Raw genomic sequence first — 57671 nt, 5'->3', positions numbered from 1 at the left:
GCTCGCCCCGGTACTGCTCGTGCTGTGCCGGGTCCTGCAGGGCATCTCGGCGGCGGGCGAGCAGGCCAGCGCCAGTTCCATGACGCTGGAGCACGCACCGGCGAGCCGACGTGGCTTCTTCACCAGTTTCACGCTGGGCGGCACCCAGGGCGGCCAGCTCATCGCGACGCTCGTGTTCCTCGCCGTGGCCCAACTCCCGGACAAGCAGCTGCTGTCGTGGGGTTGGCGCGTTCCATTCTGGGCGAGCGTACTGGTCGCGGTGGCCGGCTACTTCATCCGCCGCAACCTCCAGGAGACCCCGGCCTTCGCCGAACAGGCGGCGACCGAGGGTGTCGTGAAACTGCCGCTCGTGGTGCTGCTGCGCGAGCACTGGGCGGATGTCCTGCGGGTGATCGGGGGCGCGCTCATCGCCTCCGTCTCCACGATCTTCACGGTGTGGGCGTTGGCCTACGCCACCAGCGACTCCGTCGGCATGTCCCGCTCGTCGATGCTGTGGGTGGGCGCGCTCGCCAACCTCGTCGCGCTCGCCGCGATCCCCCTGTGGGCGACGCTCTCCGACCGCATCGGCCGACGTCCCGTCTACCTGATCGGCGCGATCGGCAGCGCGATCACGATGTTCCTCTACCTGTGGGCGATCTCGACAGGCTCCTACGCGCTCACCCTGATCCTCGGCATCGTCGCCTTCGGCGTCGTCTACAGCGCCGCGAACGGCGTGTGGCCCTCCTTCTACGGCGAGATGTTCTCGACCCGGGTCCGGCTGTCCGGCATGGCCATCGGCACCCAGATCGGCTTCGCCGTGGCCGGGTTCGCGGTCACGTTCGCCGCGCAGATCGCGGGTCCGGACGGCACGGACTGGTCCTCGGTGGCGCTGTTCACGGCGGCACTGTGCGTCCCGCCGGTGATCGCCGCGCTCACGGCCCGCGAGACCCACACGGTCCCGACGGAGCTGCTCGGCACCCGCTCCCCCCGGGAGGTGTCACAGCCGGAGACGGTGACGGCCTGACCGTCGCTCCCCAGCCACCGCACCCCCGGGCTCCCTTGCCCGGGGGTTTCGGTTTCGGGGCCGTCCGGACAGGTCCGACCTCTCCCCGCACACGGACACCCCGTTGACAGATGACGTTTCGCGCAAGAACATCGGCCGGAACGAGCAGAAAAGAACAGCGCCGCTACCGCCGAGGGAGGGTCTCCGCGTGCCCCGGCCGATTTCAGGGGCGGCCGGTGCACGCGGGCCCGGGGCTGACTATCGTTGCCCGATCACACGTGCGAAAGGTGGTCGAGGGGCGTGGCGGGGGCCGAGGAGTGGATACGGGTGCCGGTCGGCGACGACGCCGGGCGGTGGGCGACGCGGGGGCACAGCCGCAAGGTGCTGTTCGTCGTCCACAACGTGACCTCCGCGACCCGGCTGCTCGATGTACTCCCGTTGTTCCACGACGACTTCCGGGTGCAGTTGCTGGTGACGTGCACCGGGTCGTCCGCGTTTCGGGCGGGGGTCGCGGAGTTGCTGGCGGAAACGGGGGTGCCGGTGGTGCCCTGGGATCAGGCCGTTCAGACTCCGGTCGATTTGGCGGTGTCGGCGAGCTTCGGTGGTCAACTCGGGGCATTTTCAGGCGTATTGGCCGTGTTGTCACACGGTGTCGGATACACTAAGAGGCTGGGGACACCCAACACCCAACACCCAACACCCAACACCCAACACCCGGCAGCGAGGCGGCGGAAGCGACGGCTCCGGTTTTCGGGTTGTCGCGGGAGTGGTTGCTCGACGAAAGCGGGCGACCCGTCGCGGACGCGTTGGCGCTGTCGCACCCCGAGCAGTTGGAGCGGTTGCAGGCCGTCTGCCCCGAGGCCGCGTCCACGGGTGTACTGGCCGGTGATCCCTGCTGGGACCGCATGCTCGCGGCCCGCCCGTACCGGGAACGCTACCGGCGGGTCCTCGGTGTCGGACGCGGACAGCGACTGGTGGTGCTCAACTCCACCTGGAACCCGGAATCCCTGTTCGGCGACGACATACTGCCCTCCCTGCTCCCCCGTCTGACCTCCGAACTCCCCGTCGACGAGTACCGTATCGCCACCGTCCTGCACCCCAACATCTGGCACGGCCACGGCCCCGGCCAGATCCGCGCCTGGCTCGACCGCGCCCGCCGCGCCGGCCTCACCCTCGTCGACCCCCTGCACGGCTGGCGCCAGGCGCTGCTCGCCGCCGACGCCGTCATCGGCGACCACGGCTCGGTCACCTACTACGCCGCCGCACTCGGCACCCCGGTCCTCCTCGGCGCCGCACCCCTCGCGGGCCTCGCGCCGGATGCCCCGGTGCACGCCTTCGTCCGTACGGCACCCCGCCTGGACCCCGCACTCCCGCTGCGCCCCCAACTGTCCCAACTCATCGCCGGACACAGCCCGTTGCCGGACCCCGCCGCCTTCACCAGCTCCGTACCGGGCGAATCGGCGACCCACCTCCGACACCTCTTCTACGGCATGATCGGCATCCCCGAACCGGACGCGCCCGCGCTGCTCGAACCGCTCCCGCTCCCGCCGTTCGAACCCGCGGCGCACACGGTCCCGCTGCAGGTGCTGACGAGGTTGTTGGGCTCGGGCGAGGTCTCGGTCGTCCGGTACGCGGGCCCGCACCCGGCGCCCGACGGCACGGGCGAGACACACATGGCGGTGCACGAGGACACCCGTGAGCAGTCCCAACTCTCCCTGGCCGACGTGGTGTTCCGGTACGGCGCGGCCGACGATCCGCGCTTCGGGTCACCCGCGCTCTGGACGACGGAGACACTCGCCCGGCACCCGCAGTGCGCCCTGGCCGCATACATCACCGGCCCCGGCACCTGCACGGTCCGCACCTCGGACGACACCCTGTTGCACCTGCGCGCCGAGCCGGGCGCGGACGCCGATCCGGCGGCCTGCGCCTCGGCCCTGTACGCCTGGCTCGCGTCCGGCAAGTCCCTGCACGAGGTCGTCACCCAGGGGCTGACCGTGCACACGGGAGGGGCCGTGCACCGGGTGCGGGTCGTTCGCGACTAGTAGTGCTTCGTTACCTCGGGTGATCTCGCCTGGTGGTGGGTATTCCTTTGGTGTGAAGTTGGGGGGAGTCGAGCGGCTCCGGGGTGAGTTGTCGGAGTTCGTTGGCGATGTGTTCGGGTCGTTGCCGCGGCGGGATCAGCGGCGGTGGGGCGAGTGTTATCTGCGGGGGCTGATGCTGGACGGCCGGCGCAAGTCGATCCAGCCGATGGCCGATCGGTTGCCGGACGGGAACATGCAGGCCCTGCAGCAGTTCGTGAACCAGTCGCCGTGGGATCCGCTGCCGGTCCGGCGACGGATTGCCCAACTGTTGTCCGAAGTGCTCACGCCGGAAGTGTGGGTGATCGACGATGTGTCGTTTCCCAAGTGCGGCACAGCGTCGGCGGGAGTGGCACGCCAGTACTGCGGGGCGCTCGGGAAGCGGGCGAACTGCCAGGTCGCGGTCAGTGTCCATGCCGCGACCGACACCGCCTCCTGCCCGCTCCAGTGGCAGTTGTATCTGCCCCGGGAATGGACGGACGAGCCGGACCGCTGCCGCAGGGCCGGAATCCCGGACAGCGTGGGCCATCAGGAGAAGTGGCGCCTGGCGCTCGGTCTGCTCGACACGCTCGCCGAGTGGGAGCTGAAGGCCCCGGTCGTGGTCGCCGACGCCGGCTACGGCACCAGCACCCCCTTCCGCTTCGCCCTGGAGGAACGGGAACTGTCCTACGTGCTGGCACTGACCGGGAAGGAAATCGCCCACCCGGAGGATGCCGAGCCGCACCAGCCTGCTTATGGCGGGCTCGGACCGCCGACCCTGCCGCGCTACCGAACCCCGCCACAGGCCCTGTCCCTCCACGCGGTCCAGACCCCGCTCGCCCATTTCACCGAGGTGACCTGGCGGCAGGGCAGTAAGGGGCCGATGACCTCGGCGTTCACCGTTCTGTCGGTGCGGCCTGCGGGCAAGCAGTCCCTGGCCTCCGCCCAGCAGGCAGGCGGAGGCCACTACCAGTGGGACGGCGTCCTGCCCGCGCGCACGGTGCTTGTGGAATGGCCCGCAGGCCAGGCGGATCCGACCGGTTACTGGATATCGAACCTGCCCGCCACCACACCCGTCGAGGATCTGGTGCGGTGGGCGAAGATGCGCTGGCGGATCGAGCACGACTACCGCGAGCTCAAGCACGGCCTCGGGCTGGACCACTTCGAGGGCCGCACCTGGCGCGGCTGGCACCACCACGTCACCCTCGTCACCGCCGCCCAGGCCTTCCTCACCCTCCGGCGGCTCAACCCAAAAGCCCACACGCCGGCCTGACCCTCTACCAGGTCCTCGACGCTCTCCAGGACCTGCTGAGGTGCTGGACCGGCACCTGCACCACCTGCGGCCGACCCTTCACCCCACGCAGAACCAGAACCTAACGAAGCACTACTAGGCCTCGCACCGTTCGCGCAGGCCGCGCAGATACTCCAGGTGCTGTTCGGCGTTCTCGTCGCGGAGGGCGGCGGTCGCCTCGTCGATCAAGGCGCGGGCGGCCGTGAACTCGTCGTTGTTCAGGCGGGTTTCGGCGAGGTCGGTGAGGGTGCGGGCCGTGTTGTAGGCCTCGCCGGCGGCGCGGAAGAAGGCCAGGGCGCGGTCCAGGCGCTCGACGGCCTCAGTGTGGCGGCCCAGTCCGCGCAGGGCCCGGCCGCGGTGGCGTTCCAACAGGGCGCGGGCGCGCGGCAGATCGGCGGCGCCCTCGTCGGCGGGACCGATGCCATGGAGGATGCGGTACGCCTCGTCGAAGGCGGCGTACGCCTCGTCGAAGCGCCACTGGCGCAGCCGGAGCAGGCCGAGGAACTCGACGGCGGAGGCCTGGCCGCGCACATGTCCTCCCGCCCGTTCGTCCCGTGCCGCCGCGAGCGCCTCGGGTTCCGCCTCGTCCCAGCGCCGCAACTCCATGAGGCTGTGGGCGAGTTGGGCGTGCAGGGCACCGGCGATACGGGTGCCGGGGAAGTGGGAGTCCGCCGTACGGACCCCCGACTGCAGGGCGGGGAGCAGTATGTCGTGGTGGCCCGCCTTGAGTTGGAGCGGCCACAGGGCCTGGCCCAGCAGGACGACGGTGTCCCAGTCGCCGAACTCCTCGGCGGCGTGCACCGCTTGGACCAGGTTGGAGGTCTCGGCGGCCAGCGCGGCGACGCCCGCGCCCCGGTTCTCGTACGACAGCGGTGTGGGCGTGGACGGAACGCGCCAGCTCTCGGGCAACGCGGCCTGAGCCGCGGCGAGTGCGAGCTGCAGATAGCCCTCGACGGTGCGGGACACGGCGGCGGAGCACGCGGCGATGCCGTCCACGGCGGCGGCCGTGCGGGCGGCGTGCGCGCGGACGGCGGGCCGGTAGCGGTAACGGCCGTCGTCCGTGGGCTCGATGAGCAGGGCGCCGGCCAACTCGTCGAGGAGCCGGGCGGCTTCGGCCTCGTCGGTATCGGCGGCGCGGGCGGCCGCGGCGGCATCGAGGGCGGGCCAGTCGTACAGGCCGGTCAGGCGGTAGAGGCGGGCGGCGTCCGGAGCCAGCAGGCGGTACGAGTCCTCGACGGCGGAACTCACCGGGTCGTACTCGGACCCGGGTGTCTCCGGCGGTAGGGGCAGCTCGGTCAGCCGGGGTGCGGCGGCGCGCAGCGCGTAGGGCGAACCGGCGCAGCGGTCCAGTACGGCGGGCAGGCTCGCGCGGGCGGCGCTGACCGCGGGTTTGCCGACCAGCTCGGTGAGCAGCCGTTTCGCGTCCCGGCGACCGAGTGGTCCGACCGGGATCCGCAGGGCGTCTAGGCCGATGAGCGGATTCCGTGCCACGACGAGGGTGACCACATCCGGCGCCGGTGCCAGCAGCGGCTGCACCTGGGCGGCGGAGCGCGCGTGATCGAGCACCACGAGAACGCGGCGGTCGGTCAGGGAGCGCCGGAACAGGGCGGCCCGGTCGGCGATCGAGGGCGGTATGTCCTCGTCGGGCAGGCCGAGTTGGCGCAACAGCGTGGCCAGGACCGGTTCGGGGCCGAGCGCGCGCAGGTCGGCGTAGAGCTGCCCGTCGGGGAAGCGGGCCACCTGTCGTGCGCCCCAGTGGAACGCGAGGGTGCTGGTGCCGATGCCCTCGGGACCGTGGAGGAGCGCCAGCCGTGGACGGCCGTCGAAGGCGCGGGTCGCCTCCTTGTCCAGGAGTTTCAGGGCGTCCTGACGGTCCGTGAAGGAACGGGGTGCCGACGGGAGGCAGTGGCGTCCCGGCCCGGTGACGGGCTCCGATCCGCGCACCCCTCGCGCGAACCGGGCCCAGGCGAGGGCGAGTTCGGGGTCGCTGTGGACACGGTCGTGGACCATGCGTGCGATCACGTTCACCTCGTCGGGGGTGGCGGGTGCCGTCACCTCGCGTCCGGCGAGGCGACGGACCATTCCGCCGGCCGACTCCCAGGCCAACTTGCCTGCCTCACTGGCCATCCCGGAGCCGACGGCCCCGAACACCGCACCGATGGCGCTCGTGGACAGCAGATCCATCACCTCGTGCACTCCCCCGTCGTCCGCTCACCGCACAGCGGATCAACCTTAGCGCCGGTGAAGGATGGTGACGATGGGTCACCTCTGTCCGTGACGGATCAACCCCGGTTCGCCCGCGCCGGAATCCCGTACGCCCGCTCCACCCGCAACCGCAGCACCAGCCGCCGGTCCCGCACCATAGCCGCCCGGTAGTCGTCCCAGTCAGGATGCTCGCCGAGGACATCGCGGTAGACCCGGATGAGTTCCTCGACCGTGTCGTCGTGCGGGTCGGCGGCGACCGGGGTGAGGTCGGCCGTGCCCTCGGCGACCGTGAAGGCCCAGCGGTCGGCGCTGGTCACGTGGTAGGAGGCCCGGGGGTCCCGGCGCAGGTTGCGGGTCTTGGCGCGGTCGTCGGTGATCGACACACGGATGATCCGCTCGTCGGGGTAGTAGGCGTGGCTGACGTTCGACAGCTGGGGCCGGCCGTCCTTCTTGAGGGTGACCAGTACCCCGCCGTGGCCCTCGGAGAGCAACTGGAGCAGTGCGTCCTGCGTCGCGTCGTGAGTCATGCATTGCTCAACCGTGTGAAGCAGGTCACGCATTCCCCGAGCCGTGAACCAGCCAGTAGACACTGTCTACGGAACATTGGTAGACAGTGTCTATGAGCATGAGCGAACCGGATGCGGGACTACGGGGCCGCCTGGTCGACGTCGGTGTGGAGCTGGTGGCCCAGGAGGGTGTGCAGGCGTTGACCCTGCGCGAGATCGCCCGCCGGGCGGGTGTCTCGCACGGCGCGCCCCGCCGTTACTTCCCCACTCACTTGGAACTGCTGTCCGCGATCGCACGGCGCGGCTTCGCCGAGCTGGGTGAGCAAGCGAAAAGCGCGATCGCGGACGGTACGGCAAGCCCGCGCGCGCAATTGACAGCGCTGGGCCACGTCTATCTGGAGTTCGCGCTCGCCAACCCCGGCATGTACGAGTTGATGTTCCGTCACGATCTGCTGGAGAGCGGGCACTTGGGGCTGCGGGACACCAGCCTGCCGTTGTTCGGTGTTCTGGTGGATCTGGTCGGCCGGGCCCGTCCCGACGTGGACGCCCGCCTGGTCGCGGGCGCGTTGTGGGCGAACCTGCACGGCGTCGCCCAGCTCTGGCGCTGGGGCAGCCTCCAACTCGCCACCGGCACGGACGCCTTCGTCCCCCTGCTGCGGTCGGCCCTCGACGCACACCTGGGTCCGGAGGGCACCCGATGACGGTTCACCGAAGGCTCGTACTGGCGAGCAGTGTTGCGGGGGCGGCGATCGTCGCGCTCGACGGGACCGTGCTCACCGTCGTACAGCCCACCCTGCAACGGGAGTTGGGGGCCTCGCTCGCACAGGTCCAGTGGACGAGCACCGCGTATCTCGTCGCCGTGGCAAGCCTGTTGGTGTCGGCCGGGCGGATCGGGGACCGGTACGGCCATCGGCGGGTGTTCGGGCTCGGCATGCTCGGCTTCGGACTCGCCTCGGCCGGGATCGGACTGGGGCCCGGGGTGGGGTGGGTGATCGGACTCCGGGTCGTCCAGGGGGTGTTCGGGGCGCTGCTCCAACCGGCCACACTCGGCATGCTGCGCGCCGCGTTCCCGCCCGACCGGCTCGGCATGCCCATCGCCGTACGGACGAGTGTGATCGGAATCGCGGCCGCCGCCGGACCGTTGGTGGGCGGGGCGTTGGTGGGCGCGGTGGGCTGGCGGGCCGTGTTCTTCCTCAACGTCGTGCCCTCGCTCGTGTTCGGCGTGCTCGCCCTGACCGTTCGAGGACCGGGACAACGACAGTCAAACGGCGTCCGGTTCGATCTGCCCGGCGCCCTGCTCCTCGCGCTCTCCCTCGCCTCGCTCGTCCAGGCCCTGGTGAATCCCCCCGGTTCGGCCGCCGGCCTCGTGGTGTCCGTGCTCGCGGCCCTCGCCTTCGTACGCCATGAACGTCGTACCGCACATCCGCTCCTGCCACCCGACGTCGTCGGCTCGGCGGCGATCCGTGGGGCGCTCGGAATGCTGCTCGCCGCGTCGGCCGCGTTCTCCGGGACGCTGTTCGTCGTCACCTATTTCCTGCAGGACACGATGGGACTTGGCCCGTTCCAAAGCGCCCTCCGAGGGCTGCCGTTGGCCGCCGCCATGGTGCTCGCGGCGCCCGCGACCGCCGTGGTGCTGCGCCGGGCCGGGGCCCGCTCCACGGCCGGGCCGGCGATGGTGGTCGTAGCCCTGGCTGTGCTCGTGCTGTCCCGGGCCTCCGGCACAGTCACGGTATGCGGCGGTTTCGCCCTGCTCGGGGCCGGGTTCGGGACGGTCATGGTGGCCGCGACCCAAGTCGTCGTACGGGCGGCGGCCGTGGAATCGGCCGGGGTGGCGGGCGGGCTGAAGCAGACCGCGGTGAACGTGGGGCCGACGCTCGGGGTCGCGGCGGGAAGTGCGCTGATGGCCGCCGGTGGCCGGGAGTTGGCGCTCGGAATCCTCGCCGCGGTGGCCCTGACCGGCGCTCTCGCCTGTCTCGTGCTGCCCGGGCGGACAGTCGCGTCGCTCACACATCCCCCCGTTACAGGAGACCGCGCAGGTGTTCCTGCGCGACGATGAGTTCCGAGGTGTCCGGGGCCGGGTATGCGGGACCCCACCTCGTGAACGCAATTCGGAGGAGAGCCATGGCACAGCTGCGACAAGAGGTCGACCCGGACGAGGTCGGACTGGATCACAAGGCGCTGGACCGCCTGGACCAGCACTTCGCCCACTACGTCGACGTGGAGCGCCTGCCGGGCTTCCTGGTGTCCGTGGCCCGTCACGGCCGCGTCGCCCACCTCACCGCCCACGGGCACCGCGATGTCGCGGCCCGACTGCCCGTCACGCCGGACACGTTGTACCGGATCTACTCCATGACCAAGCCGGTCACCGCGGTCGCCGCGCTGATCCTGATGGAGGAGGGCAAGCTCTCCCTGGACGACCCGGTGGGCCGTCATCTGCCGGCCTTCGCGGACATGCGGGTCTACGACAGCGGGTCCGGCTCCGATGTGAAGACGCGGCCGGTGGAGCAGCCGATGCTGATCCGGCATCTGATGACCCACACCTCGGGCCTGACCTTCGCGTTCTACCACGCGCACCCGGTCGACGCCCTCTACCGGGACGCCCACCTGGAGTCGTCCGTGCCGCCCGGCGCGAACCTCGCCGAGACGATCGACATCTACGCGAGTCTGCCGCTGCAGTTCGAGCCGGGCACGCAGTGGAACTACTCCGTCGCCTCCAATGTGCTCGGCCGCGTCGTCGAGGTGGTCTCCGGGCAGCAACTCGACGAGTTCTTCGCCGAGCGGATCTTCCGGCCGCTGGGGATGTCCGACGCCGGCTTCTCGGTCCCGGACGAAAAGGCCGACCGGCTCTCCGAGTTGTACGGCGACGCCGACGGCGGCGGTATCGAGCCGATCGCCGGGCTGCCGCTGCGGGGCGGCCGGCCGCGGTTCCTGTCGGGCAGCGGCGGGATGGCGGCGAGCCCGTACGACGTGCACCGGTTCGCGGAGTTCCTGCGGCACCGGGGCGAACTCGACGGCACCCGGCTGCTCGCCCCCGAGACGGTCGACCTCATGGCCAGCAACCACCTCCCCGGCGGCGCCGACATGCGCGCCTTCGGCAGCCCCGCGCACCAGGAACCCGGCAACGACGGCATGGGCTTCGGCCTCAGCGTCTCCGTGGTCATCGACCCCGAGCGCACCCAATCCCCCACGGGACTGGGCGCGTTCGGGTGGAGCGGCGCGGCGACGACGACGTTCTGGGTGGACCCGAGCCGCGATCTCACCGTGCAGTTCATGACCCAGCTGCGGCCGAAGCACTCCTTGAAGATCATCCCCGAGCTGAAGCAGCTGGTGCACGAGGCCGTCACGGACTGAGGCTCGGCCACTCCGCCGGCAACTGCTACTGATCAACCCGCAGTGTGAACTCCAGCCCCTCCCCCGCCAGTTCACTCAGCCACTCCCGTGACCGTTCCGCCGTCTCCGCCGCCCGGTTCAGGCCGGACGGCAGGTCGTCGGAGAGGATGTGGCGGACGGCGAGGGAGAGCGGGCGCGAGACGCAGCGGGCCATCGCGCTCTCCTCCTCGTCGCCGACCAGGTCGAGGAGGTAGCTGCCGGACCAGGTCTCGCCCGCGCCGCCCCGGACGTCCAGGGACACCGCGAGGACGACCCGGTCGTGGTCGGCGTCCGTGGTGGGGTAGGTCTCCGCCAACTCCCTTGCCAGCGCGGTGATCCGGGTGTCGTCGCCCGCCTTCAGCTCCTCGAACACCGCGTCCCAGGCCCGCAGCCAGCCGTCGAGACGCAGGGTGCCGCGCACGAACGTCCGCGGCGTCCAGCCCGCCGGCAGCCCGTACTGTTCGATGAACGGCACGCTGTCCCGGTTCGGATAGACCTCGAAGGTCTCACCGTCGACGACATGCGGCCGGGTCACCTCCCAGGGGCGGTCGGCCGTGGTCTCCTCGCCGTCCTCCAGGTACCGCGCCGGCGAGCGCAGCGCCCCCAGCACTCCGGCGGGCGCCCAACTGAACCGGTACCGGAAGTCGTTGGGCACCGCGGGGACACCGCCGCAGTACGAGGTGAGGCTGTACGAGGCCGCCGTGCTCTCGCCGATCGCCTCCTTGGCGCGGGCGACCAGGCTGTGCGCGAAGAGATGGTCGATGCCGGGGTCGAGACCGGCCTCGGTGAGGACGACGATCCCCGCCTTCTCGGCCGCCGGTACCTGTTCCAGGACGGCGTCCGAGACATAGCTGGAGCAGGCGAAGTGCGCCTGCCGTCGCACGCAGACGGCCAGCAGCGCCGCGTGTTCGGGTGCGGGCAGCATGGAGACGACGACGTCTCCGGGCGCCAACTCGGCCGTGAGGGCAGCGAGTTCGAAGGCTCGTGGTTCGGCGCGTCCCGTCAGGCCCAGGTGGTCGAGGGCCTGCGCCGCGCGCTCCTCGGTGCGGTGCCACAGCCGTACCCGCTCGGCCGTGTCGCACAGCAGGGCGAGCCCGCTGCCCGTGGACAGTCCGGCGCCGATCCAGTGGACGGTACCGCTCGCGCGCACCACGTCAGACATGGCCCAACTCCCCTTCCGCCACGGCGATTCCGAGTTCACGGCACTTCGTGCGGAACAGGTCAAGGGCGCGGCCCCACGCCTCGCCGGTCTCGAAATCCAGGAGTTGGGGCAGCAGCGCGGCCGAGAAGTCGGTGCTGGACTCCCTCGGCAGGAGGGACGGCAGGTTGTCGATCGCGATGAGGTCGAGCGGGGGACGCTCGCGCAACCGCCGTACCGGGTCGTCCCATTCGGTCGTGCGGTCGTAGACCGGCAGGACGTTGAGGGGCGAGCCCACGTCGCAGGTGACGTCGGAGACGGTGCGGAGGCGGCGGGTCGGGTCGTCGAGGTCCGCTTCGCGGAGGAGGGGCGGGACGGGGGTCGTAGCCAGAACGCAGTTGACCAGGATGTCGTGGGCCAACAGGGCCGGGCGGTCGAGGTTCTGGGTCTCGGCCATGTCCCAACAGGTCGGTTCGATCCCGGCCGTGGAGAACGCGACCCGTGCACCGCGTCCGCTGCGGCCGAGCGCGCCGATCACCAGCGCGCTGAACTCCGCGACCCCTGCGGTGGGTTGGAGCAGCTCATCCAGCTCCTCCTTCGAGGTGGGCGCCAGCGGTGCGGTCAGCCGGCCCCGGTGCTGGAGGACGGCCAGGGCCGCGCCCAGGTAGCCGGCCCAGAAGCCGAACGCGGCGAGACGGCGCCCTTTGTCGTCCACCAGGTATTCGAGGTCGAGCAGCGCTCCGCCCCCGGCCGCGAACCGGCTCAGCAGGTCACTCGCTCCTGGCTGGCCCTTGTAGGCGTGCCCGAAGAAGATGTGACGGTGGGTCAACTCGGTGGGCTTGTCCGGGAGTTCCTTGAGGCCGAGGATCACCGTACCCTTCGGCGCCGAGGTCCAGGAGTCCGCGGGGGCGACGCGGGCGCCGATCGCCTCGTACTCCTCGATGGGGAAGATCCGTTGCGGGGACTCCTCGACCGTGAGGGTCACGCCGTTCTCGACGAGGCGGCGGGCGTCGGAGGGGACGACCGGGGTGCGGCGTTCGGTCGTGCGGGGCTCGTGGCGCAGCCACAGATGGAGCTCGGTCATACCAGGTTGACCTCCGGGCGCGGGGCGTCGGCCGCGAACCGGCCGGCGCTCAGGGGGCTGACGTCCACGAAGGGTACGTGGCCGAGGTACAGGTCGCGGACGACCTCGCCGACGGCCGGTCCCTGGAGGAATCCGTGGCCGGAGAAGCCGGTGGCGTAGAGGAAGCGGGAGACCGAAGTCGCCTCGCCGATCAGGGCGTTGTGGTCCGGCGTGTTCTCGTACAGGCCCGCCCAGCCGCCGGTGCGGCGCAGGTCGAGGAGGTCGGGGGCGCGGTGGCGCATGGCGTCGGCGAGGCGGGGGATCCAGCGGTCGTGGGTGTCGGTGGCGAAGCCGGGACGCTCGTCGGGGTCGGACATGCCGACGAGGAGGCCGGGGCCCTCGGTGTGGAAGTAGAGGCTGGTGGTGAAGTCGATCGTCATGGGGAGGTTCGGCGGCAGTCCCGTGACCGGTTCCGTGACCGCGATCTGGCGGCGCAGCGGCTGCACGGGGAGGTCCACGCCCGCCATCGCGCCGATCCCCTTGGACCAGGCGCCGGCCGCGCAGATCACGGTGTTGGTGTCGATGCGGCCCAGGGTCGTCACGACCGCCGTGATGGTGTCGCCGTGGGTCTCGATGCCGGTGACGTCGGTGTGGCGCAGGATCGTCGCGCCGTGGGCGCGGGCGGCGGCCGCGTAGCCGTGGACGACTGCCTCGGGGGTGCAGTGGCCGTCGTCGGGCGAGTAGGCGGCGGCGATGAGGCCTTCGGTGCTGATCAGCGGGGAGAGGCGGCGGGCCTCGGCGGGGTCGATGATGCGGCTGGGCACGTCGAGGGAGTTCTGCAGCCGGACGCCCGCCTCGAAGGACGCGACGTCCTCGGGCGTCGAGAGGAGGAACAGGTAGCCGACGCGATGTAACCCGATGTCGTGGCCGGTGTCCTCCTCGAAGCGTCCGAAGGCCTCCAGGCTGCGGGCGCCGAGCTGCACGTTGAGGCCGTCGGAGAACTGGGCGCGTACTCCGCCGGCCGCCTTGGAGGTGGACCCGGCGGCGAGTTCGTCCCGTTCGACGAGGACGACGTCACGGACGCCGGCGCGGGCCAGGTGGTAGGCGATGCTGGTGCCGATGACCCCGCCGCCGATGACGACGACCTCTGCCTGACGCTTCACGGGCGCTCCTTCTTGGCCGCGTCGATGACGGCCCAGGCCGCGGCCGCGTCCTGGATGCCGAGTCCGACGCTGTTGTAGTAGACGATGTCGTCCACTCCGATACGGGCGCTGCGGCGGCCGGTGAGTACGGCGCCGAGCGGGATCAGGTCGTCGGGGGCGAGCAGCCCCTCGCGCAGGGCGGCCACGACCGGTCCGGCGTGCCCGGCGGCTGTCTCCGGGTCGTCGACCACGACGGCCGCCGATCGCCGTAGAACCTCCGGGTCGACCTCGCTGCGGGTTGGCTCGAACGAGCCCACGCTGACGACCGTGCAGCCGGGCGTTAGCCAGGCGCCATGCACCACCGGGGTGGTGCTGAGCGTGCAGGCCGCGATCACGGACGCGCCGGTCACGGCCTCCTTCGCGGTGGCCACCGCCTCGACGGGGAAGGGCAGTTCGGCCGTCAGCGACTGTGCGGCCTGTGCGCGCCGCTCGGGGTTCGGGCTCCACAGGCGTACGGATGTCAGGTCCCGGACCCGGGCGATCGCGCGGACGTGGGCGAGGGCCTGGGTGCCGGAGCCGAGGACGCCGAGGCGGTCGGCGTCGGGGACGGCCAACGCATCCACGGCTACGGCGCTGCCCGCGGCCGTGCGCAGGGTCGTCACCGCCGTGCCGTCCATGACCGCGACCAACTGTCCAGTGGACCGGTCCAGGGCGCTGATCACCGCGTGGATCGTGGGCAGCCCCGCGTGCGCGTTGGCCGGGTTGACGCTGCCGAACTTCGCCACCGCCCCGGTGTCCGCCGACAGCCGGGAGACGTAGGCGAAGACGACGCTGTCGTCGAAACGGCTCGGGTGCATGATCTTGCCGGGCAGGTCGGCGTCGCCGTCACCGAGGGCGGTGAAGGCCGCGCGCTGCGAGGCGATGGCCGTGTCGGCGTCGAGCAGCTGCCTGACCCGGTCGGCGGAGAGGAAGAGGACGTCGTCGGTCATTCCCTCTTCCTGTCCGGACCGCGCTCACCCGAATCAGGACCAGTGCGCCACCGCGTCCAAATGGGGCAGGTGGTGGTCGAGACGCTCCCGCTTGGTGCGGAGGTAGGTGATGTTGTTCTCGCAGGGCGGGATCAACAGCGGTACCTCTTCGGAGACTTTGATGCCGTGTTCCAGCAACGCCTCACGTTTGCGCGGGTTGTTGGAGAGCAGGCGGACGCTCGCCACCCCGAGGTCGTGCAGGATCTCGGCGGCGACGCCGTAGTCGCGGGCGTCGACCGGGAGGCCGAGGGCGAGGTTCGCCTCGACGGTGTCGAGGCCCTCCGCCTGCAGGGCCATCGCACGCAACTTGGCGAGCAGGCCTATGCCGCGGCCCTCGTGCCCTCTCAAGTAGACGACAATGCCCCGGCCTTCGGCGACGACAGCACGCATCGCGGCGTCCAGCTGGTCGCCGCACTCGCAGTGCTGGGAGCCGAAGGCATCGCCCGTCAGGCACTCCGAGTGGAGTCGGGTGAGTACGTCGTCCGTGCCGATGTCGCCGTAGACCAGGGCCACTTGCTCGTCACCGCGGTCGTGGTCCAGGTAGCCGATCGCCTGGAATTTGCCGTACACGGTGGGCAAGGGAGCATTCACGACGCGTTCCACGCCCGTGGGCTGTGGAGACTTCTTCTTGCCGAGTACGCCAATGTTTTCTGTCATGATCTGGTTCCTAAGCAGAGACGAAAGGCCGTGAAACAATGAATGGTTCGGGCTCACGGACGGCGGCATACGGACTGGTGCCGGCGGACACCACGGAGGACGTACGGGCCAGGGGGGCGGGTCTCTCGGCACAGGTCGCCGTCCTTCCGGTCGGCAGTTTCGAGCAGCACGGCCCGTATCTTCCGCTGGCCACCGACACGTTGGTCGCCTGTGCCGTGGCCCGGGAGATCGCCGCGGCGCACCCGGTGCATCTCCTCCCTCCGGTGACGATGGCCTGCTCGCACGAGCACGCGGCCTGGCCGGGGACCGTCAGCATCTCTTCCGTGACCCTTCATGCGGTGGTGCGGGACATCGCGGACTCGCTCCGCCGTTCGGGGGTCGAGACCCTGGTGGTGGTCAACGGTCACGGCGGAAACTACGTGCTGGGCAACGTCGTTCAGGAGTCCTCCGCGCGCGGTGAGCGGATGGCGCTGTTCCCCGCCGCCGAGGACTGGGAGACGGCGCTGGAGCGGGCCGGAGTACTGACCTCGTTGCTCACCGATATGCATGCGGGGGAAATCGAGACCTCCATTCTTCTGCACGCTCATCCCGAATTGATCCGTCCCGGATATGAGACCTCCGATTTCGTCGCCGACGACCGTCGCCATCTCCTGACGCTCGGTATGGCCGGCTATACCGAGTCGGGCGTCATCGGGCGCCCGTCCCTCGGCTCGGCGGAAAAGGGGAAGGCACTGCTGGCGAGCCTCGCCGATTCCTTCGGCGCGTATTTCTCGATGCTGACCGCGGAGGCCTGAGCGGGCACCGGGTCCGGTACGGCGGTGCCGGGCCCGGCGGTGCGCAGGCCGGTGTACCAGCGGGCGACCAGGACCAGCAGGCCGGGCAGGGCGGCGACGAAGCTGAGCACGCCGTAGATCACGGAGACGGCCAGACCGCTGGTCGCGCCGAGGCCCGCGGCGCCGAAGGCCCAGGCGGTGACGCCCTCGCGGGGGCCCCAGCCGCCGACGTTCAGCGGCAGGCCCATGGCGACGAGCGCGAGGACCGCGATCGGCAGCAGCTGGGCGACGGTGGCGGCGGAGCCTGCGGCCCGGGCGGCGACCACGAACATCGCGAGGTGGCCGGCCAGGATGACGAGCGAGGAGAAGGTGACGCCGGGCCAGTTGGCGCGGGAGAACAGTCCGGCGCGCGCCTCGTCGAGGGTGGTGCGCAGGGCGCGGCCCCGGCGGGTGGCGGTGGCGGGACGGTTCATGCGTACGGCGGCCACGACGGCCAGTGCTCCGACGGCGGCGAGCAGCACGACCGGGGCGACGCTGCGGGCGTCGGCCATCACCGGGGAGTCCAGACCCAGCAGGACCGTCACTCCTACGGCGGCCAGCGCGAGCTGGCCCGCGACGCGCTCCAGGACGACGGCGCGTACGGCGCGGCCCATGTCGCCGGCGCTCTGTCCGTGGCGTACCGCGCGGTGCACGTCGCCGAGGATGCCGCCGGGCAGGGCCGCGTTGAGGAACAGGGCGCGGTAGTAGTCGGCGACGGCGGGGCCGAGCGGCAGCTTGATGCGCAGGCCGCGCGCCACGAGGGCCCAGCGCCAGGCGCTGAACACCGTGGTGACCACGCCGATCGCGAGGCCGATGAGCAGGGTCGGTGCGTCGATGCGGCGCAGGCCGTCCAGGAAGACGCCGGTGCCGAGGCGCCAGAGGAGGACGCCGAGGATGGTGACGCCTGCGACTGTGCCGAAGTGGGTGCGTACCGCGCGGGAGTTCACCCGGGTCAGGATCGCGCGCAGGACGCGGCGGGCGCCGGAGGCGCGGTCCGTGGCGGGGCGCGGGGCGGTGACGATCACTCCGATGCGGTCGCCGGAGACGGCCGAACTGTGCAGCGGCGGGGTGTGCTTGGGGCGGCGTACCTCTTCTACGGCGGTCTTGGCACGCAGTGCGAGGGCGACCGGTGTGGACCGGTCCACGCGCACCCTGCGGGTCCGGGTGCTCGGCCGCGGTGCGACCGTCCGCATGGTCTCGACGCTCATGACGTGCCCCCCGTCGGCCGGGCCAGTGCCAGCAGGTCGCTGTGGCGGACGAGCACGGTCAACTCCCCTGCCGCACAAGCCTCCAGGCGCTGCGCCAGGTAGCGGTCGGCGCGTTCCTTCAGTTCGGGGCGTTCCTCGACGGCCGCGCCGACCCAGCCGCGCAGCCACTCGGCGGTGAGCGCGGCCTCCTCGGGGCCGAGCCGCCAGGCGCTCGGGTGGACGCGGACCGTGGCCCCGTGCGCGGCGAAGGCCTCGCAGGTGACGGTGACGGCGTCCGGGCCGAGGAGGCCGTCGCGCCGCTGGTGGGCGTTGAACGCGTCGGCGATCTCCGCGTCCATCGGCTCGGCCGGGGTGATCTCGACCCGCCCCGCCACCGACAGCGTGAGCAGCGCCGGGCAGCCGGCGCCGACACAGGCGGCGACGAGGGCGTCGATCTCCTCGCGGGTGAGGACGTCCAGCAGTGCGGAGGCCGTCACCAGCGAGGCACCGACCAGCGCGTCCGGGGTCAGCCGGGCCACGTCACCGCGCCGGGTCTCCACGGTGACGCGGCTGCCGTCGGCGGCGGCGCGGGGTGAGGCGACGGCGGCGAAGTGCAGGAGGTAGGGGTCGCGGTCGTGCAGGATCCAGTGCTGGGCGCCGTCGAGGCGGGGCGCGAGCCACCGTCCCATCGAGCCGGTGCCGCAGCCCAGGTCGTGGATGACGACCCCGGAACGGCCGGGCAGGTTGGCGAGCCGGATGCGCAGCGGGTCGAGCAGTTCCGGTGCCCGCGCGACGGCGTCGGCCCCCTCCCGCAGCTCCAGCCACTCGGGCGCGTAGCGCGGCGGATCGTCGGGGCCGACGTCCCGCAGCCGTACGGTGGCCCGCTCGCCGGGGCGGCCGGCGGGCCCGGCGCCGGGGATCACGGAACCTGGCCCCGCCTGCTCGCCGGCGTCCGCTTGGACCGTTCCCGCCATGATGTCCTCCGGCCCCGGCTGTCCAGCCGTCAGGTCCTTCGCGTCGGGCTGCACCGGGGCGACCAGCATGCCCAGCGGTACGCCCCTGGGCCCCGGCTGCGCCGGAATCCGTCCAGCCTGTGCTGTGGCCCGTGTGGACCGCGTGTTCCTCATGCCGCCCTCCGGGGCTCGCTGGGAAGCCGGGTGAGGACGCCTGCCAGGCTGCGGGCCGTGGTGGCCCAGCCGTCGAGGGCCGCGCGCCGGCCGCGGGCGGCCGCCTTGAGCCGCCGGCGTACGTCGGCCTCGCCGAACCAGCCGCGCAGTTCGGCGGCGAGGGCGGCGGGGGCCTCCGGCGGGACGAGGATGCCGGGCACTCCGCCGTCGGGGGCGCGGCCGACCGCCTCGGGCAGCCCGCCGACGTCCGTGGCCAGCACGGGGATGCCCCGGGCGAGGGCTTCGGTGACGGCCATGCCGTACGTCTCGGCGTACGACATGAGGACCATGAGGTCGGCGGAGGCGTAGGTGGCGTCGAGTTCGGCGCCGGCCCGCGGGCCGGCGAGGTGCAGCCGGTCCTGGAGGCCGTGGCGCTCGATGAGGTCGCGCAGGTGGTCGACGTACTCCGGGTCGTTGCCGAAGCCGCCGACGCACTCGCAGGTCCACGGCAGGTCGGCCGCGGCGGCGAGGGCCTCGATCAGCCGGTGCTGGCCCTTGCGCGGAGTCAGCGTGGCGACGCACAGGAGGCGGGAGACGCCGTCGGTGCCGGAGGCGAGGGGGGCGATGTCGGCGCCGGGGGTGGCGACATGGACGCGCTCGGGGGCGAGGCCGTGGTGGGAGACGAGACGGCGGACCGCCCACTCGCTGGTGCCGACGACGGCCGACACCGCGCGCAGGACCGTACGTTCCTTCTCGTCCAGCTCCGCGGCGACGGCGGCCTCCAGGCCGGTCTCGTCGCCGAGCGGGAGGTGGACGAGGACCGCCAGGCTCAGCCGGTCGGCCTCCGGGACGATGATCTCGGGGACCCCGCAGGCCACGATCCCGTCCAGCAGTACGGCGGCACCGTCCGGCAACTCCCGCAGCACACGGGCGAGTTCGGCACGCGCGGCCGCACCGGGCCGGGGCCACTCGCCGTCCACGGCGTGCTTGTGGACCTGCCAGCCGAAGCCGGGCAGGTCCAGGCTGACCCGCCGGTCGTAGGCGTTGCCGCCGCTCGGCGTGGCCGGGTCGTCGACACCGCCCGGCATCACGAAGTGCACGGTGCGCAGGGACATGGGGATGATCTCGGCATTCCGGGAGGCCGCGCGCTGTGCGGGGAGGAATCCCAGCGAGGGGGCGCGGTCGATGGTCACGTCGCTCACAGGGCACGCTCGTAACTCGCCCAGGCGACGTGCGACTCGTGCAGGGTGACCTGGAGTCCGGCGAGGCCGCGGGCGCCCTCGCCGAGCGCGCCCTTCTCGATCCGCTCGGCGAGCCGGTCGGCGATGACCTTCGCGAGGAACTCCGTCGAGGTGTTGACCCCGGCGAAGTCGGGCTCGTTGTCGAGGTTTCTGTAGTTCAACTCGCTCACGACGGCGCCCAGTTCCTGGGTGGCCAGTCCGATGTCGACGACGATGTTGTCGTCGTCCAGCTGCTCGCGCCGGAAGGTGGCGTCCACCAGGAACGTGGCTCCGTGCAACCGCTGGGCGGGCCCGAACACTTCGCCGTGGAAGCTGTGGGCGATCATGATGTGATCGCGAACGGTGATGCTGAACAACGGACGACCCTCCAGGTGCGGCGCGTCTGGTCCCCCGGCTGATCCCTGCCGGGGGATGCCGTGTAGTACGGCTCCACGCCTCCCCCTGTTCAGCCGACTCTCACTCTTTTCTCAGGTCAGACGCTCTTGCTCGTACGGAATTGAACAGTTCTCAGCCGTTGTCGGCGTAACGCACCCGGTGGCACAGCGCCGGGATCTCCCCCGAGGCGAGCCTGGGCAGCAGGTCCGGCAGCTCCTCGAAGTCGCTCTCCCCGGTGACCAGCGCGTCCAGCGCCGGGTCCGCGAGCAGGTCGAGGGCGAGGGCGAGCCGGTCGGCGTAGCTGCGATTGGCGCGCGCCGGGGAGACGGTGCCGACCTGGCTGCTGCGGATGACCAGGCGGCGCGAGTGGAAGGCCTCGCCGAGCGGGAGGCTCACTTTCCGGTCGCCGTACCAGCTGAGTTCGAGGACGGTGCCCTCGGCGGTGAGGAGTTCCAGCGCGCGGGTGAGTCCCTGCTCGGTGGCGCTCGCGTGGACGACGAGATCGCAGTCGCCGAGCGCGTCCGCCGGCAGCGCGAAGCCGACGCCGAGCGCCTCGGCGATCTTCGCGCGCGCCGGGTCGGCGTCCACCAACTGCACCCGCACACCCGGGAAACGGCCCAGCAGCGCGGCCACCGAGCAGCCGACCATGCCTCCCCCGACCACCGCGATCCGGTCGCCGACCAGCGGCGCCGCGTCCCACAGCGCGTTGACGGCGGTCTCCACGGTCCCGGCGAGGACGGCCCGCCCGGCGGGCACGGACTCCGGCACGGGTGTCACGGCGCTCGCGGGGACGACGTAGCGCGTCTGATGCGGATAGAGGCAGAAGACGGTACGGCCGAGCAGTCGCTCGGGGCCCTCCTCGACCACCCCCACATTGAGGTAGCCGTACTTGACCGGACCTGGGAAGTCGCCCTCCTGGAAGGGGGCCCGCATGGTCGCGTGCTGGTTCTCGGGGACGCCCCCGCGGAAGACCAGGGTCTCGGTGCCGCGGCTCACGCCCGACCACAGGGAGCGGACCAGGACCTCGTCCTCGGCGGGGTCCGGCAGAACGACGTCGCGTATCTCGCCGTGACCCGGTGGACCGATCCAAAACGCCCTCGCGGTGCGCTTCATCGGATTCCTCCTGAACGATCGGGAAGCTGTTCACGTACGGGTAACCACAGGCCGCGCACAGTACGCGGCGTTGATCGACTCTGTCATACGGCCGGAGGGTGTGCGGTGGCCCTGAACAACACATACGAAGCAAGGCTGGTCCAGCAGGAGACCGCTGTGGGAGCGGGCGTTCAGATCCTGTTGCTGGCGTTGCTCGGCACGGCGATCGGAATGGGGCCGGCCGGCTGGCTGACCGGCCTGGCATTCGCGATCGCCACCTGGGCCGTGCTCTCCAAGGCCTTGCACCGGTCCCGGACGCGTTCCTTCGGCCCGGCCAACCGGGTCACCCTCGGCCGGGCCATCCTGGTCGGCGGGGTGACCGCGCTGGTCGCGGACTCCTTCGAGAGCTCGCCGCCGGTCACGCTGTTCGTCGGACTGACGGCGGTGGCCCTGATCCTGGACGGCGTCGACGGCAAGGTCGCCCGGCGCACGGGCACCTCCACCGCGCTGGGCGCGCGCTTCGACATGGAGGTCGACGCGTTCCTGATCCTCGTGCTCAGCGTGTACGTCTCGACGCAGCTCGGCCCGTGGGTCCTGCTGATCGGCGCGATGCGCTACGGGTTCGTCGCCGCGGCCCGCGTGTGGCTGTGGCTGAACGCCCCGCTCCCGCCGAGCACGGCCCGCAAGACGGTCGCCGCCACGCAGGGCATCCTCCTGCTGCTGGCCGGCGCGAACCTGCTGCCGTACGCGGCCAACATCGGCGTGGTGGCCCTCGCTCTGGGCACACTGGTGTGGTCCTTCGGCCGCGACATCCTGTGGCTGTGGCGCACCTCGCGCACCTCCCGCGTCGAGGAGGTTCCGGTGGAGGAGAAGCTGCTGGAACTGGTCTCGCAGTAGGGACGGTTGCGCCGAAGGGCCCGGATCACTGGTGATCCGGGCCCTTCGGCGTACTGCCTGGGTGCTACGACCGCGGGGTCCGGCTGCGCACGACCGCGAAGGCGCCCGCCGCGAGGCCGAGCACGCCGACGATCAGTCCGGCGATGCCGAGCCCGCGAGCGGTCGAGTCGCTGCTCGACGACGAGGCGGTGGTGGACTTCGTGGAGGTGGCCGCCGCCGTGGTCGAGGCGGCCGGGGTCTCGTCGCCGTCCTCGCTCTCCTTGGCGGTGAGCTTGAGGACGGGCGCCGGGTTCTCCGGCTCGTCGCCCCCTGCCGTGGTCTGCTCGATCCAGCGGACGACGTCGCCGTTCGAGTAGGTCTGGAGCGTCTTGAACGCCAACTGGTCGGTGCCGTCGGGCAGTTGGCCGAAGGCGACGTTGAAGTCCTCGTAGTGGCCTGGGTCGACCTTGCCACCCGTCCAGGTGATCTCGGAAACGGCGTCGGTGATGGTGCCGTCGTCGGTCTTGATCGGCGTCTTCAGCTTGGTGCTCGTGACCTTCGCGGTCCAGCCGTCCTGTGGGGAGACGAGGACACCGAGGACGGGGTGGTCGGTGGGCAGATAGACCTGGACCTTGGTGGTGCTCGCCTTGTCCTCCTCGTTGGGGACGCGGAAGGTGAGGACACCGTCCGTTGCCCCCTTGGCGTAACTCTCCGGGTGGACGGTGACGTGCGCGGAGGCGACCCCGGCGGCGGCCAGGACTCCGGCGGTGGCGAGCGCGGCGACGGTGCCTGCGCGGCGCAGGGTGGTGCGGTGTGCGGACATGGTGAGGTGATCTCCGTACGGGAAAAGGAAGTTGGGTGGTCAGACCGGGTACGGGATCAGGTCCGGTGGCCCTCTGCGGCTGACCGCGTGCCGCAGGAGGAGTTGGCGCAGGGGGGCTGCGTCGGCGGCGGTACGTCCGGGGCGGCGGGTGGTACGGACGGCCGGCGGCGCGGGGGCGTCCCGCCACCAGGCCACGAGCCCCGGCACGAAGGCGACGGCCCAGCGCAGCAGCGACCACAGCGCGGCCTCCCCGCGCCGCAGCCACCAGGCCGCGACGAGCGCGGCGACGACGTGGGCGGCCACGGCGTGCGGGGTCATCGCCTGTGTCTGCCGCATGGGGGCCATGGCGTGCCCCGACATGTGCGCCATGCCGGCCATCGCCATGCCGGTCCGTGGCCGCGCGACATCAAACCCGAGGTGGAGCCCGGCCTGAGTAGCGAGCATGGCGGCACCGATGCCGGGCATGGACCGTTCCCGTCCGCCGAGCAGCCACCCCATGACGAACACGACGAGGAATCCGGCACCGTCCGCCCACAACGGAGGCGTGGCACCGGTGGCGAGCCCGTGCCCGGCGGCAGCCAGCAGCACACACACCGCGGCGAACACCGCGGCGCGCAGGCTACGTACCGCCGGGGATGCGCTCATGGTGACGGATCCTCCCACGCGCCGCTGCCGCCGTAGCCGTCGATGGCGGTTTAGGGGGCAGCTCATATCTGGTTCATGGCTTGGTACGGGGGTGGCGCGTGGGGCGTTCAGTGCGGGCGGGGGAACTCGTCCGAGGATTCGGCGATTTACCGGGATACGGCGCTGCAGGACCGGTCCAAGCGCTGGGGCCGTGGGACACAGGACCCTGGGGCCGTGGGACACGCGGGCCTTGCGGCTCAGCTCCGCCGCAGTGGGCGTGCCCGGCGTGGCAACAACCCGATCGCCGCCACCGGTACGGCGGCCAGCACCAGCCAGGGCACGGCCGCGGGCAACCCCATGTCGAGGAGGGTGCCGGTGGCCGCGCTGCCGAGGAGGACGATCAGGCCGGAGACGGAGGACAGGCCCCCGGTGTAGAGGCCGAGGCGGCCGGGTTCGGCGAGGTCGGGGATCCAGGCGCGGGCGACGGGGGCGATGAGCATCTGGCCGAGGGTGAGCAGAACGACGAGCGCGGCCGCGGGCAACAGCCCCGTGGTGCCGGTCAGTTGAACGGGGCGTGCCATCGCCACGGCCGCGAACCCCACGGCGATCAGCAGCAGCCCGGCCGTCATGGACCGGTGCGGATCGAGCCGCTCCCCCGCCCACCGGGTGACGGGCAACTGTGCGGTCACCACGAGCAGCGAGGACAGCGCGAACAGCCAGGCCAGCGGTGCCTGCGAACCCGCCGCGCGCTCCACCTCCTCGGGGAGGGCGAGATAGAGCTGGTTGTAGGCGAGGAGATAGGCGCCGTAGGCACAACACAGCGCGAGGAAGGGCCTGTTGCGTACGAGAGCCCGCACCCCGCCCTTCTCCTTGACCCGCGCCCGCCCGGGAATGTGCTGCGGCAGCAACCACGCATGCCCCGCGAGGACGAGCACGAAGACCCCGGCCCCGGCCAGACACGCAACCCGGAAATCCACGGCGAGCAGCAACGCACCGAGCAACGGGCCTACAAATGCCCCGACTTGACCGGCGACGGTGAACAACGCGAGCACCCGCGTACGGGGTCCCCCGCCCGATTCCTCCCACTCGACCGCCTGCCGCGCCACCTCCGACTCCACGGCCGGTGAGAACAGCGCGGCGGCGAACCCGATGAGCAGTACGGCTCCGACGACGCCCCAGGCCTCCGCCGCATACCCGAGCCAGCCGAACCCGGCGATCCGCAGCACGCACCCCGCGAGCACCACGGGCCGTACGCCGTACCGGTCGGCGAGGGCGCCGCCGACCACGAACAGCCCCTGCTGGCTGAAGGTACGCAGCCCCAGCACAAGCCCAACCAGCCAGCCCGCCATGCCGATCACGTCCGCCAGGTGCTCGGCGAGGAACGGCAGGACGGCGAAGAAGCCGATGTTGAAGGCGAGTTGAGTGAGAATCAGCAGCCGGAGGAGAGGCGAGAGAGGGGTCCGCACGAGGACCTCGGTGGTCATCGGGCGGCCAACTCCCTTTGCCCGGCGGTCACTCGCATACTTCCGGCGGCCGTGACCGCCAGTGCGCCGAGCAGGGCGAGGACGGCGGCGGGGGCGAGGACGGCCCAGGGGGCGCGTTCGGCGTAGGGCTGGTTCTCGGCGAGGAGCAGGCCCCATTCCGGGGAGGGCGGTTGCGCGCCGAGGCCGAGGAAGCCCAGCGAGGCGAGGGCGAGGGCGACACCCGGCAGACGGAGCAGGGCGTGCCGGGTGACCGGTGGCAGCACGGCGGGCAGGAGCGCGTGACGCAGGATGTGCCAACGGCCCGCGCCCAGGCCCCGGGTGGCGGTCACGTGCAGGGTGGCGCGTTCCTGGAGCAGCAGTGCGGAGGTGTGCGCGGCCAGGGGCGTCCAGGCGAGGGCGGCCACGGCGAGGGCGGGGGTACCGCTTCCGCTGCCGGCCACCGCGGTGACCAACAGGGCGGCCAGGACCGGCGGTACGGCGTTCACCGTGTCGACGAGCGGCCCGGACACCCGGGGCAACAGCCCGAGCAGTACGCCGGTACCGAGCGCGACGGCACTGATCGCGAGGGCGAGCAGCAGGGTGTCGACGGCACCGTGGGCGACCCGCGCGAGGAGATCCCGGCCGAGCGCGTCGGTGCCGAACGGGTGGGCCCAGGTGGGGTGTTGGAGCCGCAGCCCGGTGTCGAGGGCGAGCGGATCGCGGGGCAGCCCGAGGCCGACGACACCGACGAGGAGGGCGCCGTAGACAAGGGGCAAGGCCCGTCGGGGAGTTGGGGTGGTGGGCTCGTGGAGGGATGGGAGGGCGTCGGCGCGCAGTGCGGGGCCGATGAGGAGGTGTGCCGCGAGGCGGGTGAGTCCGGCGGCGCCGGCGGCGAGCAGGAGAAGGGCGAGGGTACCGGCCTGGAGCACGGGCAAGTCCTGGGCGAGGGCGGCCTGGAGGGTGGTGCGCCCGAGTCCCGGGATGTCGAAGATCTGCTCGACGGCGACGGCCCCACCGGTCAACCCGACGACGAACAAACCCATGTTGGGCAACAGCCCGGGCAGACACCGCCGCACGGCCTGCCGGGCGATCCGCCCCCCGGGCAACCCTCGCGCTGCGGCGGCCCGCACCCACGGCTCCCCGAACGCCCCCGGCAACAAGTCATCGAGCAACCGCCCGAGCACGGCCCCGGCAGGCAACCCCAGCGCAAGCGCCGGCAACACCGTCCAACGCGGCCCGTACCACCCGAGCGCGGGCAGCCACCCGAGCTGCACCCCGACGACGGTGGCGAGCACGGACGCGGTGAGGAACTCAGGGAGCGCGGCGAGTACGGCGGAGCCGGTTCCGCGTGACCACTCCGCCCCGCGTCGGCCGCTTCGCCGCGTGAGGAACTCCCGCAACACGCCCGGGAGTCCGGGCCCACCGTCGTCCGACCGCCCCACCGCACGCGCACCCCGCCGCAGCGTCCGCGCACACACCAGCCCGGCGGTGACGACGGCCACCGCGACCGCCGCGCCCATCAACAGCAGGGACGCGCCCAGGGCTTGGAGTACTCCCGGCATGACCTCGGTGCCGGAGATCCAGGAGCGGCCGGCGTCGCCACGCGGCAGGCCGGTGAGCCACTGGCCAAGAAGCCGCAACGGGCCGTCGTCGAGGCCGAGTTGGTCTCGGATGGTGGCGAGAACCTCGGGGTCGGGGTCGCGTTCCGCCGAGCGGGCCTTGAGAACGGTGAGGGCCGGGTCGGTGCGGGAGAGCCAGGGCAGCAGGCCCACCGCGCATACGAGGGCAGCCGCGAGGAAGGCGCGCCACAGGAGCGTGGCCGTGCGGTGCGGCATGGGTCAGCGCCGGGTTCCGGGGCCGACGAGGGTGCGCTCGTACGGGTCGAGGAGGACGCCCCGCACCGAGGTGCCGACGCCGGTGACGACCCGTTGGTGCACGAGCGGTACGACGGCGTCGGTGCCCAGGATCTCGGCCTCGGCCGTCATCGCGGCGCTCTGCCGTGCGGAGGTGTCGGCCGTGCCTTCCGCCTTCGCCACGGCCCGGTCGACGTCCTTGTCGCAGAGCAGGGCGAGGTTGTAGCCGCCGACGCAGGTGTAGTCACTGGCGAGCACGGCCACCGGATCGCCCGTGTCCACCAGGGTGTTGCGGGCGACGACGAACGCGTCGAACTTCCCGGCCAGCGCGTCGCTCTCGATCCGCGAGTACTCGCGGACCTCCAACTCGACCTTGAAGCCCACCTTTTCCAGCTGCTGCTTCAACACCTGGGCGACTTCGGGGAGTTCCGGCCGGTTGTCGTACGTCGCGACAGTGATGGTCCGCCCGCCGGGCGTCACGGGCTCGGCGCGTCCCGCCGGTTGCTCTCGCTTGCCCGCCGCCCAGGTGACGGCGGGGCCGTAGATGCCTGTACCCGCGTCGGCGTGACCTTCGTAGACGCCCTTGGCGAGTGCGGAGGTGTCGACGGCCTCGCGAGCGGCGGCCCGGAGCTTCGGGTCCTTGAACGGGCCTGTCCTGGTGTTGAGTTGGAGGCTCGTCGTGCGGGTGGTGGCGGTCTCCCGGCGGGTGCCCGTGTCGAGCGTGGCGGCCTGGGCGACGGGTATCGCCTCGGCGACATCGACCTGCCCCGTGCGCAGCGCGTTGGTGCGGGCGGTGCCGTCCGCGATGAACCGTGCGTCGATTCCGGAGGCCTGGGCGAGGCCGCCCCAGTAGTGGTCGAAGCGGTCGAGGGTGACCGCCGTGGAACCGGTGACCTTCGTCAGTTCGAAGGGCCCGGTGGCGGTGCCGACCGGGTCGACGCGACCCTTCTCCTCGTAGGCCTTCGGGGAGAGGACGGCGAGGGCGGGCCCGGCCAGCCTCAACGGCAGTACGGGGTCAGGGGAGTTGGTGGTGACGCGCAGGCGGTCGCCGCCCACGGCTTCGGCGGTGAGGGTGACACCGGAGAGCGCGGCCGGGGCGGGCTTCGCCTCGGCGGCATGGCCGAGGGCGGTGGCCACGCGGGCCGGGGTGACCTCGGTGCCGTCCTGGAAGGTCGCCTCGCGGAGCGTGAACAGCCAGCTGCGGTCGCCTTCCCGCTGCCAGGACCGGGCGAGCGCGGGGGCGGCGGAGCCGTTGGCGTCCAGGGAGGTCAGGCCTTCGGTGACACCGAGGCGGCTGAGGATGGTGGCGTCGGCGCCGTACGGGGAGAGGTTCTCGGCGGGCGGGAACGCGAGCGCGACGCGCAACCGGGAACCGGACTCCCCGGCCGTGGCCCCGCTCTCCTCACCGGCGGAGGCGAAACAACCGGTGAGGAGTGGGGCGAGGGTGAGGGCGAAGAGCAGGCGGGCGGGGCGGGTTCGTCCAGGTCGCATGACGGTCATCGCTCCATCGCCAGTTCGAAGTGCACGATCCCCTGCCCGGCGCCCGGATCGTCGCGCTCGTCGTGCACGACCTTCCCGAGCGACCGCCAGAAGGCTTCGGCGCCGGGCACGGCGGGGTCGGTGTGCAGATATACGGCGCGGTAGCCGCCGTCGGCCGCGGCGAACGCGAGGAGTTCGGCGACGAGGTGCCGGGCGAGGCCGCGCCGGCGGTGCGCGGGACGGACGTAGACGCGACGCAGTTGCGCGGTCTCGCCGGAGGGGTAGCGCTCGGCGAGGTCGCGCGGGTTCGGCGGGTGGACCGGTCCACGGGAGTCGAGGGCGGCGGTCGCCACGACCGTGCCGTCGGCGGGGTCGAGCGCCACGAGGAGGGTGTGGCGGACCGGGACGAGATAGGCGGCGGTCGGGTCGATGATGTCGCCGTGCCAGCGGGGCACGTAACCGGTGTGGAAATCGCGGTAGACGGTGTCGAGCATCACGGCACGCGCACCGTCGATATCGTCCGGGCCTGCCGCCCTGATGCAATAGTCAAGCACTTGCACATCATATGCATTAAGACTCCTAGGTCTTGATCCAGGTCTCGATCACCCTTGGACCGTTCCTGGATCGCCCTTGATCCACTGGATTTGACAGCCTCGCGGCCACCCCCTAAAACCTAGCCACATGACATTCATTTTCAAAACCGCGATCGCGGCGGACCGGTAGTGCGCGTCGCGTTCGTCGGCAAGGGCGGCAGCGGAAAGACCACGCTGTCGGCCCTCTTCGCCCGCCATCTGGCCCGCGCCGGCGCACCCGTGCTCGCCATCGACGGCGACATCAACCAGCACCTGGCCGAGGCCCTGTCCCCCGAAACGCCTCCCGACACCGAACCGGTCACCGCGCCACCCCTGGCCGCCCACATGACCGAGCTCAAGGACTTTCTGCGCGGCACCAACCCCCGCATCGCCTCCCCCGATGCCATGATCAAGACCACCCCACCGGGACGCGGCTCACGCCTTCTGCGCCTGCTCGGCGACGACGAGGTGCACGCCCGGCATGTGGTCCGTGCGGGTGACGTACCGCTGATGGCGACGGGCGAGTTCGAGGAGAGCGACCTCGGGGTGGCCTGCTACCACTCCAAACTCGGCGCGGTGGAGCTGTACTTGAACCACCTCGTCGACGGCCCCGGCGAATACGTGGTCGTCGACATGACGGCCGGCGCCGACGCCTTCGCCTCCGGCCTGTTCACCCGCTTCGACCTGACGTTCCTGGTGGCCGAACCCACCCGCAAGGGCGTCTCCGTGTACCGCCAGTACCGCGACCACGCACGGGAGTTCGGCATCCGCCTCGCCGTGATCGGCAACAAGGTCACCGGCGAGGACGACCTGCTCTACCTCAAGGAGGAGGTGGGGGACGACCTCTTGACCCACCTGGTCCACTCACCCGCCGTCCGCGCCGCCGAACAGGGCCGAGCACAGGGCGAGTTGGAGCCGCACAACGTACACGCCCTGCGTCTGCTGCGCGAGGCGGTCGACGCCCGCCCGAGGGACTGGCAGACCCTGCACCGCCACGCCGTCGACTTCCACCTCCGCAACGCCCACGCGTGGGCGGACAAGGCAACGGGCCTGGATCTCGCGGCCCAGGTGGACCCGGACTACGTACCGGGCGGCCCGACGCCGCAGCCCTGATCACCACCTACTGACTGTTCGCCAACTACCAGACAGGACACCCATTTTCATGTCTCTCGACGTCTCCCCGAAGCTCCTCGCCGAAGCCGAGCACGGTGACATCCGCGAGGCGGACTTCGTGGACACGGTCCGCACGTCCCTCCCGTACGCCTACGACCTCATCGCCGGCCTCGCCACCGAACTCCGCGACAGCACCGCCGAGTTCACCGACAACCAGACCCCGCCCCCGTCCGAACAGGAACGCGGCCAGCTGCTGCGGGCCCTGGCCAGCGACGCGATCCGGGGCAGCCTGGAGCGCCACTTCGGAGTGGCCCTGGCCTTCCAGAACTGCCATCGGGTGGCTGCGTTCCGGCCGGGAGCGCTGGACGGGGAGACGTATGCGCGGTTCACGTCGGTGCGGTCCCAAGTGCTGAATCAGTCGCCGGAGTTCAGGGACTGCTGACGGGCGGCGGAACGGGCCGGTCCGGTTCCGCGCTCCGGACCGGCCCAGCTGTTACTTCTTCTGTTCGACCCGCACCCAGTCCACCTCCGCCTGCACTCCCCCACCCGCGACCTTGTCCACGCTCGACTGCGGCAGGCCCCAGTACGGCGTGGTGACCTGGTTCCAGCCGGCCGGGTACGCGCCGCCCAGGGCGAGGTTGAGGATGACGTACTGGTTGTGGTCGTAGACCCATTGGCCTCGGGTCGATTCGAGTTTGTTGCGAGTGGTCTCCTGGACGAGGGTGTCGTCGACATAGAAGCGCATCGCGGTCGGGGTCCATTCGACGGCGTACGTGTGCCACTGGTCGGCCGTGCCGGCGTCCGGGTACGTCTGGCGGGCGCCGATGTTGCCGTCCGCGGAGTAGCCGGGGCCGTGGAGGGCCGTGCTCGTCCAGGTCGGGTAGCCGATGTTCTCCATGATGTCGGTCTCGCCGGAGGCCGGCCAGGACACCGACGGGTCATCCACGTTGCTGCCCAGCAGCCAGAAGGCCGGCCAGAAGCCGTCGCCGACCGGCAGCTTCATGCGGGCGCTGACCTTGCCGTAGCTGAAGTCGAACTTCGTGTTGGTGTCGATGCGGCCGGAGGTGAAGTCGTACGTGCCGCCGCCCGCCTGGGTGCAGCCCTTGCAGTACTTCGCGGCGAGGATCAACTCACCGTTCTGCGTACGGACGTTGTCCGTCGAGTCGACGTACGCCTGGGACTCGCCGTTGACCGATCCCATCTCCGTTCCCGTCCTGACGACCCTCCATTTGGAGCGGTCCAGGGCCGCCGACGTGAAGTCGTCGAAGAACGTCGTCTGGTACGTGCCCGACTGGTCGGCGGGGAGTGCCGGGTAGGCGGCGGAGGCGTTGCCGCCGGTGCCCCAGACCTGGAACTCGTAGAGGGAGTAGCCGAATTGGGCTGTGTAGGGCGCCGGGTTGTAGAAGGAGCGGCGTTCCTTGCCGAGCATGCGGACGTAGCGGCCGGTGACCGGTTGGGGCAGGGTGACCGTGTCGTGCCGGCCGGTCGCGTCGGCGGGGGCCTGGACATTGGCCCGGCGGGCGGCGATGTCTGCGGCCGAGGGTTCGTAGACCGTGCGCCAGGTGGTGTTGTCGTCCGAGACCTGGAGCAAGTAGTCGACGGCGTACGCCGATTCCCAGTAGAGGTCGACCGAGTCGATCGTCGAGGTCGCGCCCAGGTCCACCGAGACCCAGCGGTCGGCGTTCCAGTCGCTCGACCAACGGGTCGCGTCGTCCTTGAGGTTGGCGGGCCAGCCGCCGTCGGTGACGTACGCCGGTGAAACGCCGTTGTGCTGGTAGTAGTTGGAGTACGCCGGGTGGTTCAGGGCGAGGTTGGTGCGGGTGCTGGACGCGGGGGCCGGTTCGCCGCCGTAGACCTTGAAGGAGTAGAGCGAGTAGCCGTAGGGCGTGGCACGTTCCAGACCGCGCAGGCGGATGTAACGGCCCGTCACCTCCTGGGGATACGTGCTCGTGGTGACCGAACCGCCGGTGCCGGCCGTCTCCGTATAGAACGGCGTCCAGTCGGTGCCGTTCTTGGAGACCTCCAGGACGTATCTCTTGCCGTAGGCCGCCTCCCAGTCGAGGGTGACGCGGTCGATGCGGAGGGTGGTGCCGAGGTCGAGGCGGATCCAGGCGTCGTCGGCGAAGTTGCTGGACCAGCGGGTCGCGCCGTCGCCGTCGAAGGCGAGGCCGGGGGTGGTGCCGGCGTTCTCGCTGCCGGAGGCGGTGACGGCGGCCGGGTTCGCGGCGTAGGCGGCGGCCGCGCGGTCGGTGTCCCAGGTCGCGGCGGCCGCGGCCTGCGGGGAGGGGGCCGCGAGGGCCGGGGTGGCGGAGAGCAGGGCCAGCGCGGTGAGCGCGGTGAGCAGGGTGCGTGCGGGCATGCGGGTCTCCTTGAGGGGCGGATCTCCTTCTGGGGGCGATCTTGCTGACATGCTCATGACACACATGAGAGTGATGGGAATGGTGGGTGCGATGGGGGTAGTGGTGCCCCGGTGGGTGCGGGCTCCCCCGCCCGCGCCCACCGGGGCGGCCTTGCTCAGGCCGCGCGCCGGGCCCGGCTGCGGTGGTCGCGGATGATGTCCGCGTACCGGCGGCCGGAGCCCTTGATCGTGCGGACCTGGGTCTCGTAGTCCACGTGGACCAGTCCAAAGCGCTTGTCGTAGCCGTACGCCCACTCGAAGTTGTCGAGCAGCGACCAGGCGAAGTAGCCGGCCAGCGGGGCGCCCTTGCGGGCCGCCGAGGCACAGGCGGCGAGGTGCTGGACCAGGTAGTCCTGGCGCTCCGGGTCGTCGACGGTGCCGTCGGGGCGTACGACGTCGGGGAACGAGGAGCCGTTCTCGGTGACGTAGATCCTGCGGGGGTCGTACTCCTCGGTGAGGCGGAGCAGCAGGGTCTCGATGCCGGACGCGTCGATCTCCCAGTCCATGCCGGTGCGCGGGACGCCGAGGCGGCGTATGGCGCGGGTGTAGGGGGCGGGGCCGTCGGGGGCGTCGGCGACGGTCGCCGGGAAGTAGTAGTTCAGGCCGAGCCAGTCGAGCGGGGCGGCGATGGTCGCCAAGTCGCCCGGCTGTTCCGGGAGTTCGACACCGTACGTCTCGACCATGTCCGCCGGGAAGCCGCGGCCGTGGGTCGGGTCGAGCCACCAGCGGTTGACGTGACCGTCCTGCCTGCGGGCGGCTTGGACGTCCTCGTCGCGGTCGCTGGCGGGATAGACCGTGGAGAGGTTGTTGACGATGCCCACCTGGGCGTCGGGGGCGGCCGCGCGGATCGCCTGGGCGGCGAGGCCGTGGCCGAGCAGCAGGTGGTACGAGGCGCGGACGGCGGCCGTCAGATCGGTCCAACCCGGGGCCATCTTGCCTTCGAGGTGGCCGATCCAGGCCGAGCAGGAGGGCTCGTTGAGGGTCGTCCAGTGAGTGACGCGGTCGCCGAGGCGTTCAGCCATGACCGATGCGTACGCGGCGAAGTGCTCGGCGGTCGCGCGCTCGGGCCAGCCGCCGCGGTCCTGGAGCGCCTGGGGCAGGTCCCAGTGGTAGAGGGTGACGGAGGGGGTGATGCCCGCCTCCAGGAGTCCGTCCACCAACTCGTCGTAGAACGCGAGGCCCTTGGGGTTGGTCGGGCCGTCGCCGCCGGGGATGACGCGGGGCCAGGCGATCGACAACCGGTAGGCGTTGGCGCCGAGTTGGCGCATCAGGCCGAGGTCCTCGCGCCAGCGGTGGTAGTGGTCGCAGGCGACGTCGCCGTTGTCGTTGTTCGCGATCTTTCCGGGAGTGTGCGAGAAGGTGTCCCAGATCGACGGCGCGCGTCCGTCCTCGGCGACGGCTCCCTCGATCTGGTACGCCGCGGTGGCCGTGCCCCACAGGAAGTCGTGCGGGAGTGCGGCGAAGTCGATGGTCACTGAAGTCCCTTTACGGTCAGCGGAGTTGGTCGGGTCGGTCACTTGACGGCGCCCGCCGTCAGCCCGGCGACGAGATAGCGCTGCAGCAGCAGGAAGCCGGCGACCACGGGCACGCTGACGACCAGCGAGGCGGCCATGATCTGGTTCCAGTACACGTCGTTGAGCGTGGAGTAGCCCTGGAGTCCGACGGCGAGCGTGCGGGTCGCGTCGTTGGTCATGACGGAGGCGAAGAGGACTTCTCCCCACGCGGTCATGAAGGCGTAGACGGCGACCGCGACGATGCCGGGGATCGCGGCCGGTACGACGACGCGCAGCAGTGCGCCGAGCGGACCGCAGCCGTCGACCAGCGCCGCCTCGTCCAAGTCCCTTGGCACGGAGTCGAAGTAGCCGATCAGCATCCAGATGGAGAAGGGCAGGGAGAAGGTGAGATACGTCAGGATCAGGCCGCCGCGCGAGCCGAACAGGGCGATGCCCGTGGCGTTGCCGATGTTGACGTAGAGGAGGAACAGCGGGAGGAGGAAGAGGATGCCCGGGAACATCTGCGTCGACAGGACGGTGACCGTGAAGACGCGCTTGCCGCGGAACTCGTAGCGGCTGACGGCGTACGCGGCGAAGACCGCGATCACCACCGAGCAGACCGTGGCTGCGACGGACACGATCAGCGAGTTCATGAAGTACTTCGCGAGCGGGACCGTCGACCAGATGTCGATGTACGGGCGGATCGTGAGACCGCTCGGCAGCCAGCGGAACTTGCCCGTGACATCCGAGAGCGGTTTCAGGGAGCTGGAGAGCATGACGTACACCGGCACCAGGACGAAGCCGGCGAGCAGGGTGAGGAAGATCCGCCGCGACCAGATGAAGGAGCGGGGCGGGGCCATCGGCGACCGGGAGAGAGAGGAACTAGACATCGGCCGACCTCCGTCCGCGTGAAGTGAGCACCAGGTACACGCCGGTGACGACGAGCAGGAACAGGAGCAGCAGGACCGACATCGCCGAGCCGGTGCCGAAGTTCCAGGTGACGAACGAGGCTTGGTAGATGTGCACCGAGATGAGGTCCGCGGCTTCGGGTGCCGACCTGCCGAACAGGACGTACGGCGTGTTGAAGTCGTTGAACGTCCACAGGAACAGGACGAGGACCAGCACCTGGTTGACGGGGCGCAGCGACGGCAGGGTGATGCGGCGGATCTGCTGCACCATGCCGGCGCCGTCGATCGACGCGGCCTCGTACAGCTCCTTGGGGATGTTCTGCAGGCCGGCCATGACGATGAGGAAGGCGAACGGCCAGCCCTTCCACACGTGCACGATGAGCAGCGCGTAGAAGCTGTTGTCGCCGATCAGCCAGAACGACGGCTTGCTGGTGATGTGCAGCTGGTCGTGCAGGACGTGGTTCACCAGGCCGTTGTCGTGCTGGAACATGAAGACCCAGGTGATGACGGCCGCGTAGACCGGCAGCGCGTACGGGATCAGAAAGAGCGCTCTCAGGAAACCCCGGCCGCGGAAGTTGTCCTGCATGTAGATCGCGGTGACCGTGCCGAGCAGCCAGCAGAAGGCGACCGACAGCAGGGTGAAGCCGACGGTGACGAAGAAGGAGTGGAGCAGCGCCTTGCCGACGGCGGCGCTGAAGTCCACCGAGACCTTGTAGTTGCCGAAACCGGTCCAGGGCGCGGTGCCCCAGTCGCGGATGTAGAACTGGGTGAGCTCCTTGAAGCTCATGACGATGCCGATGACCATCGGCACCAGGTGGACCAGGAGTTCGAGGATCAGGGCGGGCAGAAGCAGCAGATACGGCAGCCCGATCCGGCGGATCCGGTCGGTACGGCGGCGGCGCGGGCCGGGGGCCGCCGTGGCGGAAGGGGTCTTCCGCTCGGCGGCCTCCGGGGTGACAGTGCTCGTCACAGTCGCACTCACTTCGCCGGCATCTGCTGCTGAGCCTTTTCGAGCTCCGCCTTGACCGACGCGGTCGTCACCGCGCGTCCCGCGGCGGCGTCGGCGAACAGGTCCTTGACGGCCGTGCCGACCGCCGTCTCGAACTGCGACTCGTCGGCGACCTGCGGGAGCGCTGCGGCACTCTTGGCGAGGGTGTCCTTGAGGACGGCGTTCGCGGGGGTGTTGAACGCGGTGTCCTCCTGCGCGGTCTTCACCGGCGGGATGGAGCTGTACGCCGTGTTGAGGATCTTCTGCTCGGCGTCGCTCGTCATGAACTTCACGAACTTGGTGGAACCGTCCAAGTTGTTCGTGTTCTTGAAGACGGCGAGGTTGATGCCGGCCACCATCGAGTTGGTCTGCGCGCCGGTGCCCGGGGTGCCGGACTGCACGGGTATCGGGGCGATGCCGTACGAACTCTCGCTCATCCCTTGGGACTTGAGGTTGGCGGACGCCGACTGCCACATCAGCATCGCCGTCTTGCCCTTGGCGAAGTCGCTGACGGACTGGTTCTGCGCGTACTCGGCGTTGCCGACCGGGATGACCTTGTCCTTGGCCATCAGGTCGACGTACTGCTTGACGGCGGCCACGACACCGTCGTTGGTGAAGTCGGCCTTGCCGTCGGCGGTGAAGAAGTCGGCGCCGTGCTGCTTGGCGAAGACGAAGGTGTGGTGGATGTTCTCGGAGACGTTGGCGCCCTCGGCACCGAGCGCCTGCTTCCCCTTCGCCTCTATCTTCTTTCCGTCGGCGACCAACTCGGCCCAGGTGGCGGGCGGTTGGGAGATGCCGGCGTCGGCGAAGATCTGCTTGTTGTAGTAGAGCGCGTACGCCATCGAGTACAGCGGGACGGCGGCGGGGTCCTTGCCGGTGGCGCCGGTGGAGCCGAGCGCGGAGTCGACGAAGCGGTCCTTGCCGCCGATCTTCGCGAAGTTGGCCGCGCTCCACGGCAGAAACGCTCCGGTGGCCTGCAGCGAGGCGCTCCAGGTGTTGCCGATGTTCAGGACGTCGGGGCCCTGGCCGGACGTCGTCGCCGTGAGGATGCGGTTGAGCAGGTCGGACCAGGGCACGACCTCCAGCTTCACCGTGATGCCGGTCTGCTTCTTGAACTTGTCGAGCTCGGGCTGGAGGACCTTCTTGTCGATCGCGATGCTGGCGCCCTGGTTCGAGGCCCAGTAGGTGAGCGTCTTGGGCGAGTCGTTGGATCCCCCACCCGTGGACGAACCGCCTCCGCAGGCCGTGGCCGCAAGGGCGAGTGACATGGTGACGGCGCCTACGGCCGCGGCTCGGATGCTGCGCATACTCCGGGTGTCCCTTCAGGGAATGCACTCACGACTTAATTTAGGACGTGAGTTAAACCTCGGAAGCCAAAGGCGTCAAGAGTTTGGACGCCACTCGTCGAACTCGGTCGTACCTCTTGACGACCGTGTTCACGGACCTGAAGCATTCCCCCGCGAGAGAGCGCTCCCAACCCCACCGGCGTTCATTTCATGAACAAGGAGAGCCGCGACATGTCCTCAGTTCGACGCAGAACAGTTCTCGGTGCGGCCGCCGCCGCTTCCGCACTGGCCGGCCTGCCCACAGCCGCCTCGGCCGCCCCCTCCGCCCCCACCGCGGTGACACCGCGCGCGCTGCCCGGAGGCGGCGATCTCGGCCCCAACGTCATCGTCTTCGACCCGTCCACCGCCGGCATCCAGGCGAAGCTGGACCAGATCTTCGCCCAGCAGGAGACGGCCCAGTTCGGCACGGGCCGCTATCAACTGCTGTTCAAGCCGGGCACGTACAGCGGGCTCAACGCCCAACTCGGCTTCTACACCTCGATCTCCGGGCTCGGCCTCTCCCCCGACGACACCACGATCAACGGTGACATCACGGTCGACGCCGGCTGGTTCAACGGCAACGCCACGCAGAACTTCTGGCGTTCGGCGGAGAACCTCGCGCTGGTCCCTGTCAGCGGTACGAACAGGTGGGCCGTGGCTCAGGCGGCCCCCTTCCGTCGTATGCACGTGCGCGGCAGCCTCAACCTCTCGCCCAACGGCTACGGTTGGGCGAGCGGCGGCTACATCGCCGACAGCCGGATCGACGGCCAGGTCCAGCCGTACTCGCAGCAGCAGTGGTACACCCGGGACAGCGTGATCGGCAGCTGGCTCAACGGCGTCTGGAACATGGTCTTTTCAGGCGTGCAGGGCGCGCCGGCCCAGGGCTTTCCGAACCCGGTGTACACCACGCTGGCCACGACACCGGTCTCCCGCGAGAAGCCCTTCCTGTACCTGAACGGCACCGAGTACCGCGTCTTCCTCCCGGAGAAGCGCACCAACGCGAGCGGCGTGACCTGGGGCAACGGCACGCCGCGCGGGACCTCGCTGTCCCTGTCCCAGTTCTACGTCGCGAAGCCGGGCGTCACGGCGGCCACCCTCAACCAGGCGCTCACGCAGGGACTTCACCTCCTGCTGACCCCGGGGATCTACCACCTGGACCAGCCGATCCAGGTGAACCGCGCCAACACCGTTGTCCTGGGCCTGGGTTACGCAACTCTCGTCCCGGACAACGGAGTCACGGCCCTGAAGACCGCCGACGTCGACGGCGTACGCCTGGCCGGGTTCCTGATCGACGCGGGCACGGTCAACTCGAACACCCTGCTGGAAGTTGGCCCCTCAGGCACGACCACGGACCACTCCGCCAACCCGACCACCGTGCAGGACGTGTTCGTGCGCATCGGCGGCGCGGGCGCCGGCAAGGCCACCACCAGCATGGTCATCAACAACCGCCACACCATCGTCGACCACACCTGGCTCTGGCGCGCCGACCACGGCACGGGCATCGGCTGGGACACCAACCGCGCCGACTACGGCCTCCTCGTCAACGGCGCCGACGTGCTGGCCACCGGCCTGTTCGTGGAGCACTTCAACAAGTACGACGTCCAGTGGAACGGCGAGCGGGGCCGCACGATCTTCTTCCAGAACGAGAAGGCGTACGACGCCCCGAACCAGGCGGCCATCCAGAACGGGTCGATCAAGGGGTACGCCGCCTACAAGGTCGGCGACAACGTGACCGTGCACGAGGGCTGGGGCCTGGGCAGTTACTGCTACTACAACGTCGCCCCGACGATCGTGCAGCACAACGGCTTCGCGGCGCCGAACCGTTCAGGCGTGAAGTTCCACGACCTGCTGGTCGTCTCGCTCGGCGGCCAGGGCCAGTACGAGCACGTCATCAACGAGACGGGCGCGCCGACTTCGGGCACGTCGACCGTGCCGTCCACGGTGGTCTCGTACCCCTGAGACTCCGGGAGTCCCCGGGATCCCAGGAATCCCTGAGATCCCGGGACTGCCAGAGACCCCCGAAGTCCCTCAGTACGTGGCGGGTGCGGGCCGAAGCTCCCACTTCGGTCCGCACCCGCCACCGTCACCGGACGGTCACCGCACCCGGCGCGGGCGCGTATCCCGTCGGCCGGGCCGTGAACGTGCCCCGGCCCTGGGTCCGGCTGCGCAACCGCGTTGCGTAGCCGAAGAGTTCGGCCAGCGGCACGGCCGCCGTGACGATCGCCGAGCCCGTGCGGGTCGTCGAGCCGGTGACGCGGCCGCGCCGGGCGGCCAGGTCGCCGAGCACGCCGCCGACCGCGTCCTCGGGCACGGTGACGGTGACCTCGACGACCGGTTCGAGGAGGACCGTCGTGCAGGCGCGCAGGGCTTCGCGGAGGCCCAGGCGGCCGGCCGTGCGGAACGCCTGCTCCGAGGAGTCCTTCACATGGGTCGCCCCGTCGGTCAGCGTGACGCGCAGCCCGGTCACCGGGAAGCCGCCGATCGGCCCCTCGGTGAGGGCGTCACGGCACCCGGCCTCCACCGAGCGGACGTACTCCTGGGGCACCCGCCCGCCGACGACCGCCGAGCGGAACTCGAAGCCGGGGCCGTCGAGCGGCTCGACGTCGAACACGATGTGCGCGAACTGGCCTGATCCTCCGTCCTGTTTGACGTGCCGGTAGACCCGGCCGGTCACTCCGCGCACGACCGTCTCCCGGTAAGCGACCCTGGGGCGGCCGACGTTGACGTCCACACCGGTGGCCTGGCGGATCTTCTCCACCGCGACCTCCAGGTGCAGTTCGCCCATGCCGGACAGGACCGTCTGGCCGGTCTCGGCGTCGGTGCGGACGACCAACGACGGGTCCTCCTCGCCCAGTCGGGCCAGTGCCGAGGCCAGTCGGTCGGTGTCGGTGCTCCTGCGCGCCTCGACAGCCACGGAGACCACCGGGTCGGCGACCGTGGGCGGTTCGAGGACGAGCGGGGCGTCCGGCGCGCACAGGGTCGAGCCGGCATGGGCGGACTTCAGTCCCACCACGGCGACGATGTCCCCGGCGACCGCCCGGTCCAGCCGCTCGTGCCGGTCGGCCTGCACCCGCAGGATTCGCCCGATCCGCTCGGTGCGCCGCGCGCCCGGGTCCCACACGGTGTCTCCCTTCTCGATCGTGCCCGAATAGATCCGCAGATACGTCAGCCGCCCGGTCGCGGTCGCACTCACCTTGAACGCCAGCGCGGCGAACGGCAGTTGGGGATCGGCCGCCCGTTCCTGCTCGGCGCCGGCGTCGTCCGTTCCCCGTACCGCCGGGACGTCCGACGGCGACGGCAGGTACGCGACTACGGCGTCCAGCAGTGGCTCGATGCCGCGGTTGCGGTAGGCCGAGCCGCACAGGACGACCACACCGTCGCCGGTGCGGGTGAGGTCGCGCAGGGCGGTGCTCAACGTCTCGGCGGACAGGGCCGAGCCGTCGTAGAACTCCTCCAGCGCACCCGCGTGCAGTTCCGCCACGGCTTCCTCCAGCAGCCGTCTGCGCCGCCGCGCCTCCTCCAACAGGCCGTCCGGGACCGGGACTTCCTCGGGAGCGTCGCTGCCGTCGGTCCACACCAGGGCACGCATCCGGAGCAGATCGACGACGCCGGTGAAGCCGTCCTCGGTGCCGATCGGCAACTGCACCACCAGCGGCGCCGGATGGAGCCGTTCGCGGATCGAGGCGACGGCCGTGTCGAGGTCGGCGCCCGCCCGGTCCAGCTTGTTGACGAAGGCGATGCGCGGCACGCCGTACCGGTCGGCCTGGCGCCACACCGACTCGCTCTGCGGCTCGACGCCCGCGACGGCGTCGAACACCGCGATCGCGCCGTCGAGGACGCGCAGGGACCGTTCCACCTCGTCGGCGAAGTCGACATGGCCCGGGGTGTCGATCAGGTTGACGCGGTGACCGTCCCAGGCGCAGGTGACGGCCGCGGCGAAGATGGTGATCCCACGGTCGCGCTCCTGGGGGTCGAAGTCGGTGACGGTCGTGCCGTCGTGGACCTCACCGCGCTTGTGCGTGGTGCCGGTGAGGTAGAGGAACCGCTCGGTGACGGTGGTCTTGCCGGCGTCGACATGGGCGAGGATGCCCAGGTTGCGGACGGCGGAGAGCGGGTTGGTGAGAGGGCGTTCGGTGCGCACGGCCCGTGGCCTTTCGAAAGTGTTTCCTTGCAGGGCGGCGCAATTCCCGTGCGGAGCAGGACATTGACGGAGTGTCAAAAAGCTGTCATGTCACGGGCATTCGGTACCGGCCGCGCAGCGGGCACCGGACGGCCGGAGACACGAGGATCACCTCGTACCGGGAGGGAGGAACGACGACAGCGGTGCTGTAACGCACGGCCGGGCTCCCCTCACTCGTCAACGGATGTGGCGAGTGTAGGGAAACCCGGGGTGTGGAGCACGGGATTTATGGGATGTGGGTCAGGTGCAGGTGGGGACGTCGTCCAGCCAGGCCGGACCCTGGATGTAGATGTTGGTCATCCATGCCTTGTAGTCGGGCAGATAGGCCCAGGCGTCGTTGGTGTAGCCGTCGGAGGTGACGGTCTCCGCGTGCTTCTGGCACTCGACGCGGATGCTGGTCTCATCGGGGAAGGCGTAGACGCGCGTGGCACTGACCGAGGGTGCCGTCTTCGTCCAGACGCCGGTGCCCCAGGTCCGGAAGACATGCCCGGTCACCGCACCGGTGTTGACGCGGACGGCCCCGAAGTAGTCGCCGCCCAGGCGAACATCACTGACCATCAGATGCGTGCCGGACTGCCTGGCCTCGACCATCTTGCCCGCGCCGATGTAGATCGCGATGTGGTGCAGGTCGGCCGAGGTGCCGTAGGCGAGCAGGTCGCCGGGGAGCAGCGGGGCCTCGCCCTGGGCCGCGGTGAAGCGGGCGGCGGCGCGGGTGGTGTAGTACTGCTGGCTCGCGTCGCCGTTGAGGATGTCGGAGCCGGCCGCCTGCGCGTAGGCGTAGCGGACGAGCCCCGAGCAGTCGAAGCCGAGCCGCTCGGGGTCCTGGTTGCTGGCCGGGTCGGTGGGGTCGACCTGGCCGTAGGTGGCGCCGGGCTGCGCGCCGTGGCCGCCGCCCCACGTGTACCAGGTGCCCGCGTCGACCTGGGCGCAGGCGGCGGCGATCGCGCTCTGCGCGGCGGCCGAGGCGCCGGGTGCGAGGACACCGCAGCTGCTCGCGGCCGGGGCGGCGCCAGCCGCCGGCGCCCAGAGGACGAAGGCGAAGAGCCCGATGAGTGTGCCGATGATTCCGGTCCGCCGGAGCATGCCGGGACCCCCGTTTCCTGTGGTCCGAAACTGGTCGTGCACCAGCCTGCCGACCCCGGCCCGGCCGGTCGAGGACCCGTCGTCACCCCACCCCGAGGGGCAACGGGAAACCCTTGGGAAACCCCGTCCCACCAGGGGCAGTTGGCCCTCCGCGGTCAGGGCTTCGCACACGCGGGGGTGAACGACACGGGCAGTCCGGGCATCAGCGTCTTGCGCTCCTGGGGCCCAATTGCCTTCCGTAGACGGCAGATTCGGGTGAGCCGGTCCCCGAGATCGAGGTCCCACAGTCGTACGGTCCCGTCGTTGCTGCCGCTCGCCAGGGTCCGGCCGTCGGGCGCGAACGCGACGCCCCACACCGCGTTCGTGTGCCCGGTGAGCGTGGCCCACGGCCGGCGTCCGGCCATGTCCCAGAGCCGTACCGTACGGTCGCTGCCGCTGCTCGCGAGGAGGTGGCCGTCCGGTGAGAAGGCGATGCCGCGCACGGATCCGGTGTGGCCGGTGAGGGAGGCCTCGAAGCGGCGGTGGCGGACGTCCCACAGGCGGACGGTGCCGTCGTTGCTGCTGCTCGCGAGGGTCCGTCCGTCGGGGCTGAAGGCCACGCCCCGCACCGCGCCGGTGTGGCCGGTGAGGGTGGCGAGGGGGCGGTGGGTCGCCGTGTTCCAGAGGCGGATGGTCAGGTCGTCGCCCGCGCTGGCAAGGGTGCGGCCGTCGGGGCTGTAGGTGACATCGTTGGCGGAGTCCAAGTGGCCGTTGAGAACGGCGAGTTGGCGGTGGCCGTGGGCGTCCCAGACGCGGACCGTGCGGTCGGCGCCCGCGGAGGCGAGGGTGCGGCCGTCGGGCGCGAACGCGACCGAGAAGACGTCCCCGGTGTGGCCGGTGAGGGTCGCGAGCGCGCGGTGCGAGCGGACGTCCCACAGCCGGATCGTGCCGTCCGAGCCCGCCGACGCGAGGGTCCGCCCGTCCGGCGAGAACGCCACCGAGAACACGCTCTCGCGGTGGCCCCTGAACGTCGTCACGACCCGGTGCCGGGCCACCTCCCACAGCCGTACGGTGTGGTCCGCGTCGGCGGTCGCCAGGAGCGTTCCATCCGGGCTGTACGCGGCCTGTGAGACCTCGGTGAACGGCCGGGCCGTGAGCACCGGGCCACGCAGGTCCCACAGCACCACCGACTGGTCGAAGCCGCCGGTGGCGAGGGTCGTGCCGGTGGAGTTCACGGCGACGGACATCACGTAGTCGGTGTGCCCGGCGAGGATCGCGGCCGGCCGTCCCGTGCGCACGTCCCACAGGCGGGTCGTGCCGTCGCCGCCCGCGCTGACGACCGTGCTGCCGTCAGGTGTGTAGGCGACCGCGTTGATGTCGTCGCTGTGTCCGGTCAGCGTCGCCGTGGACCGGTCCGAGGCCACGTCCCACAGGCGTACGGTCCGGTCGACGCCCCCGGAGGCCACGCTCCGCCCGTCCGGTGAGAACGCCACCCCGAGCACTTCGTCCGTGTGCCCCTTGAGCACGGCGAGGGACCGTTCCCTTTCGGTGTCCCACAGGCGTACGGTCCGGTCGGAGCCGCCCGAGGCCAGGGTCCTGCCGTCCGGGGCGTAGGCCAGCGTGTTGACCCGGCCGGTGTGCCCGGCGAGCCGTACCCCGGTGGGCTTGTCGCCTGCGATGTCCCAGAGTTGGACCGTTCCATCGTCACCGGCGACCGCGAGGGTACGGCCGCGGGGGTCGAAGGCGAGGGCGCGGGCGCCGGTGGTGCTCGCGGGCAGCAGGGTCCGCACCCGGTGGTCGGCGGTGCCCCAGATCCGTACCGGCCCGTCGCTGGACGTCGCCGCCAGCGCGGCCCCGTCGGGGCTGAAGCCGACCGACCGGACCCGTCCGGGGAGGGTGAGCGTGGCGGTCGTACGGTGATCGCTGGTGCGGCGCAGTTGTACGGTGCCGGACGCGCCGGCCGTCGCGAGGAGCTTGCCGTTCGGTGCGAAGGCGACGGCGTTGACCGGGCCGTGGTGGCCGACGAGGCGGGCGGTGAAGGCCTGGGCCTGGGTGCTGAGCAGGGCGCCGCGGGCCTCGGGGGTGTGATCGGCGCGGTAGGCCTCCTCGGCGAGGAGCATCGAGGCCTCGGGCTGGCTGCCGGACAGGGAGGTGGACTGCACGGCGAGGGCCTGGGAGCGGGCGACGCGCTCCTGGTCGAGAGCGCTCGCGCGCTGCTGGTAGGCGAGGCCGCCGGCGGTCACAGCGAGGCCGAGCAGGACGGCCAGGATCGCGAACAGGGCCTGACGGAACCGGATCTGACGTCTCGCCAGGTGCTGACGCGCGTCCTCCTCCGCCTGGCTGGCCTTGAGGAAGGCCTCTTCGCGGGGGCCGAGGCGGCTGCGGCCGTCGAGTTCGTCGGCCCAGGCGCGGACCGTGTCGAGGCGGGTGCCGCGGTAGAGGGCGGACGGGTCGCGGTCCTCACGCTCCCATTCGGCGGCGGCGTGGGCGAGTTGCTGGTGGATGAGGAGTCCGGCGCGGTCGGCGTGGATCCAGTCGCGCAGCCGGGGCCAGGCGTGCAGCAGGGCCTCGTGGGTGATCTCGACGGTGTCGCGGTCCACGGTGATCAGCCGGGCCCGGACGAAGACGTCGAGGGCGGCCGACGCGGCGTCCGCATCGGCGAGTTGTTCCATCAGGGCGCTGCGGCTGGCGCGGCGCCGGGTCGCGACGGTCCCCTCGTCGGACACGTGGACGAGCCGGGACAGGACGCGCCGGATGGTCTTCTGCTCGGCCGGGTACAGCTGGGCGAACACGGTCTCGGCGGTGCGGGCGATGGCGCCCCGGATGCCGCCGGTGCGCTCGTACCCGGCCACGGTGAGGGTGGTGCCCTCGCGCTGCTGCCAGGTGGCGAGGAGGGCGTGGGAGACGAGGGGCAGGGCGCCGGAGGGGGTGTCGTCGGGGGTGTTGGAACGGTCCACGGTGCCTGGTTCGTCGCGCAGGCCGGCGTCGCGCAGGAGGAGGGGGACCAGGCCGGGTTCGAGGGTGACGCCGGCGAGTTCGGCGGGGCCGTACACCGTGCTGTTGCTCGCGGGCGCGGCCTGGGCGGCGCCGCCCATCGCCACGACCGCGGTGGCCGCGGTGGCGAGTGCCGCGAAGGCGCTCATCATCTTGCGCATGTCTCCCCCTAGTGGGTCTCCTGCGTCGCCGCAGGCTGTGCTTCCTGCTGACGGGATCAGCCTGTCCCGGGGGAGTTCCGGGGTCGACGGGTTTCCTGTTGCCCGTCCGGGGGACGACCGGGAAACCAGGTGTGATCAGGTGTTTCGCGGGCCGGCGGTCAACCTGCGCGTCGCTCGGCCGGCCTCCGTGGACCGAGCCCGAGTCGCTTCAGCGCGTACTTGTCCAGCCAACTCAGCACACCGTTGAGGATCAGGGTCATCACCACCAGGACGATCAGGCCGGCGAACTCGGTCGCGGCGTCGAGGTTCATGGCCGAGGTGAACAGCTCGTGGCCGACGCCTTCGGAGGAGGCGATGAACTCGCCGCCGATGACGCCGAGGATCGCGAGCGGGCCACCGGCCTTGAGGGCGGCGAAGAAGGGGGCGGCGAGGGTCGGGATCGTGACGTAACCGAGGACGTGGTGGCGGCGGCCGCCCGGTCACCTGAACGATGGTTGTTGGACAATCACGTGCGGCCGGACCTCAGCGGGCGCAGACGGCGACGCAGTCGGGGTTCGGTATCGCGAGGGAGTTCCCGGTGCCGGTCAGCAGCCCGGAGCGGAGGTCGACGGCGAACACGTCGACCGTGCTGCTCGCCTCGTTGGCGACGAACAGCCAGCGCCCGCCCGGGTGGACGGTGAAGCTCCAGGGCTTCAGTCCCCCGCAGGGGATGCGCTGGAGGAGGGAGAGCAGCCCGGTTCTCTCCTCGACCGCGTACACGACGAGAGTGTTCTCGCCGCGACTTGAGGCGTAGACGAAGCGGCCGTCACGGCTGATGGCCAACTCGGCGCCGCTCTTGGTGCCCGTGAAGTCCGGTGAGTCGACGGCAAGACCCTGACACTTCGTCAACTCCCCTGATCTGCCGTCCCAGTCGAGGAGTTGAAGCTCGGCCGTCAGCTCGGTCAGCAGATACGCCTTGCGTCCGTCGGGGTGGAAGACGATCCGTCTCGGGCCCGCGCCGGCGGCGGTGGCGTAGGCGCCGGATCCGCCCTCGCCGGACGACAGCGCACCCGACGTACCGTCGAAGCCGTAGACGAAGACGCGGTCGGCGCCGAGGTCCGGGACCAGGGCGTGGCGGCGGCCCGGGGCCACGACGACCTCGTGCGGGTGCGGGCCCGACTGGCGTGGGCTGGGCCCCGATCCGGTGTCGGCCACGACCGAGACCGGCGCGCCGAGACCGCCGTCCCATCGGATCGGGAGTGAAACGGCAAGGCCCGCCTCGAAGTTGGCGACGAGCAGGGTGCCGGAGGGGCGGTCCACGCCGAGGTACGACAGTCCGCCGCCGGCCGTTCCTCCGCCGTCCGTGCTCACCTGGCCGGTCTGCGTCAGCGCGCCGCTCGCGCGGTCGATGTCGAAGACGGTGACGATTCCGCCGTCCAGTTGACTGCCGACGTAGAGCACCGGACGGTCGGGGTGCGCCGTCACCCAGCCCGAACTGACCTGGGCCACCGGCCCGTTGGAGGTCAGGGTGCCTTGGACGGGGTCGAAGCGGATCCCGTAGACCTGGCCGCCGTTCCAGGTGCCGACGTAGAGAAGGTCGGGTCTCACCCGTGGCGCGGCTTCGGCGCTCGGTGCCGCGACGGTCAGCGGCACGGTTGCCGCGGTCGCCGTCGCCGCCATGGCGCCCAACATCGTTCTGCGGGACACAGCCCCTTTGATCTCGACCATGGGAAGCAACAGTTGTCCCGGTGCGCCGCAGCGTCCACATCGGGTACGAAGCTGTGCGTGCGGGCGGCGCAACCTAAGGTTTCACGATGCCCGGGGTCAACTCGGCCTACTGGTCGGAGGAGTTGGGGCGGGCGAGCCCGAGGTCGTAGGCGAGGATCACCGCCTGGATGCGGTCACGGGCGCCGACCTTCGCCAGGACGCGGCCGACGTGGGTCTTCACCGTGGACTCGGAGAGGAAGAGGCGCTCGGCGATCTCGCCGTTGGTCCAGCCCTGGCCGATGGCGACGAGGATCTCGCGCTCGCGTTCGGTGAGGGGGCGGATGCGGGGGTCCTCCGTCGCGGGCGCCGTCGCGGGTCCTGCCGGTGAACTCTTCGGCAGGTGCTGGGCGTAGGCGTCCAGCAGGCGGCGGGTGAGCGCGGGGGCGATGACGGCGTCGCCGGAGGCCACCGCGCGGATACCGGCGAGGAGTTCCTCGGGGTGGGCGTCCTTGAGGAGGAAGCCGCTGGCTCCCGCGCGCAGTGCCTCGTGGGCGTACTCGTCGAGGTCGAAGGTGGTCAGGATGAGGACACGCGAGCGGTCGCCGGCCGCGACGACCCGGCGAGTGGCCTCGATGCCGTCCATGCCGGGCATGCGTACGTCCATCAGGATCACGTCGGGACGCAGTTCGGCGGCCATCCGCACCGCCTCGCCGCCGTGCCCTGCCTCGCCGACCACCTCGGTGTCGGGGTTGGCCTCCAACAGCATCCGGAATCCCAGGCGTTGGAGGGGCTGGTCGTCCACGATGAGCACGGTCGTCATGCCGCACCTCCTGTTCCGCCCGTGCTCCCGCTCGCGGTGAGCGGGGTGGGGTCGAGGGTGGCCCGTACCGTCCAGCCGCCGCCTGGGGCGGGGCCCGCGGTGACGGTGCCGTGGTAGAGGGCGGCGCGTTCTCTCATGCCGGCGAGTCCGTGTCCTTCGTCGTGGCTGGGTACGGGTCCGGCGGTGGCTGTGCCCGGGCCGGTGTCGTGGCAGTCGATGCGCACCCGTGACTCCTCGACGCTCACCGCGAGTTCGACGCGGGTGTCGTGGCCCGCGTGCTTGAGGGCGTTGGTGAGAGCCTCCTGCACGATGCGGTACACGGTGAGTTGGACCCCGCGGTCGAGCGCGGCCGGGTCGCCGCCGGTGCGGTACACGACCTGCGGGCCTGCCGCGCGGATGCGGGCGCAGAGGGCGTCGAGATCGGCGATGCCCGGCTGCGGGCTGAGTTCGGGGGCGTCCGGTGTGGCGTTCTGGACGCGCAACACGCCGAGCATGCGGCGCAGTTCACCGAGCGCCTGACGTCCGGTGTCGCCGATGAGGAGCAGCGCCTGCTTTCCTCGCTCGGGGGCGAGGTCGGTGGCGTAGGCGCCGCCGTCGGCGAGGGTGATGATGACGGAGAGGTTGTGGCCGATGATGTCGTGCATCTCCCGTGCCACGCGGGTGCGTTCGGTGGCGGCGGCGAGTTTGCTGCGCTGATCGCGTTCGATCTCCAGGCGGGCCGCGCGGTCGCGCAGCACGGCGAGCTGGGCGCGCCGGATGCGGACGACGAAGCCGAGCGCTACGGCCGCGGTGATCGTGCTGAACAGGACGAACAGCGCGTCCAGGACCGGGACTTGGGACGGCAGCCGGAGAGCGAACAGTCCCAGGGCGGCGAGGGTGACCGCGCACGCGGCGGGCAGGCGCCGCAGCTGCCCGTGCAGGACCAGGCTGTAGAGGGAGATCAGCAGGGCGACGTCCGCGCGCAGCCACACCCCCAGCCCGGCCTGGACGAAGAAGACGGCGGCGATCAGCGCGAAGGCCAGGGTCGGCCGGCGGCGCCGCCACAGCAGCGGCAGCACCAGCCCGGCCTGGAGGGCGACGGTCGCCGGCCAGGGCAGATGGATGAAGCTGTTGTCGAAGCCGCGCCGTCGGCCGTCGTCGTCGTCCACCAGGTCCGGCAGGCAGAAGATCAGCAGCACCACGACGATCAGGGCTGTGTCCAGCACCCACGGGTGCCTGCGGTCGCCCTGCTTGATCCGGCGGCCGAACCGGGACAGCCGGCCGGCCACGGGGTGGCTCCACGGGAGGTCCGTCTCCGCGAACAGCACGTGGGCGGGGTCGTCGGGGCTCATCGGTGTCACTGGTCCGGGCTCATGGAGGTCACCTGTCCATTGTGGGGCCGCCCCGCGCGAACCACCGGCGCGGCACCCGGCCCGTGAACAGGCCGGATGCCGCGCCGTGGCCGCGGGGGGGAATCGGCTCAGGCGTCGGTCTTGAGCAGCCGGTAGGCGGCTCCGCCCAGCGCGAGCGCCGTCCAGGCGAGGAAGACCAGGAGTCCGGCGCCGGGCGAGAGGGTCGTCGAGTCGTGGGTGAGCGAGAACATCGCCTCGCCCGCGTTGCTCGGCAGATAGGGGCTGATGTTGTCCTGCCACGAGCTGGGCAGCAGCGAGATCAGTCCGGGCACCAGCATCAGCGAGGCGACCAGCACCGAGATACCGCCGGCCACCGAGCGGAGCCATGCTCCCAGCGCGGTGCCGATCACACCGACGAGGCCCAGGTAGAGACCGGCGCCGAGCAGGCTCCGTACGACTCCGGAGTGGGAGAACGTGAGGGCCGCGGGCGTGCCGGAGACGATGCCGCTCACGATCGGGAACGCGACGAACACCCCGACGAGGGAGACACCGAGCGCGACCACGCCGAACACGAGGGCCTTGGACCACAGCACCGGCAGGCGGCGCGGCACGGCGGCCAGAGTGGAGCGGATCATGCCGGTCGAGTACTCGCCGGCGGTGACCAGGACGCCCAGCACACCGAGCGCGAGCTGCGCGAAGTTCGTGCCGAAGAGGGAGATGTCGAGCGCTGTGGAGTTGGCGTCGTCGGGCCGCAGATGCCCGCCGTCGTAGGAGGACTTGTAGTGCGCGGCGGCGATCAGGCCGAACGCGATCAGGAACAGCAGGCCCAGGCCGAGGGTGATCCAAGTGGAGCGCAGGGACCACAACTTGGCCCACTCGGAGCGCAGCACCCGGCGTCCGGTGACCTTGTACGGCGGACGGGCCGGTTTCGCCGTTGCGGGTGCGGCGCTGTCGGTCGCGGTGATGGTGCTCACGCGGCCCTCCCGGGGGTCTCGACGGTGGTGGAGCCGTGGTACTCGACGGCGTCCCGGGTCAGGTCCATGAACGCCTGCTCCAACGAGACGGTGCGCGCGCTGAGTTCGAAGAGCGGGATGCCGTGCTCGGCGGCCTTGAGGCCGATGGCCCGCGCGGTCAGCCCGGTGACATGCAGCTCCTCGGAACCGACCTCGCCGCTGATCTCGACGCCGGGACCGGCGAGGACCTCACGCAGCCGGGCCGGCTGCTCGGAGGCCACGGTGACGGTGTCGCCGCCCGCGTGCCGGACCAGGTCCTGCACGGTGGTGTCGGCCAGCAACCGCCCTCGTCCGACGACGATCAAGTGGTCGGCCACGAGCGCCATTTCACTCATCAGGTGCGAGGAGACGAAGACGGTACGGCCGTCCGCGGCGAGCCCGGTCAGCAGGTTGCGGATCCACAACACGCCTTCGGGGTCAAGGCCGTTGACGGGTTCGTCGAGCATGACGGTCGCCGGGTCGCCGAGCAACGCGGCGGCGATGCCGAGCCGTTGGCCCATGCCGAGGGAGAAGGCCCCGGCGCGCTTCTTGGCCACGGACTGCAGTCCGGTCAGTTCGATGACCTCGTCGACCCGGCGGCGCGGGATGCCGTGCGTGTGGGCCTGTGCCATCAGGTGGTCGAACGCGGAACGGCCCGGGTGGATCGACTTGGCCTCAAGGAGTGCGCCGACCTCCTGGAGCGGCGCGCCGTGTTCGGCGTAGGGCTTGCCGTTGACCGTGACGGTGCCGCTGGTGGGCGCGTCCAGGCCGACGATCATGCGCATCGTGGTGGACTTCCCGGCGCCATTCGGGCCCAGGAAGCCGGTGACGGTGCCGGGCCGGACGACGAAGTCCAGCCGGTCGACCGCCGTCTTCTCCCCGTACCGCTTCGTCAGTTGGTGTGCCTCGATCATCGGTTTCCCTCGCGCTCACGTGCCACCGCCCCCACTGGGCTTTCCCACCGGCAACGCTAGGAGGGCGGGAGGCTCGAAACCGTCGTACCGGGGGGTCATTGAGGGTGCGGGCGTAGTACCCCGGTACCACTGTGTGCACCGGGTTGTGTACGTTCCCACCTTCCACGCACACACGACACGTCCACCAACTGCGGGAAATACAAGCGACACACATATTTACAGTGCCTGTTACCTCTCCTACTGTGAACGTTCTCAGAACCAACCCGCATGCGCATGTCAGTCGACCCAAGGAGGTCGGGATCCACGTGAGAAGCCCGGGCCGCATAGTCAAAGCCGCCTTGCTCCTGGCCGCAGTCGCCCTGCCGGCAGCGATGCTCACCCCCACGGACGCCGCCGCGGCGAACTCGCTCACCATGCTCGGCGCCGACGTCTCGTCCGCGCAGCGCGCGATCGACCTCGGCGCCCAGTACTACGACTCCAGCGGGACCGCGAAGGACCCGCTCGACATCCTCAAGGGCGCCGGCGTCAACTACGTACGCCTGCGGATCTGGAACAACCCCGCCAGCGGCTACAACAACAAGGCGAAGGTGCTGGCCTACGCCAAGCAGGTGAAGGCCAAGGGCCTCAAGCTGCTGATCGACTTCCACTACTCGGACACCTGGGCCGACCCGGGCAAGCAGTACAAGCCGGCGGCCTGGTCGAGCCACGGCATCAGCGCGCTGCAGACCGACGTCTACAACTACACCTACGACGTCTGCAACAGCCTCAAGTCCCAGGGCACCACCCCGGACAGCGTGCAGATCGGCAACGAGATCAACGTCGGCATGCTGTGGGACGACGGCAAGGTCGTCAACAACAGCTTCACCAACCTCGGTCTGCTGCTGAAGTCGGGCTACAACGCGACCAAGGCGTGCAACAGTTCCACCCAGGTGATCATCCACACGGCCGACGCGGACAGCGACTCGAACGCCCGCTGGTTCTACGACGGCATCAAGGCGCATGGCGTCAACTGGGACATCACCGGGCTGAGTTACTACTGCATGTGGCACGGCACGCTGGCCAACATGGGCAGCGTCGTCTCGGACATGAAGTCGCGCTACGGCAAGGACGTCATCATCGCGGAGACGGCCTACCCGTTCACGACGTCCGACGCGGACAGTACGGCGAACTCGGTGACGTCGGGCTGCTCGGGCTATCCGCTCACCTGGGCGGGCCAGGGCGCTGAGTTCACGGCGGTGCAGAACACGGCCCGGAGCGCGGGTGCGATCGGTGTCTTCTACTGGGAGCCGACCTGGTACGCGGTCACCGGCAACGGCTGGGACCCGGCCAACATCTCGGGCAGCGGGGACGGTTGGGACAACATGGCGATCTTCAACTGGACCGGCCAGGTGAATCCGAACGTGAAGTGGACGCCGTAGGGCGGTAGTTCGGGGCACGAGGTCTGACAGGGGCGGGGAACGGCGGTTGCCGTTCCCCGCCCCTTCATGACTGGCCGTCCGTCAAGGCACGGTATACAGCCGAGGACTTGGGGTTGGCGCGGCAGCGCCACACGCCGTGGGGACAGTAGTCGCTGATCGTCTGGTAGAGGGGACGTTGGCCGGCCATCCAGGTGAGCATGCCGCGCATGTAGGTGGGGTTGTCGCCGTTCTCGTACAGCCCCCACTCGGGGTAGGCGATGGGTTTGCGATGGGTGCGGGCGAAGCTGACCTGCGCCAACAGCCCGTAGGACTCGGTCAGTTGCTTTGAGAACGACAGTCCGCGGGGAGCGTCGTACGCGTCCATGCCGATGACGTCGACGTAGTCGTCGCCCGGGTAGCAGTCGGTCCAGGGGATCGCGTCGCGGCCGCGGTTGGGGGTGAAGTCGAACCGGAAGTGCTGCCCCGGGACGGATCGCATCGCGATGACGATGCGCGTCCAGTACCGCTTCCAGGACGCGGGGTCGGGCGAACAGCGGTGGGTGTACGTGGTGCCGTTCATCTCCCAACCGAGGACGATCTCGGTGTCGGAGGCGCCGAGTTGGACCAGCCGCTGGGCAAGGGTGCGGAAGTGGTCGTCGTAGCGTCCGTCCGCTCCGTCTCTCAACTCGGTGCGGACCACGCTGTCGGGCAGGTGGTCCTCGTTGCGGTCCAGCATCGGCACGTTGAGGACGAGGAGGCGGTCCTGCTCCTCCCGACGCCAGTCCGCCCACAGAGCAAGGTCGTTGGACGCGCCCTCGATGTCGCTCCAGTTCTCCCCGGCCAGATACGCATGCCCGACCCGAGGCTCGGACCGCCCCACCCAGGCCCCGAACTCCGCGACGCGACGGACGGCGTCGGCACCGTATCCGACGTAGGCGCCGTAGGCCGTCGGCGGACCGGACGCCTGCGCCGGGGCGGCTTGCGTGGGCGGGGGCGGGGTCTCAACACCGGGTACGCAGGCAGGCCCGGCCAGCAGGACCAGCGCGAGGGCGACGGTGAACAGGGCCGACGGGGTACGGCGCGTCCCGGGCGGGGGCACTGGGCGGGGCTCCTTCTTCGGGGGGGGGTGGTGAGTGCGTGGGGCGGCGGGTTCGAGGGATGCGTCGGATTCGGGGGCTATGGGGAGGGCGAGGGTTGCGGGGGCTGACGCCCGAGCAACGTATCAGCGCGGGGCGGAAGATGAGGATGTAGCGCGCTATAGGGGACATGGCCTCCGGGCGTAGCGGAAAATGCCGCCGCCTGCGTTGCCCCCGTCGAACTGCTGCGGGTGGCGAACGAGGCCGGGAGCGTGGTGGGGGGTATGGCAGGCGGAGGCGCGGGACCGGGTCGGCACGGCTCTGGACCGATCCGGCTTGGCCTGGAATCCGGCGATGCCCATGACAGCGGAGCGCCCCGTTTCCCCACTCCTGTGATCGAGTTCACGCCCCCGGGATCGAACTTTTGGACCGGTCCCGCATCTTGTTCTCGTTGACAGCACTCCCTCCGGAAGCGAGCTCCCCCATGTCCGTGCCTCGTCGCTTTCTCGCCCCCGTGGTCCTGCCGGCGGACCCGTCCTGTTCCGTCCTGCGCGACGCCGTCGTCGATGTCGACGCGGACGGCCGCATCTCCCACTGCGGTCCGGCGGCCACCGCTCCCCCGCTCCCGGCCGGCGTCCCCCTCACCTCGCTGTCCGGCATCCTCGCTCCCGGCCTGGTCAACACCCACGCGCACTCCCCGATGACCCTCCTGCGCGGACTCGGCGGCGACCTCCCGCTGGCGTCCTGGCTGCAGGACGCCGTCTGGCCCGCCGAGGCCCGCATGCGCCCCGGCGACGCCCACGCGGGCATGCTGCTCGGCTGCGTCGAGATGCTGCGCTACGGCGTGACGACCAGCGCCGAGATGTACGCGCACGCCGAGCAGGTGGCCGACGCGGCACTCGAAGCCGGGAGCCGGGTCCTGATCGCGCCCGCCTACTTCGACCGGCCCGGCGACGACTGGCACACCGACCTCGCGGCCATCGGCAAGTGGATCGACACGGACGGACTGCGCTTCGGGCCCGGTGAGCGCGTCGAGCTCTGCTACGGACCGCACTCCGCCTACACCCTGCCGCCCGAGGCACTGCGCGCCACGGCGGAGGAGGCGGCACAGCGCGGCGCCCTGGTGCACATCCACGTCACGGAGACCCTCGCCGAGGACGTCGCCCAGCGGGAGTCGCACGGTTCGGTTCCCCAACTGCTGCAGGAGACAGGGCTGTTGGACGGCCGGCTGCTCGCTGCCCACGCCGTGCATCTGTCCGCCGACGACATCCGGCTGCTCGCCCAGGCGGGTGCCGGTGTCGCGCACTGCCCGGGCTCGAACGCCAAACTCGCCTCCGGTACGGCCGACCTGCACGCCCTGCGCGCCGCGTCCGTCGCCGTCGGTCTCGGCACCGACGGGCCCGCGAGCAACGACGACCTCGACCTGTGGGAGGAGGCTCGCCTCGCGATGATGTTCTGCCGTCTCGCCACGGCCGACGCCATGGCCCTCACCGCCGCGGACGCCTTCCTCATGGCTACCTCGGCCGGCGCCGCGGCCCTGGGCCGGACCGACATCGGTGCCCTCCGCCCGGGAAACTGGGCGGACATGATCCACCTCTCCGTGGACGGGCCCCACTTCGCCGCGGGCCTCGACGTCGAGGACGGCCGACTGCTCGCCAACCTGATGTGGGCGGCCGGCTCCCGCGCGGTCCAGGATGTCTGGGTCGCGGGCGAGCCCGTCGTCGTGGGCGGCGAGACGGTGAAGGTGGACCGTATCGCCGCCCAGCACGCCGCCGAGGAGGCGGCCGCACGCATCGCATGACCTGACCTTCAGGCGTGTGGACCGTTCCTGTTCCCGCTCGACCCCTACAGGAGGCGTCATGGCATCGGCAGCTCTCACCCCGCCGGCCCTCATCGGACGATCGGCCGAACTGGCCGTCCTCGACGGGCACTTCGACACCGCCCGGGCGCGGGGAGCCGCGCTGATGCTGATCGGGGAGCCCGGGGTGGGCAAGACCGCGCTCCTGGAGACCGCGGCGCCGCGCGCGTCCGGGGCGGGCTTCCGGGTGTTGCGGATCTCCGGCTGCCCGTTCCAACGAGGCGTCAGTTTCTCGGCGCTGAACCAGCTGCTGCAACCGCTGACCGAGGGAATCCCCGCGCTGCCCGTACGGCAGGCGGAGACCCTCCAGGCGGTCCGCGGGCTGTCCGAGGAGCAGCCCACCGAACTGCTCGCCATCGCGAACGCCGTGCACGCCCTGCTGGAACGGTCCACCGCGGAGTCCGGTCCGCTCGCGCTGATCGTCGACGACGTGGCCTGGGTGGACCGGCCCAGCGCCACGGTCCTGGGCACCCTCGCCCGCGCCCTGCGCGCCGGCCCGATCGCCCTGCTCGGCGCCTCGCGGACCGGCGACGAGTCCTTCCTCAGCAACATCGGGATACCCGAGTACGAGGTCCGGCCCCTGGACGACGTCTCGGCGAACGCGCTGGTGGCCGAGCGGTTCCCCGCGATGACGCCCAGGGTCAGACGGCGACTGGTCGCGGAGGCCCGGGGCAACCCCCTCGCCCTGCTCGAACTGCCCGTCCCCCTCAACGACTTGCAGCAGCGGGAGCGTGGAACCCTGCCCGCCGTACTGCCGTTGACCGAGCGCCTCAAGGGCATCTTCTCCACCAGGGTCGCCGCACTCCCGGCCGCGACCCGGAAGCTGCTGCTGCTCGCCGTGCTGGACGGTTCGGGTGAACTGCACATCCTCCAGCGGGCGTCGGGCGGACCGGACGGTCTCGCCGGGCTGTCCCCAGCCGAGCGCGCCGGGCTCGTCCAGGTCGACGGTGTCACCGGCAGACTGGAGTTCCGGCATCCGCTGACCCGTTCCGCGGTGCTGGACCTGTCGACCAGCGAGGAACGCCGGGCGGCTCAACTGGCCCTCGCCGCCGAGCTTCCCGAGGGCTCCGAGCACCGGGCGCGGCACCTCGCCGACGCTGCCGTCGGCCCCGACGACCAGGTCGCCGCCCTGCTGCACGAGGTGGCGTACAACACCCTGCGCCGCGGTGACGCGGTCGGCGCCATCAGCGCCCTGCTGCGCGCCTCCGAGTTGAGCGCGACCGGCGCGGACAAAGGCCGCCGACTGGCGGAGGCGGCCTGCCTCGGCGCCAACATCAGCGGCGATCTGCGCAATGTCCGCGCGCTGCTGGTCAACGCCGACCACGCCGACCCGTCGGGCGTCGACTCCCTGGCCGCCGCCACCGCCGCGGCCAGTCATCTCCTCAACGGCGAGGGCGATGTGGACACCGCCCACCGGCTGCTCATCGGCGCCATCGAGGCCCATACGTGGCCCGACGACACGGAGATGGTCGAGGACATCTTCCGCGAAGCCCTCAACACCCTTCTCATGGTGTGCTTCTACGGCGGCCGGCCGGAACTGTGGCACTCCTTCGAGGACGTCGTGAAGCGACGGCGTCCGCCCACGTCGGGCCGTCTGCTGCCGGTGATCCTGGGCACCTTCGGCGATCCGGCGTACGGCGCGCTGCCCTTCCTCGACCGGCTCGACGGCCTCATCTCCGGACTGCACCAACAGCCCGACCCCGTACGGGTCTTCGGCATCGCGCTCTCCTCCTCCTACATCGACCGCCTCCCGGGCTGCCGGGGCGCGCTGCGCCGGATCATCGACGACGGCCGCGACGGCGGGGCCGTGGCCCTGGCGATCCAGGCGCAGTTCCTGCTGGGCAACGACGCCTACGCGGGCGGCCAGTGGGACGAGCTGCTGGAGATCACCGAAGAAGGCCTCGCCTGGTGCGCGACGTACGACTACCGTCTGACGGCCTCAACGGGCCACTTCCAGCGGGGACTTGTGGCCGCCGCGCGCGGTGACGGCAGCACCGCCCGCGAGATCGCGGACCGGCTCGTGTCCTGGGGCAA

General features: G+C 71.0%; 46 protein-coding genes and 2 pseudogenes (2 of these 48 cut by a window edge). 14 read left to right on the top strand and 34 right to left on the bottom strand.

Annotated elements, in window-relative coordinates:
* Window positions 1-1003 carry the 3' portion of an MFS transporter gene (locus tag ACGFY9_RS25365; RefSeq protein WP_393757687.1) on the top strand. 338 nt of this gene lie to the left of the window's left edge, so only the last 1003 of its 1341 coding nucleotides appear in the window; the start codon falls outside the window, past its left edge; it ends in the stop codon at window positions 1001-1003.
* 251 nt (window positions 1004-1254) lie between these two features.
* On the opposite strand, the gene ACGFY9_RS25360 is transcribed toward ACGFY9_RS25365, so the two are convergent.
* Window positions 1255-1464, bottom strand: a complete 210-nt coding sequence (locus ACGFY9_RS25360; RefSeq protein WP_393757685.1) for a hypothetical protein — start codon at window positions 1462-1464, stop codon at window positions 1255-1257.
* A gap of 288 nt (window positions 1465-1752) precedes the next feature.
* On the opposite strand from ACGFY9_RS25360, the gene ACGFY9_RS25355 reads away from it, so the two are divergent.
* Together ACGFY9_RS25355 and ACGFY9_RS25350 are read left to right on the top strand one after the other, a co-directional pair.
* Complete coding sequence (locus ACGFY9_RS25355) at window positions 1753-3024, top strand: hypothetical protein (protein ID WP_393757683.1); 1272 nt, start codon at window positions 1753-1755, stop codon at window positions 3022-3024.
* A gap of 52 nt (window positions 3025-3076) precedes the next feature.
* Window positions 3077-4312 carry an IS701 family transposase gene (locus ACGFY9_RS25350; protein WP_393757681.1) on the top strand — a complete coding sequence of 412 codons (1236 nt, stop codon included), beginning with the start codon at window positions 3077-3079 and terminating at the stop codon, window positions 4310-4312.
* A 114-nt stretch (window positions 4313-4426) separates the two neighbouring features.
* Here ACGFY9_RS25350 and ACGFY9_RS25345 read toward each other — a convergent pair whose 3' ends face one another.
* Together ACGFY9_RS25345 and ACGFY9_RS25340 are read right to left on the bottom strand one after the other, a co-directional pair.
* The gene (locus ACGFY9_RS25345) at window positions 4427-6514 is read right to left on the bottom strand and encodes a tetratricopeptide repeat protein (RefSeq protein WP_393757680.1); all 2088 of its coding nucleotides are present in this window, start codon (window positions 6512-6514) and stop codon (window positions 4427-4429) included.
* A gap of 98 nt (window positions 6515-6612) precedes the next feature.
* Window positions 6613-7062 carry a PPOX class F420-dependent oxidoreductase gene (locus ACGFY9_RS25340; RefSeq protein WP_393757678.1) on the bottom strand — a complete coding sequence of 150 codons (450 nt, stop codon included), beginning with the start codon at window positions 7060-7062 and terminating at the stop codon, window positions 6613-6615.
* Between the two features lie 98 nt (window positions 7063-7160).
* On the opposite strand from ACGFY9_RS25340, the gene ACGFY9_RS25335 reads away from it, so the two are divergent.
* The 3 genes from ACGFY9_RS25335 to ACGFY9_RS25325 all read left to right on the top strand — a co-directional run bounded on the left by ACGFY9_RS25335 (window position 7161) and on the right by ACGFY9_RS25325 (window position 10392).
* Window positions 7161-7742, top strand: a complete 582-nt coding sequence (locus ACGFY9_RS25335) for a TetR/AcrR family transcriptional regulator (RefSeq protein ID WP_393757676.1) — start codon at window positions 7161-7163, stop codon at window positions 7740-7742.
* Window positions 7739-9097 carry an MFS transporter gene (locus ACGFY9_RS25330; RefSeq protein ID WP_393757674.1) on the top strand — a complete coding sequence of 453 codons (1359 nt, stop codon included), beginning with the start codon at window positions 7739-7741 and terminating at the stop codon, window positions 9095-9097. Before ACGFY9_RS25335 ends, ACGFY9_RS25330 begins: the two co-directional genes overlap by 4 nt.
* A gap of 65 nt (window positions 9098-9162) precedes the next feature.
* A complete protein-coding gene (locus ACGFY9_RS25325) occupies window positions 9163-10392 on the top strand; it encodes a serine hydrolase domain-containing protein (protein WP_393757672.1) in 1230 nt (409 codons plus the stop codon).
* A gap of 25 nt (window positions 10393-10417) precedes the next feature.
* On the opposite strand, the gene ACGFY9_RS25320 is transcribed toward ACGFY9_RS25325, so the two are convergent.
* From ACGFY9_RS25320 to ribA, 5 genes are read right to left on the bottom strand one after another with little or no spacing between them, the layout of a single operon-like run.
* Window positions 10418-11572, bottom strand: coding sequence for a saccharopine dehydrogenase family protein (locus tag ACGFY9_RS25320; RefSeq protein WP_393757670.1), 1155 nt, complete (start codon window positions 11570-11572; stop codon window positions 10418-10420).
* Window positions 11565-12632, bottom strand: a complete 1068-nt coding sequence (locus ACGFY9_RS25315; RefSeq protein ID WP_393757668.1) for a saccharopine dehydrogenase — start codon at window positions 12630-12632, stop codon at window positions 11565-11567. Before ACGFY9_RS25315 ends, ACGFY9_RS25320 begins: the two co-directional genes overlap by 8 nt.
* The gene (locus ACGFY9_RS25310) at window positions 12629-13774 is read right to left on the bottom strand and encodes an NAD(P)/FAD-dependent oxidoreductase (RefSeq protein WP_393757666.1); all 1146 of its coding nucleotides are present in this window, start codon (window positions 13772-13774) and stop codon (window positions 12629-12631) included. Before ACGFY9_RS25310 ends, ACGFY9_RS25315 begins: the two co-directional genes overlap by 4 nt.
* Window positions 13771-14742, bottom strand: a complete 972-nt coding sequence (locus ACGFY9_RS25305; protein ID WP_393757664.1) for an ornithine cyclodeaminase family protein — start codon at window positions 14740-14742, stop codon at window positions 13771-13773. Before ACGFY9_RS25305 ends, ACGFY9_RS25310 begins: the two co-directional genes overlap by 4 nt.
* 33 nt (window positions 14743-14775) lie before the next feature.
* The gene (gene ribA, locus ACGFY9_RS25300; protein ID WP_043671982.1) at window positions 14776-15438 is read right to left on the bottom strand and encodes a GTP cyclohydrolase II; all 663 of its coding nucleotides are present in this window, start codon (window positions 15436-15438) and stop codon (window positions 14776-14778) included.
* 38 nt (window positions 15439-15476) lie between these two features.
* Here ribA and ACGFY9_RS25295 point away from each other — a divergent pair, with 38 nt between their 5' ends.
* Entirely contained in the window at window positions 15477-16232 is a 756-nt protein-coding gene (locus tag ACGFY9_RS25295; RefSeq protein ID WP_393757662.1) for a creatininase family protein, read from the top strand.
* A 140-nt stretch (window positions 16233-16372) separates the two neighbouring features.
* Here ACGFY9_RS25295 and ACGFY9_RS25290 read toward each other — a convergent pair.
* The 5 genes and pseudogenes from ACGFY9_RS25290 to ACGFY9_RS25270 all read right to left on the bottom strand — a co-directional run.
* Window positions 16373-17443 (bottom strand): annotated as a pseudogene (locus ACGFY9_RS25290) (YbhN family protein); the annotation flags it as partial.
* 11 nt (window positions 17444-17454) lie between these two features.
* Window positions 17455-18564: a trans-aconitate methyltransferase gene (locus ACGFY9_RS25285; RefSeq protein ID WP_393757660.1), complete on the bottom strand. Its 1110-nt coding sequence runs from the start codon at window positions 18562-18564 to the stop codon at window positions 17455-17457.
* Window positions 18561-19745 carry a glycosyltransferase family 4 protein gene (locus tag ACGFY9_RS25280; RefSeq protein WP_393757658.1) on the bottom strand — a complete coding sequence of 395 codons (1185 nt, stop codon included), beginning with the start codon at window positions 19743-19745 and terminating at the stop codon, window positions 18561-18563. The genes ACGFY9_RS25285 and ACGFY9_RS25280 overlap by 4 nt, the downstream gene beginning before the upstream one ends.
* On the bottom strand, window positions 19742-20140 hold the full coding sequence (locus ACGFY9_RS25275; RefSeq protein WP_043671992.1) for a 6-carboxytetrahydropterin synthase: 399 nt from the start codon (window positions 20138-20140) through the stop codon (window positions 19742-19744). Before ACGFY9_RS25275 ends, ACGFY9_RS25280 begins: the two co-directional genes overlap by 4 nt.
* A gap of 151 nt (window positions 20141-20291) precedes the next feature.
* Entirely contained in the window at window positions 20292-21272 is a 981-nt protein-coding gene (locus tag ACGFY9_RS25270; RefSeq protein ID WP_393757656.1) for a zinc-binding alcohol dehydrogenase, read from the bottom strand.
* Window positions 21273-21377: 105 nt separating this feature from the next.
* Here ACGFY9_RS25270 and ACGFY9_RS25265 point away from each other — a divergent pair, with 105 nt between their 5' ends.
* On the top strand, window positions 21378-22148 hold the full coding sequence (locus ACGFY9_RS25265) for a CDP-alcohol phosphatidyltransferase family protein (protein WP_393757654.1): 771 nt from the start codon (window positions 21378-21380) through the stop codon (window positions 22146-22148).
* A gap of 64 nt (window positions 22149-22212) precedes the next feature.
* On the opposite strand, the gene ACGFY9_RS25260 is transcribed toward ACGFY9_RS25265, so the two are convergent.
* The 6 genes from ACGFY9_RS25260 to ACGFY9_RS25235 all read right to left on the bottom strand — a co-directional run bounded on the left by ACGFY9_RS25260 (window position 22213) and on the right by ACGFY9_RS25235 (window position 28923).
* The gene (locus tag ACGFY9_RS25260) at window positions 22213-22950 is read right to left on the bottom strand and encodes a YcnI family protein (protein ID WP_393757652.1); all 738 of its coding nucleotides are present in this window, start codon (window positions 22948-22950) and stop codon (window positions 22213-22215) included.
* Between the two features lie 39 nt (window positions 22951-22989).
* On the bottom strand, window positions 22990-23595 hold the full coding sequence (locus ACGFY9_RS25255; RefSeq protein ID WP_393757650.1) for a hypothetical protein: 606 nt from the start codon (window positions 23593-23595) through the stop codon (window positions 22990-22992).
* 236 nt (window positions 23596-23831) lie between these two features.
* Entirely contained in the window at window positions 23832-25058 is a 1227-nt protein-coding gene (locus ACGFY9_RS25250) for an MDR family MFS transporter (RefSeq protein ID WP_393757648.1), read from the bottom strand.
* A complete protein-coding gene (locus ACGFY9_RS25245) occupies window positions 25055-26872 on the bottom strand; it encodes an ABC transporter permease subunit (protein WP_393757646.1) in 1818 nt (605 codons plus the stop codon). Before ACGFY9_RS25245 ends, ACGFY9_RS25250 begins: the two co-directional genes overlap by 4 nt.
* A gap of 3 nt (window positions 26873-26875) precedes the next feature.
* A complete protein-coding gene (locus ACGFY9_RS25240) occupies window positions 26876-28381 on the bottom strand; it encodes an ABC transporter substrate-binding protein (RefSeq protein ID WP_393757644.1) in 1506 nt (501 codons plus the stop codon).
* 5 nt (window positions 28382-28386) lie between these two features.
* Window positions 28387-28923 carry a GNAT family N-acetyltransferase gene (locus ACGFY9_RS25235; RefSeq protein WP_393757642.1) on the bottom strand — a complete coding sequence of 179 codons (537 nt, stop codon included), beginning with the start codon at window positions 28921-28923 and terminating at the stop codon, window positions 28387-28389.
* Between the two features lie 168 nt (window positions 28924-29091).
* Here ACGFY9_RS25235 and ACGFY9_RS25230 point away from each other — a divergent pair, with 168 nt between their 5' ends.
* Both ACGFY9_RS25230 and ACGFY9_RS25225 read left to right on the top strand, forming a co-directional pair.
* Window positions 29092-30054: an ATP-binding protein gene (locus tag ACGFY9_RS25230; RefSeq protein ID WP_393757640.1), complete on the top strand. Its 963-nt coding sequence runs from the start codon at window positions 29092-29094 to the stop codon at window positions 30052-30054.
* Window positions 30055-30103: 49 nt separating this feature from the next.
* Complete coding sequence (locus ACGFY9_RS25225; RefSeq protein WP_393757638.1) at window positions 30104-30496, top strand: SCO5389 family protein; 393 nt, start codon at window positions 30104-30106, stop codon at window positions 30494-30496.
* 51 nt (window positions 30497-30547) lie between these two features.
* On the opposite strand, the gene ACGFY9_RS25220 is transcribed toward ACGFY9_RS25225, so the two are convergent.
* From ACGFY9_RS25220 to ACGFY9_RS25200, 5 genes are all read right to left on the bottom strand, one after another.
* On the bottom strand, window positions 30548-32413 hold the full coding sequence (locus tag ACGFY9_RS25220) for a discoidin domain-containing protein (protein WP_393757636.1): 1866 nt from the start codon (window positions 32411-32413) through the stop codon (window positions 30548-30550).
* Between the two features lie 155 nt (window positions 32414-32568).
* On the bottom strand, window positions 32569-33927 hold the full coding sequence (locus ACGFY9_RS25215; RefSeq protein WP_393757634.1) for a GH1 family beta-glucosidase: 1359 nt from the start codon (window positions 33925-33927) through the stop codon (window positions 32569-32571).
* Window positions 33928-33965: 38 nt separating this feature from the next.
* On the bottom strand, window positions 33966-34805 hold the full coding sequence (locus ACGFY9_RS25210; RefSeq protein ID WP_393757988.1) for a carbohydrate ABC transporter permease: 840 nt from the start codon (window positions 34803-34805) through the stop codon (window positions 33966-33968).
* A gap of 22 nt (window positions 34806-34827) precedes the next feature.
* The gene (locus ACGFY9_RS25205; protein WP_393757632.1) at window positions 34828-35823 is read right to left on the bottom strand and encodes a carbohydrate ABC transporter permease; all 996 of its coding nucleotides are present in this window, start codon (window positions 35821-35823) and stop codon (window positions 34828-34830) included.
* A gap of 8 nt (window positions 35824-35831) precedes the next feature.
* Window positions 35832-37148 carry an ABC transporter substrate-binding protein gene (locus ACGFY9_RS25200; RefSeq protein ID WP_393757630.1) on the bottom strand — a complete coding sequence of 439 codons (1317 nt, stop codon included), beginning with the start codon at window positions 37146-37148 and terminating at the stop codon, window positions 35832-35834.
* Between the two features lie 210 nt (window positions 37149-37358).
* Here ACGFY9_RS25200 and ACGFY9_RS25195 point away from each other — a divergent pair, with 210 nt between their 5' ends.
* A complete protein-coding gene (locus tag ACGFY9_RS25195; RefSeq protein WP_393757628.1) occupies window positions 37359-39125 on the top strand; it encodes a coagulation factor 5/8 type domain-containing protein in 1767 nt (588 codons plus the stop codon).
* Between the two features lie 124 nt (window positions 39126-39249).
* Here ACGFY9_RS25195 and fusA read toward each other — a convergent pair whose 3' ends face one another.
* The 9 genes and pseudogenes from fusA to ACGFY9_RS25150 all read right to left on the bottom strand — a co-directional run bounded on the left by fusA (window position 39250) and on the right by ACGFY9_RS25150 (window position 51306).
* Window positions 39250-41307: an elongation factor G gene (gene fusA / locus ACGFY9_RS25190; RefSeq protein ID WP_393757626.1), complete on the bottom strand. Its 2058-nt coding sequence runs from the start codon at window positions 41305-41307 to the stop codon at window positions 39250-39252.
* 279 nt (window positions 41308-41586) lie between these two features.
* On the bottom strand, window positions 41587-42429 hold the full coding sequence (locus ACGFY9_RS25185) for an NlpC/P60 family protein (RefSeq protein WP_393757624.1): 843 nt from the start codon (window positions 42427-42429) through the stop codon (window positions 41587-41589).
* Between the two features lie 155 nt (window positions 42430-42584).
* Window positions 42585-45563 carry a WD40 repeat domain-containing protein gene (locus ACGFY9_RS25180; RefSeq protein WP_393757622.1) on the bottom strand — a complete coding sequence of 993 codons (2979 nt, stop codon included), beginning with the start codon at window positions 45561-45563 and terminating at the stop codon, window positions 42585-42587.
* A 158-nt stretch (window positions 45564-45721) separates the two neighbouring features.
* Window positions 45722-46018: pseudogene (locus ACGFY9_RS25175) on the bottom strand (ABC transporter permease subunit); the annotation flags it as partial.
* A 67-nt stretch (window positions 46019-46085) separates the two neighbouring features.
* Entirely contained in the window at window positions 46086-47249 is a 1164-nt protein-coding gene (locus ACGFY9_RS25170) for a lactonase family protein (RefSeq protein ID WP_393757620.1), read from the bottom strand.
* Between the two features lie 127 nt (window positions 47250-47376).
* The gene (locus ACGFY9_RS25165; RefSeq protein WP_393757618.1) at window positions 47377-48069 is read right to left on the bottom strand and encodes a response regulator; all 693 of its coding nucleotides are present in this window, start codon (window positions 48067-48069) and stop codon (window positions 47377-47379) included.
* Window positions 48066-49400, bottom strand: a complete 1335-nt coding sequence (locus tag ACGFY9_RS25160; RefSeq protein WP_393757616.1) for a histidine kinase — start codon at window positions 49398-49400, stop codon at window positions 48066-48068. Before ACGFY9_RS25160 ends, ACGFY9_RS25165 begins: the two co-directional genes overlap by 4 nt.
* Before the next feature lie 128 nt (window positions 49401-49528).
* Complete coding sequence (locus ACGFY9_RS25155; RefSeq protein WP_393757614.1) at window positions 49529-50374, bottom strand: ABC transporter permease; 846 nt, start codon at window positions 50372-50374, stop codon at window positions 49529-49531.
* Entirely contained in the window at window positions 50371-51306 is a 936-nt protein-coding gene (locus ACGFY9_RS25150; protein ID WP_393757612.1) for an ABC transporter ATP-binding protein, read from the bottom strand. The genes ACGFY9_RS25155 and ACGFY9_RS25150 overlap by 4 nt, the downstream gene beginning before the upstream one ends.
* A 305-nt stretch (window positions 51307-51611) precedes the next feature.
* Between ACGFY9_RS25150 and ACGFY9_RS25145 the strand changes: the two genes are divergently transcribed.
* On the top strand, window positions 51612-52724 hold the full coding sequence (locus ACGFY9_RS25145) for an arabinogalactan endo-beta-1,4-galactanase (protein WP_393757610.1): 1113 nt from the start codon (window positions 51612-51614) through the stop codon (window positions 52722-52724).
* 64 nt (window positions 52725-52788) lie between these two features.
* On the opposite strand, the gene ACGFY9_RS25140 is transcribed toward ACGFY9_RS25145, so the two are convergent.
* Complete coding sequence (locus ACGFY9_RS25140; RefSeq protein WP_393757608.1) at window positions 52789-53802, bottom strand: glycoside hydrolase family 26 protein; 1014 nt, start codon at window positions 53800-53802, stop codon at window positions 52789-52791.
* A gap of 461 nt (window positions 53803-54263) precedes the next feature.
* Here ACGFY9_RS25140 and ACGFY9_RS25135 point away from each other — a divergent pair, with 461 nt between their 5' ends.
* Both ACGFY9_RS25135 and ACGFY9_RS25130 read left to right on the top strand, forming a co-directional pair.
* A complete protein-coding gene (locus ACGFY9_RS25135) occupies window positions 54264-55580 on the top strand; it encodes an amidohydrolase family protein (protein WP_393757606.1) in 1317 nt (438 codons plus the stop codon).
* Between the two features lie 58 nt (window positions 55581-55638).
* Window positions 55639-57671 carry the 5' portion of an ATP-binding protein gene (locus ACGFY9_RS25130; RefSeq protein WP_393757604.1) on the top strand. The gene runs 766 nt beyond the window's last position, so 2033 of the gene's 2799 nt are visible here — the first part of the coding sequence; the start codon lies at window positions 55639-55641; its stop codon lies off the right edge, out of view.

Source organism: Streptomyces sp. NPDC048504 (genome assembly GCF_043200035.1).
Taxonomy (GTDB): domain Bacteria; phylum Actinomycetota; class Actinomycetes; order Streptomycetales; family Streptomycetaceae; genus Streptomyces.
This window is presented reverse-complemented; position numbering and strand designations above follow the sequence as displayed.

What these genes read in the sequence shown, in the direction of transcription:
- ACGFY9_RS25345 (WP_393757680.1), bottom strand. Translation starts at nt 6,514, where the DNA reads ATGGATCTGCTGTCCACGAGCGCCATCGGTGCGGTGTTCGGGGCCGTC.
- ACGFY9_RS25340 (WP_393757678.1), bottom strand. Translation starts at nt 7,062, where the DNA reads ATGACTCACGACGCGACGCAGGACGCACTGCTCCAGTTGCTCTCCGAG.
- ACGFY9_RS25335 (WP_393757676.1), top strand. Translation starts at nt 7,161, where the DNA reads ATGAGCGAACCGGATGCGGGACTACGGGGCCGCCTGGTCGACGTCGGT.
- ACGFY9_RS25330 (WP_393757674.1), top strand. Translation starts at nt 7,739, where the DNA reads ATGACGGTTCACCGAAGGCTCGTACTGGCGAGCAGTGTTGCGGGGGCG.
- ACGFY9_RS25325 (WP_393757672.1), top strand. Translation starts at nt 9,163, where the DNA reads ATGGCACAGCTGCGACAAGAGGTCGACCCGGACGAGGTCGGACTGGAT.
- ACGFY9_RS25320 (WP_393757670.1), bottom strand. Translation starts at nt 11,572, where the DNA reads ATGTCTGACGTGGTGCGCGCGAGCGGTACCGTCCACTGGATCGGCGCC.
- ACGFY9_RS25315 (WP_393757668.1), bottom strand. Translation starts at nt 12,632, where the DNA reads ATGACCGAGCTCCATCTGTGGCTGCGCCACGAGCCCCGCACGACCGAA.
- ACGFY9_RS25305 (WP_393757664.1), bottom strand. Translation starts at nt 14,742, where the DNA reads ATGACCGACGACGTCCTCTTCCTCTCCGCCGACCGGGTCAGGCAGCTG.
- ribA (WP_043671982.1), bottom strand. Translation starts at nt 15,438, where the DNA reads ATGACAGAAAACATTGGCGTACTCGGCAAGAAGAAGTCTCCACAGCCC.
- ACGFY9_RS25295 (WP_393757662.1), top strand. Translation starts at nt 15,477, where the DNA reads ATGAATGGTTCGGGCTCACGGACGGCGGCATACGGACTGGTGCCGGCG.
- ACGFY9_RS25285 (WP_393757660.1), bottom strand. Translation starts at nt 18,564, where the DNA reads ATGAGGAACACGCGGTCCACACGGGCCACAGCACAGGCTGGACGGATT.
- ACGFY9_RS25270 (WP_393757656.1), bottom strand. Translation starts at nt 21,272, where the DNA reads ATGAAGCGCACCGCGAGGGCGTTTTGGATCGGTCCACCGGGTCACGGC.
- ACGFY9_RS25260 (WP_393757652.1), bottom strand. Translation starts at nt 22,950, where the DNA reads ATGTCCGCACACCGCACCACCCTGCGCCGCGCAGGCACCGTCGCCGCG.
- ACGFY9_RS25255 (WP_393757650.1), bottom strand. Translation starts at nt 23,595, where the DNA reads ATGAGCGCATCCCCGGCGGTACGTAGCCTGCGCGCCGCGGTGTTCGCC.
- ACGFY9_RS25250 (WP_393757648.1), bottom strand. Translation starts at nt 25,058, where the DNA reads ATGACCACCGAGGTCCTCGTGCGGACCCCTCTCTCGCCTCTCCTCCGG.
- ACGFY9_RS25245 (WP_393757646.1), bottom strand. Translation starts at nt 26,872, where the DNA reads ATGCCGCACCGCACGGCCACGCTCCTGTGGCGCGCCTTCCTCGCGGCT.
- ACGFY9_RS25240 (WP_393757644.1), bottom strand. Translation starts at nt 28,381, where the DNA reads ATGCGACCTGGACGAACCCGCCCCGCCCGCCTGCTCTTCGCCCTCACC.
- ACGFY9_RS25225 (WP_393757638.1), top strand. Translation starts at nt 30,104, where the DNA reads ATGTCTCTCGACGTCTCCCCGAAGCTCCTCGCCGAAGCCGAGCACGGT.
- ACGFY9_RS25220 (WP_393757636.1), bottom strand. Translation starts at nt 32,413, where the DNA reads ATGCCCGCACGCACCCTGCTCACCGCGCTCACCGCGCTGGCCCTGCTC.
- ACGFY9_RS25210 (WP_393757988.1), bottom strand. Translation starts at nt 34,805, where the DNA reads ATGGCCCCGCCCCGCTCCTTCATCTGGTCGCGGCGGATCTTCCTCACC.
- ACGFY9_RS25200 (WP_393757630.1), bottom strand. Translation starts at nt 37,148, where the DNA reads ATGCGCAGCATCCGAGCCGCGGCCGTAGGCGCCGTCACCATGTCACTC.
- ACGFY9_RS25195 (WP_393757628.1), top strand. Translation starts at nt 37,359, where the DNA reads ATGTCCTCAGTTCGACGCAGAACAGTTCTCGGTGCGGCCGCCGCCGCT.
- ACGFY9_RS25185 (WP_393757624.1), bottom strand. Translation starts at nt 42,429, where the DNA reads ATGCTCCGGCGGACCGGAATCATCGGCACACTCATCGGGCTCTTCGCC.
- ACGFY9_RS25180 (WP_393757622.1), bottom strand. Translation starts at nt 45,563, where the DNA reads ATGCGCAAGATGATGAGCGCCTTCGCGGCACTCGCCACCGCGGCCACC.
- ACGFY9_RS25165 (WP_393757618.1), bottom strand. Translation starts at nt 48,069, where the DNA reads ATGACGACCGTGCTCATCGTGGACGACCAGCCCCTCCAACGCCTGGGA.
- ACGFY9_RS25160 (WP_393757616.1), bottom strand. Translation starts at nt 49,400, where the DNA reads ATGAGCCCCGACGACCCCGCCCACGTGCTGTTCGCGGAGACGGACCTC.
- ACGFY9_RS25150 (WP_393757612.1), bottom strand. Translation starts at nt 51,306, where the DNA reads ATGATCGAGGCACACCAACTGACGAAGCGGTACGGGGAGAAGACGGCG.
- ACGFY9_RS25135 (WP_393757606.1), top strand. Translation starts at nt 54,264, where the DNA reads ATGTCCGTGCCTCGTCGCTTTCTCGCCCCCGTGGTCCTGCCGGCGGAC.